This is a genomic window from Streptomyces fagopyri, from assembly GCF_009498275.1.
In the GTDB taxonomy this organism is placed as follows: domain Bacteria; phylum Actinomycetota; class Actinomycetes; order Streptomycetales; family Streptomycetaceae; genus Streptomyces; species Streptomyces fagopyri.
In genome coordinates this window covers 2,699,241-2,756,911 of record NZ_CP045643.1, presented here as the reverse complement: position 1 = coordinate 2,756,911, position 57,671 = coordinate 2,699,241, and the positions used below count along the sequence as shown (strand labels likewise).

General features: G+C 71.3%; 43 protein-coding genes (1 of these 43 only partly in view). 31 read left to right on the top strand and 12 right to left on the bottom strand.

The genetic code is table 11. The annotated features are described in order from the left end of the window. Positions 1–607: the final stretch of a GTPase HflX gene (hflX, locus tag GFH48_RS11670; protein ID WP_153288203.1), read on the top strand. Its footprint begins 887 nt before the window's first position; the window shows 607 of its 1,494 coding nt (coding positions 888–1,494); the start codon falls outside the window, past its left edge; its stop codon occupies positions 605–607. 154 nt (positions 608–761) lie between these two features. Here hflX and GFH48_RS11665 read toward each other — a convergent pair whose 3' ends face one another. Next, positions 762–1,991, bottom strand: coding sequence for a trypsin-like serine peptidase (locus GFH48_RS11665; protein ID WP_153288202.1), 1,230 nt, complete (start codon positions 1,989–1,991; stop codon positions 762–764). A 307-nt stretch (positions 1,992–2,298) separates the two neighbouring features. Between GFH48_RS11665 and GFH48_RS11660 the strand changes: the two genes are divergently transcribed. The 5 genes from GFH48_RS11660 (at position 2,299) to GFH48_RS11640 (ending at position 11,215) form a co-directional block, all read left to right on the top strand. Further along, complete coding sequence (locus GFH48_RS11660) at positions 2,299–3,711, top strand: diaminobutyrate--2-oxoglutarate transaminase family protein (protein ID WP_153288201.1); 1,413 nt, start codon at positions 2,299–2,301, stop codon at positions 3,709–3,711. Between the two features lie 186 nt (positions 3,712–3,897). After that, entirely contained in the window at positions 3,898–6,009 is a 2,112-nt protein-coding gene (locus GFH48_RS11655) for an IucA/IucC family protein (protein ID WP_153288200.1), read from the top strand. A gap of 39 nt (positions 6,010–6,048) precedes the next feature. Next, positions 6,049–7,029: a GNAT family N-acetyltransferase gene (locus tag GFH48_RS11650; protein WP_153288199.1), complete on the top strand. Its 981-nt coding sequence runs from the start codon at positions 6,049–6,051 to the stop codon at positions 7,027–7,029. A 57-nt stretch (positions 7,030–7,086) separates the two neighbouring features. Further along, positions 7,087–9,054: an IucA/IucC family protein gene (locus GFH48_RS11645; protein ID WP_228120523.1), complete on the top strand. Its 1,968-nt coding sequence runs from the start codon at positions 7,087–7,089 to the stop codon at positions 9,052–9,054. A gap of 112 nt (positions 9,055–9,166) precedes the next feature. After that, positions 9,167–11,215, top strand: coding sequence for an ATP-dependent DNA helicase (locus tag GFH48_RS11640; protein WP_194280560.1), 2,049 nt, complete (start codon positions 9,167–9,169; stop codon positions 11,213–11,215). Positions 11,216–11,564: 349 nt separating this feature from the next. On the opposite strand, the gene lexA is transcribed toward GFH48_RS11640, so the two are convergent. Further along, on the bottom strand, positions 11,565–12,341 hold the full coding sequence (lexA, locus tag GFH48_RS11635) for a transcriptional repressor LexA (protein ID WP_153288198.1): 777 nt from the start codon (positions 12,339–12,341) through the stop codon (positions 11,565–11,567). A 519-nt stretch (positions 12,342–12,860) separates the two neighbouring features. Between lexA and nrdR the strand changes: the two genes are divergently transcribed. Together nrdR and GFH48_RS11625 are read left to right on the top strand one after the other, a co-directional pair. After that, the gene (gene nrdR, locus GFH48_RS11630; protein WP_153288197.1) at positions 12,861–13,442 is read left to right on the top strand and encodes a transcriptional regulator NrdR; all 582 of its coding nucleotides are present in this window, start codon (positions 12,861–12,863) and stop codon (positions 13,440–13,442) included. A gap of 151 nt (positions 13,443–13,593) precedes the next feature. Next, positions 13,594–16,497 carry a vitamin B12-dependent ribonucleotide reductase gene (locus tag GFH48_RS11625; protein ID WP_153288196.1) on the top strand — a complete coding sequence of 968 codons (2,904 nt, stop codon included), beginning with the start codon at positions 13,594–13,596 and terminating at the stop codon, positions 16,495–16,497. A gap of 150 nt (positions 16,498–16,647) precedes the next feature. On the opposite strand, the gene GFH48_RS11620 is transcribed toward GFH48_RS11625, so the two are convergent. Beyond that, positions 16,648–17,181, bottom strand: coding sequence for a TerD family protein (locus tag GFH48_RS11620; RefSeq protein WP_153288195.1), 534 nt, complete (start codon positions 17,179–17,181; stop codon positions 16,648–16,650). 168 nt (positions 17,182–17,349) lie between these two features. Between GFH48_RS11620 and GFH48_RS11615 the strand changes: the two genes are divergently transcribed. The 3 genes from GFH48_RS11615 (at position 17,350) to GFH48_RS11605 (ending at position 19,639) form a co-directional block, all read left to right on the top strand. Continuing rightward, the gene (locus tag GFH48_RS11615) at positions 17,350–17,955 is read left to right on the top strand and encodes a YdbC family protein (RefSeq protein WP_153288194.1); all 606 of its coding nucleotides are present in this window, start codon (positions 17,350–17,352) and stop codon (positions 17,953–17,955) included. A gap of 105 nt (positions 17,956–18,060) precedes the next feature. Beyond that, entirely contained in the window at positions 18,061–18,744 is a 684-nt protein-coding gene (locus GFH48_RS11610) for a histidine phosphatase family protein (protein ID WP_153288193.1), read from the top strand. After that, complete coding sequence (locus tag GFH48_RS11605; protein WP_153288192.1) at positions 18,734–19,639, top strand: ADP-ribosylglycohydrolase family protein; 906 nt, start codon at positions 18,734–18,736, stop codon at positions 19,637–19,639. Before GFH48_RS11610 ends, GFH48_RS11605 begins: the two co-directional genes overlap by 11 nt. 219 nt (positions 19,640–19,858) lie before the next feature. On the opposite strand, the gene GFH48_RS11600 is transcribed toward GFH48_RS11605, so the two are convergent. Beyond that, entirely contained in the window at positions 19,859–21,406 is a 1,548-nt protein-coding gene (locus tag GFH48_RS11600) for an MFS transporter (RefSeq protein ID WP_153288191.1), read from the bottom strand. Between the two features lie 265 nt (positions 21,407–21,671). Here GFH48_RS11600 and GFH48_RS11590 point away from each other — a divergent pair, with 265 nt between their 5' ends. The 3 genes from GFH48_RS11590 (at position 21,672) to GFH48_RS11580 (ending at position 23,772) form a co-directional block, all read left to right on the top strand. Beyond that, positions 21,672–22,295: a TetR/AcrR family transcriptional regulator gene (locus tag GFH48_RS11590; RefSeq protein ID WP_153288189.1), complete on the top strand. Its 624-nt coding sequence runs from the start codon at positions 21,672–21,674 to the stop codon at positions 22,293–22,295. Positions 22,296–22,378: 83 nt separating this feature from the next. Beyond that, positions 22,379–23,080, top strand: a complete 702-nt coding sequence (locus GFH48_RS11585) for a ribonuclease HII (protein ID WP_153288188.1) — start codon at positions 22,379–22,381, stop codon at positions 23,078–23,080. A 68-nt stretch (positions 23,081–23,148) separates the two neighbouring features. Beyond that, a complete protein-coding gene (locus GFH48_RS11580) occupies positions 23,149–23,772 on the top strand; it encodes a hypothetical protein (protein WP_153288187.1) in 624 nt (207 codons plus the stop codon). Positions 23,773–24,920: 1,148 nt separating this feature from the next. Here the strand turns inward: GFH48_RS11580 and GFH48_RS11575 are convergent. After that, positions 24,921–25,556, bottom strand: coding sequence for a hypothetical protein (locus GFH48_RS11575; RefSeq protein ID WP_153288186.1), 636 nt, complete (start codon positions 25,554–25,556; stop codon positions 24,921–24,923). A 223-nt stretch (positions 25,557–25,779) separates the two neighbouring features. After that, positions 25,780–27,960 (bottom strand): RecQ family ATP-dependent DNA helicase, encoded by a 2,181-nt coding sequence (locus GFH48_RS11570; protein ID WP_153288185.1) that lies wholly within the window; start codon positions 27,958–27,960, stop codon positions 25,780–25,782. A 133-nt stretch (positions 27,961–28,093) separates the two neighbouring features. Between GFH48_RS11570 and GFH48_RS11565 the strand changes: the two genes are divergently transcribed. The 7 genes from GFH48_RS11565 (at position 28,094) to GFH48_RS11535 (ending at position 38,923) form a co-directional block, all read left to right on the top strand. Beyond that, positions 28,094–29,758, top strand: coding sequence for a DUF4192 domain-containing protein (locus GFH48_RS11565; RefSeq protein ID WP_153288184.1), 1,665 nt, complete (start codon positions 28,094–28,096; stop codon positions 29,756–29,758). Positions 29,759–30,060: 302 nt separating this feature from the next. Beyond that, positions 30,061–32,199: a glycogen debranching N-terminal domain-containing protein gene (locus tag GFH48_RS11560; RefSeq protein WP_228120522.1), complete on the top strand. Its 2,139-nt coding sequence runs from the start codon at positions 30,061–30,063 to the stop codon at positions 32,197–32,199. Between the two features lie 130 nt (positions 32,200–32,329). Then, a complete protein-coding gene (locus tag GFH48_RS11555) occupies positions 32,330–33,088 on the top strand; it encodes an NUDIX hydrolase (RefSeq protein WP_153288183.1) in 759 nt (252 codons plus the stop codon). A 107-nt stretch (positions 33,089–33,195) separates the two neighbouring features. Continuing rightward, the gene (locus GFH48_RS11550) at positions 33,196–34,956 is read left to right on the top strand and encodes an ABC transporter ATP-binding protein (RefSeq protein ID WP_153288182.1); all 1,761 of its coding nucleotides are present in this window, start codon (positions 33,196–33,198) and stop codon (positions 34,954–34,956) included. Positions 34,957–35,118: 162 nt separating this feature from the next. Continuing rightward, positions 35,119–36,006 carry a FadR/GntR family transcriptional regulator gene (locus tag GFH48_RS11545; RefSeq protein WP_153288181.1) on the top strand — a complete coding sequence of 296 codons (888 nt, stop codon included), beginning with the start codon at positions 35,119–35,121 and terminating at the stop codon, positions 36,004–36,006. Between the two features lie 430 nt (positions 36,007–36,436). Beyond that, complete coding sequence (locus tag GFH48_RS11540) at positions 36,437–37,972, top strand: RNA polymerase sigma factor (protein ID WP_153288180.1); 1,536 nt, start codon at positions 36,437–36,439, stop codon at positions 37,970–37,972. Positions 37,973–38,104: 132 nt separating this feature from the next. After that, a complete protein-coding gene (locus GFH48_RS11535) occupies positions 38,105–38,923 on the top strand; it encodes a serine protease (RefSeq protein WP_153288179.1) in 819 nt (272 codons plus the stop codon). Between the two features lie 358 nt (positions 38,924–39,281). Here GFH48_RS11535 and GFH48_RS11530 read toward each other — a convergent pair whose 3' ends face one another. Beyond that, positions 39,282–39,512, bottom strand: coding sequence for a DUF7455 domain-containing protein (locus tag GFH48_RS11530; protein ID WP_153288178.1), 231 nt, complete (start codon positions 39,510–39,512; stop codon positions 39,282–39,284). A 442-nt stretch (positions 39,513–39,954) separates the two neighbouring features. On the opposite strand from GFH48_RS11530, the gene GFH48_RS11525 reads away from it, so the two are divergent. From GFH48_RS11525 to GFH48_RS11505, 6 genes are all read left to right on the top strand, one after another. Continuing rightward, entirely contained in the window at positions 39,955–42,078 is a 2,124-nt protein-coding gene (locus tag GFH48_RS11525) for a DNA gyrase/topoisomerase IV subunit B (protein WP_153288177.1), read from the top strand. A 485-nt stretch (positions 42,079–42,563) separates the two neighbouring features. After that, positions 42,564–43,088, top strand: coding sequence for a DUF1453 family protein (locus GFH48_RS11520; RefSeq protein ID WP_153288176.1), 525 nt, complete (start codon positions 42,564–42,566; stop codon positions 43,086–43,088). Continuing rightward, entirely contained in the window at positions 43,085–44,236 is a 1,152-nt protein-coding gene (locus GFH48_RS11515; protein ID WP_153288175.1) for a sensor histidine kinase, read from the top strand. Before GFH48_RS11520 ends, GFH48_RS11515 begins: the two co-directional genes overlap by 4 nt. Beyond that, positions 44,233–44,916: a response regulator transcription factor gene (locus GFH48_RS11510; RefSeq protein ID WP_153288174.1), complete on the top strand. Its 684-nt coding sequence runs from the start codon at positions 44,233–44,235 to the stop codon at positions 44,914–44,916. The genes GFH48_RS11515 and GFH48_RS11510 overlap by 4 nt, the downstream gene beginning before the upstream one ends. 104 nt (positions 44,917–45,020) lie before the next feature. Continuing rightward, on the top strand, positions 45,021–45,503 hold the full coding sequence (locus tag GFH48_RS38525) for a DUF485 domain-containing protein (RefSeq protein ID WP_228120521.1): 483 nt from the start codon (positions 45,021–45,023) through the stop codon (positions 45,501–45,503). Next, positions 45,500–47,092 (top strand): solute symporter family protein, encoded by a 1,593-nt coding sequence (locus tag GFH48_RS11505; RefSeq protein ID WP_194280558.1) that lies wholly within the window; start codon positions 45,500–45,502, stop codon positions 47,090–47,092. Before GFH48_RS38525 ends, GFH48_RS11505 begins: the two co-directional genes overlap by 4 nt. Before the next feature lie 215 nt (positions 47,093–47,307). On the opposite strand, the gene GFH48_RS11500 is transcribed toward GFH48_RS11505, so the two are convergent. Then, positions 47,308–48,000, bottom strand: a complete 693-nt coding sequence (locus GFH48_RS11500) for a response regulator (RefSeq protein WP_153288172.1) — start codon at positions 47,998–48,000, stop codon at positions 47,308–47,310. Positions 48,001–48,161: 161 nt separating this feature from the next. Between GFH48_RS11500 and GFH48_RS11495 the strand changes: the two genes are divergently transcribed. From GFH48_RS11495 to GFH48_RS11485, 3 genes are all read left to right on the top strand, one after another. Next, positions 48,162–48,977, top strand: a complete 816-nt coding sequence (locus GFH48_RS11495) for an ABC transporter ATP-binding protein (RefSeq protein WP_153288171.1) — start codon at positions 48,162–48,164, stop codon at positions 48,975–48,977. Next, the gene (locus GFH48_RS11490; RefSeq protein ID WP_153288170.1) at positions 48,967–49,842 is read left to right on the top strand and encodes an ABC transporter permease; all 876 of its coding nucleotides are present in this window, start codon (positions 48,967–48,969) and stop codon (positions 49,840–49,842) included. The genes GFH48_RS11495 and GFH48_RS11490 overlap by 11 nt, the downstream gene beginning before the upstream one ends. A gap of 325 nt (positions 49,843–50,167) precedes the next feature. Then, positions 50,168–51,229 carry an ABC transporter substrate-binding protein gene (locus tag GFH48_RS11485; protein ID WP_153288169.1) on the top strand — a complete coding sequence of 354 codons (1,062 nt, stop codon included), beginning with the start codon at positions 50,168–50,170 and terminating at the stop codon, positions 51,227–51,229. Between the two features lie 5 nt (positions 51,230–51,234). On the opposite strand, the gene GFH48_RS11480 is transcribed toward GFH48_RS11485, so the two are convergent. The 4 genes from GFH48_RS11480 to GFH48_RS11465 all read right to left on the bottom strand — a co-directional run bounded on the left by GFH48_RS11480 (position 51,235) and on the right by GFH48_RS11465 (position 56,216). Beyond that, the gene (locus GFH48_RS11480; RefSeq protein WP_153288168.1) at positions 51,235–51,915 is read right to left on the bottom strand and encodes a response regulator; all 681 of its coding nucleotides are present in this window, start codon (positions 51,913–51,915) and stop codon (positions 51,235–51,237) included. Next, positions 51,912–53,690, bottom strand: a complete 1,779-nt coding sequence (locus tag GFH48_RS11475) for an ATP-binding protein (RefSeq protein WP_153288167.1) — start codon at positions 53,688–53,690, stop codon at positions 51,912–51,914. The genes GFH48_RS11480 and GFH48_RS11475 overlap by 4 nt, the downstream gene beginning before the upstream one ends. A 199-nt stretch (positions 53,691–53,889) precedes the next feature. Continuing rightward, entirely contained in the window at positions 53,890–54,834 is a 945-nt protein-coding gene (locus GFH48_RS11470) for a sucrase ferredoxin (protein WP_153288166.1), read from the bottom strand. A gap of 95 nt (positions 54,835–54,929) precedes the next feature. Next, on the bottom strand, positions 54,930–56,216 hold the full coding sequence (locus GFH48_RS11465) for a citrate synthase family protein (RefSeq protein WP_153288165.1): 1,287 nt from the start codon (positions 56,214–56,216) through the stop codon (positions 54,930–54,932). Positions 56,217–56,281: 65 nt separating this feature from the next. On the opposite strand from GFH48_RS11465, the gene GFH48_RS11460 reads away from it, so the two are divergent. After that, positions 56,282–57,535: a citrate synthase/methylcitrate synthase gene (locus GFH48_RS11460; RefSeq protein ID WP_228120520.1), complete on the top strand. Its 1,254-nt coding sequence runs from the start codon at positions 56,282–56,284 to the stop codon at positions 57,533–57,535. The last annotated feature ends 136 nt before the right edge of the window (positions 57,536–57,671 follow it).

Here is a 57,671-nt window from a genome sequence, read left to right as displayed (position 1 = left end):
CGCGGGCGTCCTGGTGCAGAACGAGCTGTTCGCCACCCTGGACCCGACCGTGCGCCGTGCCGAGACGCCCAGCGGGCGGATCTACACGCTCGCGGACACCGTCGGCTTCGTACGGCATCTGCCGCACCACCTCGTCGAGGCGTTCCGTTCCACGATGGAGGAGGTCGGCGACTCCGACCTGATCCTGCATGTGGTCGACGGATCGCACCCGGCGCCGGAGGAGCAGCTGGCCGCCGTGCGCGAGGTCATCCGGGACGTCGGCGCCACCGGCGTCCCCGAGATCGTGGTGATCAACAAGGCGGACGCGGCCGACCCGCTGGTCCTCCAGCGCCTGATGCGCAACGAGAAGCGCTCCATCGCCGTCTCGGCACGCACCGGCCTGAACATCGACGAGCTGCTCGCGCTCATCGACAACGAGCTGCCGCGCCCCTCCGTCGAGATCGAGGCGCTCGTGCCGTACACCCACGGCAGGCTGGTCGCGCGCGCCCACTCCGAGGGCGAGGTGATCTCCGAGGAGCACACCCCGGAGGGCACGCTGCTCAAGGTCCGGGTCCACGAGGAACTGGCGGCGGATCTCACGCCGTACGTCCCGGCCCCGGCGCTCTAGCTCCACCCGGTTCCCCGGTTCCCGCCGGGTTCCTGGATCCACATGGACGAAGGCCCGCCCCCTGCGCGAGGGGGCGGGCCTTCGTCCACGCGGATCGTCGCCGGCACGGGCCCGCGCGGCTCGGCGGCCGTGCGTCCCGCTCCCGCGCGTCGTCCTAGCGGCCCGCGAACTTCTTGCTCACCGAGTCGTACACACCCTTGGCCACCTCGCCCAGGTGCGGACCCGCCAGCCAGCCCGCGCTGACCGGGCCGATCGAGGTGTTGGACACCAGCGCGGGCTTGCCGTCCGAGCCGGCCGCCACCCAGCCGCCGCCGGAGGAACCGCCGGTCATGGTGCAGCCGATGCGGTACATCGTCGGGTCCGCCTGGGCGATCGAGAGCCGGCCGGGCCGGTCCGTGCACTGGTACAGCTTCTGGCCGTCGAACGGCGCCGCCGCCGGATAGCCGGTCGCCGTGATGCGCGCGACCTTCGGCACGGCCGGAGCGTCGAAGTCCACCGGGAGCGCCGCGCCGACCGTCTCCTCCAGGGACTTGCCGTCGCCGCCCTTCTCGGGCGTCACGTGCAGCACCGCGTAGTCGTACGACGCGCCCTGACCGCCCGTCGAGCCGCCCTGCTCGATCCACTGGTCCGAGGTCTGCGCCCAGTCGCTCCACCAGACACCGAACGGAGCGACCTCCGTCCGGCCGGCGTTCTGCAGCTCGGCGGACGTCTTGCCGGCGCTGTTGTACGAGGGCACGAAGGCGATGTTGCGGTACCAGCCGCCCTTCTTGCCGGCGTGCACACAGTGCCCCGCCGTCCACACGAGGTTCGACTTGCCCGGATGCGCCGGGTCCTCGACCACGGTCGCCGAGCAGACCATCGTGCCCTCGGGGGAGTCGAAGAACACCTTCCCCGCCTCGGGCACGCTGTCGTGGTACGCGGGGCTCACGGCCTTCGCCGCCACCGGGGCCGGGGTCGGGTCGGTGACGCCCTGGTCACCGGAGAGGTCGTTCTCGTCGACGCCCTTGTTCTGGTCCGGGTCGTCGGCGCCGCGCATCCGGTCCGGGTTCCACAGCCCCTTGATGATGGGGTTGACGAAGTCGTTGGCCTCGCGCAGCCAGTCGTCCCTGTCCCAGTTCTTCCAGGCGCCGTTCTTCCACTTGTCGATGTCGATCCCGTGCTCTTTGAGCTTGTTCTTGATGTCGTCCGGGATCTTGATCTTGTCGTCGCCGTTCTGGGACGCCGGCGTGCTGGGCCGGTCGCTCGCCGTACTGCTGCCCGAGTCGCAGGCGGTGGCGGTCAGTGCCAGGGTCGCGGCCAGGCCGACCGCGGCCAGGGCGGGGGAGGTCGTGCGGCGCGCGCTCCCGCCTCGACGGGCGGTGAAGGGCGGGCGTATGGATGGCATGGTGTAACTCCCCCTGGGCGTAAGAGAACTTGTCAGGATCCGCCGGTCCGGGACCTCCTGGCACGGGACCGCGGGCGCCGATGGCCGGCCGGGACCGGCGATCGTTCGATATCGCTGAACGGCACCACACACTATGCGCTCGCTGTCGGGGACATCCCACGGAACGGCAACGGTTCCGTCACGGCAAGGATCTTCGGATCACCCGCTTCCCCACGCCGGTCACGTCGTTGGTACGTACGGGGGGCCTGCACCGTGCGTTCAGTGCTCTCCGCCAACTCGCGTCTGCACAGCGGGAGGACCTGAAGTCGTGGCGGTGACCGAGTCTGCGGTGGTGCCGGTGGGGCGCGAGCCCGAGGAGACACGGGAGGGTTCGCCGGGCGCCTCCGAGGGGGCGCGCGCGGCGCACGAGGGAATTCTGCGGCGCCAGTCGGCGCGCGAATCGGCGGCGCGTACCTACGCGCGCGCCCTGCCGATCGTTCCCGTGAGGGCACGTGGGCTGACCATCGAGGGCGCGGACGGGCGCCGTTACCTCGACTGCCTCTCCGGAGCGGGGACCCTGGCCCTCGGCCACAACCACCCGGTCGTCCTGGAGGCGATCAGGAAAGTCCTCGACTCCGGGGCGCCGTTGCACGTCCTCGACCTCGCCACCCCCGTCAAGGACGCCTTCACCACCGAGCTGTTCCGCACCCTGCCACCGGAGTTCGCCGCACGCGCGCGGGTGCAGTTCTGCGGACCCGCCGGGACCGATGCCGTCGAGGCCGCGTTCAAACTGGTGCGCGCGGCCACCGGACGCGCCGGACTGCTCGCGTTCACCGGCGCCTACCACGGGATGACGGCGGGCGCGCTCGAGGCGTCCGGCGGCGCGAGCGACGTCAGGGTCGCCCGTCTGCCCTACCCCCAGGACTACCGCTGCCCCTTCGGCATCGGCGGCGAGCGCGGCGCCGAACTCGCCGCGCGCTGGACCGAGTCCGTGCTCGACGACACCAAGTCGGGCGTGCCGCTGCCCGCCGGGATGATCCTCGAACCGGTCCAGGGCGAGGGCGGGGTGATTCCCGCGCCGGACGTCTGGATGCGGCGGATGCGCGAGATCACGGCGGCCCGGTCCATCCCGCTGATCGCGGACGAGGTCCAGACGGGAGTGGGCCGGACCGGCACCTTCTGGGCGGTGGAACACAGCGGGATCACCCCCGACGTGATGGTCCTGTCCAAGGCCATCGGCGGCAGCCTGCCGCTGGCGGTCGTCGTCTACCGCGACGACCTCGACGTCTGGCAGCCGGGCGCGCACGCCGGTACCTTCCGCGGCAACCAGCTCGCGATGGCCGCGGGCACGGCGACCCTCGCGTACGTCCGCGAGAACCGGCTCGCGGAGCGCGCCGCGACCCTGGGCACCCGCATGATCACCGAACTCCGGTGCCTCGCCGGTGAGTTCTCCTGCATCGGCGACGTACGGGGCCGCGGGCTCATGATCGGTGTCGAGCTGGTGCACCCCGGGACGCCGGAGGGGCAGGCCGCCGACGGACCCCGGCCCGCCGCCCCCGAGCTCGCCGCGGCCGTGCAGCGCGCGTGCCTGCGCCGCGGCCTGATCGTCGAACTGGGCGGCCGGCACGCCAGCGTCGTACGGCTGCTGCCACCCCTGACGATCACCGACGAACAGGCGGCCGCGGTACTCGACCGGCTGGCGGACGCGGTGGGCGCGGTGGCGCGCGGGGGATCGGGCTGAGGGGGGCGCGCCGACCGGTCCGGCCGTCCGGGCCCCTCACCGCACCCCTGACCTCGCCCCGACGGCTCCCGCCGCCCTGGCCACCGCTTCCACCCGGATCAGCCGGGAACGCCGACGGGCCCACGCACCCCGGTACCGCCCCGGCTCGTCGGCGCACGAGCCCGAACGACCCCACGAGGAACTCTCTTGAACGCCACCCCCGCACCCGACGGCAGTTTCGTCACCCCCGAGCGAGCGGGCCGTGGCACGCGCACCCCGCTCGCCGCGGACGCCGAGTCGGTCCCCCGGCAGAAGGGGGGATCCGAGCAGGCCGAGCGACTGCGCGGCGCCACCACCGACCCGCTGGAGCATCCCGTCGCGCACATCGCGGCCCAGGCCGCCGCGGTGGAGAACCTGCTGCGCTGCTGGGTACGGGAGAACGACCTCGCCGCGCCCGTCGACGGCACCCTGCGCATCCCCCTCCCGGCCAGCGGGACGTCCCTCCTGGTCCCGGTCCACTACTGGTCCGCGACGGGCTGGCACCGCTTCGGGCTCCCGTATCTCGCCGACGCCCCCGAGGGAGCACCGCCCGCCGACGCGGTCACCGTGGCGGCGCTGCTCGCGCGCCAGCCGGCGCCGGGCCCCGGGACGACGTCCGCGATCGACCCGGTACCGGAGGGAGACGCGGCGCCCACGTCCGACGCCGACGCCGACGCCGACGCCGACGCGGACGCCGACGCGGATGCCGACGCGGACGTCCATACCGGCTCCGGCTCCGGCATCCGCTCCGTGTGCGGTACGGGCGGCGCGCTCCCGTACGTCGCGGGTCCACCCTCGTACCACGCGGTCGGCGACGGATCCGACCTGGTCGGACGGGTCGCCGACTCGGTACGCAGGACCGCGGTGTTCATCAGCGACCGCAGAGAGCGGCCCGCCGACACCCCCGACCTCTTTCTCGCGGCCGAGCAGGCGCTCCTGCTCGGGCACCCCCTGCACCCCGCCCCGAAGAGCCGGGAGGAACTCTCCGAGTCCGAGATGCCGCTGTACTCACCCGAGTTGCGCGGCTCGTTCCCGTTGCACTGGATGGCGGTCGCCCCCTCGCTGCTGGCGTCCGACTCGGCGTGGACGGAGCGCGGCCGTCCCGTGCGCGCTCAGCAGCTCACCGTGCGGCTGGCCGGAGCCGGCCTGCCCCTGCCCGACGGGTACGCCGCCCTGCCGGTGCACCCGTGGCAGATGGGCGAGGTCCGGCACCGCCCCGGGACCGCGGCCCTGCTCGACGCCGGAATGCTCCGGGACCTCGGCCCGTACGGCTCCCCCTGGCACCCCACGTCCTCGGTCCGGACCCTCTACCGCACCGGCGTCCCCGCGATGCTGAAACTGTCGCTGGGCCTGCGGATCACCAACTCCCGTCGGGAGAACCTCCGTAAGGAGCTCCACCGCGGTGTGGAGGTCCACCGGCTGCTGCGCGGTGGCCTGTCCAAGCAGTGGCAGGCCGTCCACCCGGGCTTCGACATCGTCCGCGACCCGGCCTGGCTCGGTGTCGACGATCCCGACGGGACGCCCCTGACCGGGCTCGACGTGATGATCCGCCACAGCCCCTTCGGCGCGACGGACGACGTCGCCTGCGTCGCCGGACTGGTCTCGCCCCGGCCGCACGCCCGGCCCGGCACCGGCGCCGACGCCGAGCCGAGACCCGTCATGCGGTCCCGGCTCGCCGAGATCGTCACCCGGATCGCCGGCCGCGCCGCCCGGCCCCGGGGGGCCGTCGCCACCGAGTGGTTCCTGCGCTACCTGGAACAGGTCGTCCGCCCCGTGCTCTGGCTGGACGGCGAGGCCGGGATCGCGCTGGAGGCCCACCAGCAGAACACCCTGGTCCTCCTCGACCCCGAGGGATGGCCCGCGGGCGGCCGCTACCGCGACAACCAGGGCTACTACTTCCGCGCGTCACGGCGCGCGGAACTCGACGCCCGGCTGCCCGGCATCGGCGCGCACAGCGACACCTTCGTCTGCGACGAGGTCACCGACGAACGTTTCGCCTATTACCTCGCGATCAACAACGTGTTCGGCCTCATCGGCGCGTTCGGCTCCCAACACCTGGCCGACGAGGGGCTGTTGCTCGCCGCGTTCCGCCGCTTCCTCGCCGGGGTGGCCACGGGCCCGGGACGACTGGACACGCCCCTGCCCTCCCACCTGCTCGACTCGCCCGTGCTGCGCTGCAAGGCCAACCTGCTCACCCGGCTGCACGGCCTCGACGAACTCGTCGGCCCGGTCGACACCCAGTCCGTGTACGTCACTGTCGCCAACCCCCTTCTTTCCTGAGGGACATGACCCACCCCGTCTCCTGAGAGGAGCGTCGCCGTGCCTCCCACCGATGCGAGCACCGACGCCGGTACCGCCCCCGACACCGATCCCGGCGCGGACCCGTACCCCGGCGCGGGCACGGACAGCGAGGACACCCTCGAACTGCGCCTGCCCGCGGATCTGATCGCCCTGTTCGGCGGCACACCTGAGCCGGTCGAGCCGGTCGAGCAGGGCGGGTCGGGTGTGCCGGCCGGGTCGGGTGGGTCGGCCGGGTCGGGCGGAGTGTCCGGGGGAGAGGGCCGGCCGGGGGAGGGCGGCGCGTACACCGTCGCGTCCAGGGAACCCCGCGCGGCCGACGCAACCCGCGCCGCCGACGGAACCCGGCCCGGTGAGGACCGTACGGGCGACGCCGGCGACCGGTGCGGGACGGGCGCGGCCCACTCCGCGTCCACCGGTCCCGCCCGTGGCGACCTGCTCGACGGCATCGGTGACTGGGGCCCGGCCGACACACCCGTGGGCACCTTCCAGCTGGTACCGGTACGCGTGGAACGAGATCTGCCACTCGTCACCCGGTGGATGAACGACCCCGCCGTCTCGGCCTTCTGGGAGCTCGCGGGACCCGAGTCGGTGACCGGGGGGCATCTGAACCGGCAGCTCGACGGCGACGGGCGCAGCGTGCCCTGCCTCGGTCTGCTGGAGGGCACCCCCATGAGCTACTGGGAGATCTACCGTGCGGACCTCGACCAACTCGCCCGCCACTACCCCGCCCGCCCGCACGACACGGGAATCCATCTGCTCATCGGCGGAGTCGCCCACCGCGGGCACGGTCTCGGCTCGGCCCTGCTCAGAGCCGTCGCCGATCTCGTACTGGACAGGCGTCCCGCCTGCGCACGGGTCGTGGCCGAACCCGACCTGCGCAACATCCCTTCCGTCTCCGCCTTCCTGAGCGGGGGCTTCCGGTTCTCCGCCGAGGTCGACCTGCCCGGCAAACGGGCAGCTCTCATGGTGCGCGACCGGACCCTGCGCGACCTGCTGTAGAGCCGTCACTGTCCGTACTCCGCTCGTCCCGTCCCGGTTCCCCGTCGAGGAGTCCCCGTGCCGAATCCGTCCGCAAGCCCGGCCTCCGAAGGACTGTCCGCCCTGTACGACCCGCCCGAGCTGCGCGAGGACCGATGGGAGCGGGCGGGCCGCCGACTGCTCGCGAAGATGATCGGGGAGTTCGCGCACGAGGAGATCGTCCGCCCGGAACAGGGTCCCCCGCGCCCATCGGCGCATCGCGACACCCCACAGCGCGACGCCCCGCAACGGGATGCCGCGCACCAAGACGCCCCGCTCCACGACACCCCGGTCCACGACACCCCGCTCCACGACACCCCGATCCGCGACTCTCCCCCCACCGACGCCCTTCGCCCGTACACCCTCCGGCTCGACGCCGGCGACAGCCTCTCCTTCCGCGCCCGCCGCCTCTCGTACGACAGCTGGCGCGTCGACCCCGCCTCGCTCACCCTCACCGAAGAGGGGAAGGAACCGTGTCCCTTCACCGACCCGCTCGGCTTTCTCACCCGGGCCCGCGGCACACTGGAGCTCGACGGCGCGACGCTGGGCCATGCCCTGCGCGAGCTCAGCACGACGCTCGCCGCGGACGTACGCCTCGACCGTGACGCCCGTACGGCCGCCGAATTAGCCGATCTCGGGTACGCCGAGCTGGAGGGCCATCAGACGGGGCACCCCTGGATCGTGCTCAACAAGGGCCGCATCGGCTTCTCCGCGCGGGACGCCGCCGCCTGGGCCCCCGAGGCCCGCCGGGCCACGCCCCTCCCGTGGATCGCGGTGCACACGACGCTCGCCACGTACCGAGGTGTCGGCGGTCTCGACACCGCCGAACAGCTCTACGCGCGCGAACTGGCTCCCGCCACCCGCGAGATCTTCGACGAGGTCCTGCGCACCCGCGGGCTCGCACCGGAGTCGTACCTCTACCTGCCCGTCCACCCGTGGCAGTGGGACGACGTCGTGCTGCCGCTGTTCGCGTCGCACGTCGCCGCGGGAGCGATCGTGCCGCTGCCCTCCGACGGTGACCTGCGCCTGCCCCAGCAGTCGATCCGCACCTTCCTCAACGTCTCCCGCCCGGACCGGCACACGGTGAAACTCCCGCTGTCCGTCCTCAACACGCTGGTGTGGCGCGGCCTGCCCACGAAACGCACGCTCGCCGCCCCCGCCGTCACCGACTGGATGCGGACGCTGAGGGACGCCGACCCGTTCCTGCGCGACACCTGCGGGGTGATCCTGCTCGGCGAGGTCGCCTCGGTCACCGTCCACCACCCCGTGTACGACGGACTCCCCGAAGTGCCCTATCAGTACCGGGAACTGCTCGGCGCGATCTGGCGCGAGCCGGTCTCGCGGCACCTCGCGCCCGGCGAGCGCGCCCGCACCCTGGCCGCCCTCCTGCACACCGACCCGCAGGGGCGCGCGTTCACCGCGGAACTGGTCGCCCGCTCGGGTCTCGCACCCAGGGCCTGGCTGCGCCGGCTCTTCGCCGCGCTCCTGCCACCGCTGCTGCACTTCCTCTACCGGTACGGCACGGTGTTCAGCCCCCACGGGGAGAACGCGATCGTCGTCTTCGACGACCACGACGTACCGGTCCGGCTCGCCGTGAAGGACTTCGTCGACGACGTCAACGTGAGCGCGGATCCGCTGCCCGAGCACTCCTCCATGCCGGACGAGGTGCGCGAGGTGCTGCTGACCGAGCCGCCGGCCTTCCTCACCCAGTTCATCCACTCCGGACTCTTCGTAGGGGTCTTCCGCTATCTCGCGCCCCTCTGCGAGGAACAACTCGGCGTGCCGGAGGCCGAGTTCTGGTCACTCGTCCGCGCCGAGGTGGTCCGCCACCAGAGCCGCTTCCCGGAGCTCAAGGAACGCCACGAGACGTTCGACCTGCTCACCCCGCGTATCGAGCGGCTGTGCCTGAACCGCAACCGGCTGCATCTCGACGGCTACCGCGACCGCCCCGAGCGCCCGCACGCCGCCGTGCACGGCACCGTACCGAACCCCCTCCACACGTCGTGATCACCCGCCTCGCACCCGTCCTCGTCACCCGCCCCGCGATCGTCCTGATCGTGTCCGTCGGCCGGGCCGTGATCGCCCGGTTGTCGGTGGAGCCCCGTAGGCTGGCACCGCTATGACAGAGCCCTCACTCCCCGAACTCCTGCACGCCGCCGTCACCGCCGTCGGCGGTACGGAGCGCCCTGGCCAGGTGACCATGGCCGAAGCCGTCGCGGGTGCCATCGACGACAGCTCCCACCTGCTGGTGCAGGCGGGCACCGGCACCGGAAAGTCCCTCGGCTATCTGGTGCCCGCGCTCGCCCACGGGGAGCGCGTCGTCGTGGCGACCGCCACCCTGGCGCTCCAGCGGCAGCTCGTGGAGCGTGACCTTCCGCGGACCGTCGACGCGCTGCATCCGCTGCTGCGCCGCCGCCCCGAGTTCGCGATGCTCAAGGGCCGGTCGAACTATCTGTGCCTGCACCGGCTGCACGAGGGCGTGCCGCAGGAGGAGGAAGAGGGCCTCTTCGACCAGTTCGAGGCCGCCGCGCCCAGCAGCAAGCTGGGCCAGGACCTGCTGCGCCTGCGGGACTGGTCGGACGAGACGGAGACGGGCGACCGCGACGGCCTCACCCCCGGTGTCTCCGACCGCGCCTGGGCCCAGGTCTCCGTGTCCTCCCGGGAATGCCTGGGCGCCGCGAAGTGCGCCTACGGCGCGGAGTGCTTCGCCGAGATGTCCCGCGAGCGCGCCAAGCTCGCCGACGTCGTCGTCACCAACCACGCGCTGCTCGCGATCGACGCCATCGAGGGCGCGCCGGTCCTCCCGCAGCACGAGGTGCTGATCGTCGACGAGGCCCATGAGCTGGTCTCCCGGGTCACGGGTGTGGCGACAGGCGAGCTCACCCCCGGCCAGGTCAACCGCGCCGTCCGGCGCGCCGCGCGCCTCGTCAACGAGAAGGCGGCCGACCAGCTGCAGACGGCCGCCGAAGGCTTCGAACGGCTGATGGAGCTGGCGCTTCCCGGACGTCTCGAGGAGATCCCGGAGGACCTCGGATACGCGCTGATGGCGCTGCGTGACGCCGCGCGCACGGTGATCTCGGCGATCGGCTCCACCCGCGACAAGTCCGTCCAGGACGAGGACGCGGTCCGCAAGCAGGCCCTCGCCGCGGTGGAGTCGGTCCACGACGTGGCGGAGCGGATCACCAACGGTTCCGAATGGGACGTCGTCTGGTACGAGCGCCACGACCGCTTCGGCGCGTCACTGCGGGTGGCCCCCATGTCGGTGTCCGGCCTCCTCAGGGAGAAGCTCTTCTCGGACCGGTCGGTCGTCCTGACGTCGGCCACCCTGAAGCTGGGCGGCGACTTCAACGGAGTGGGGGCGTCGCTGGGGCTCGCCCCCGAGGGCACCGAGGGCGACGACCTCCCGCAGTGGAAGGGTGTCGACGTCGGTTCGCCCTTCGACTATCCCCGGCAGGGCATCCTGTACGTGGCCAAGCACCTGGCACGCCCCGCGCGTGACGGCGACCGCGGCGACATGCTGGACGAGCTCACCGAGCTGATCCAGTCCGCCGGGGGCCGCACGCTGGGCCTGTTCTCCTCCATGCGGGCCGCCCAGCTCGCGGCGGAGGAGCTGCGCACGCGCATCCCCGACTACCCCATCCTGCTGCAGGGCGAGGAGACACTCGGCGAGCTGATCAAGAACTTCGCGGCCGACCCGAGGACCTGTCTGTTCGGCACGCTCTCGCTCTGGCAGGGCGTGGACGTGCCGGGTGCCAGCTGTCAGCTGGTCGTCATGGACAAGATCCCGTTCCCGCGTCCCGACGACCCGCTGATGAGCGCCCGCCAGAAGGCCGTCGAGGACAACGGCGGCAACGGCTTCATGGCCGTCGCCGCCACGCACGCCGCGCTGCTCATGGCGCAGGGCGCCGGCCGCCTGGTACGCGCGACGGGGGACCGTGGTGTCGTGGCGGTGCTGGACCAGCGCCTGGCCACGGCTCGCTACGGCAGTTATCTCAAGGCCTCGCTGCCCGACTTCTGGTACACGACGGACCGTAACCAGGTCCGCAGGTCGCTCGCGGCGATCGACGAGGCGGCACGGAAGGCGGAGGACGCGCCGACCGGGCCGGAGGGGGAGACGGCGGAGGCGAGCGGGGCGGCCGAGGGAGCCGAGGGGGCCGAGGGGGCGTAGCGGCCCGACTCAGGGGGCCGGTCCGCAGCACATCGCGTATCGCACGTCGGGTCGACAGCGCATCGCGTATCGGATGTCGGGTCGGCCCGAGCGGGCCCTTGTCCGTCGAGAGTGCGGAGTCGAGGGCGTCAGGTGCCGCCGGTCCGTCTCGGCGGACGCCGGCCATGGTCACCGATGGTGGACGCCGCGAGACCGCGACGCGGGCGCGGAACGCAGGGACGCTCGGCGGCCCGGACCGAACTCACCGCGGGGCGGTCGCGCGGCAGAACGTGCAGGGCCCCGGAACCGGCGCAGTTGGTCCCGGGGCCCGGTCAGGGGCTGGGCGGACGGTGCCGCCCGGCGCGCGCTGTCACACGCGCCGCAGTACGGCCACCACCTTGCCCAGGATGGTCGCCTCGTCGCCGGGGATCGGCTGGTAGGCGGAGTTGTGCGGGAGCAGCCACACATGGCCGTCCTCGCGCTTGAACCGCTTCACGGTGGCCTCGCCCTCCAGCATCGCGGCCACGATGTCGCCGTTCTCCGCGACGGGCTGACGGCGGACCGTCACCCAGTCCCCGTCGCAGATGGCGGCCTCGATCATCGAGTCACCGACGACCTTGAGGACGAACAGCTCACCGTCACCCACCAACTGGCGGGGGAGCGGGAAGACGTCCTCGACGGACTCCTCGGCGAGGATCGGGCCACCGGCGGCGATACGGCCGACGAGCGGGACGTACGACGCGGCCGGCTTGCCCGCGGTGTCGGTGGGCTGGGCCGAGGACTGGTCGGAGCCCCTGACCTCGTACGCGCGCGGGCGGTGCGGGTCGCGGCGCAGGAAGCCCTTGCGCTCCAGTGCCATCAGCTGATGTGCGACCGAGGAGGTGCTGGAGAGGCCGACAGCCTGTCCGATCTCCCGCATCGACGGCGGGTAGCCGCGCCGTTGCACGGAGTCCCTGATCACCTCGATCACCCGGCGTTGCCTGTCGGTGAGTCCCGAGCTGTCCGCGCGGATGCCTGGAGGTCGGCCCGGCAGGGAACGCTTGGGCCCCTCGTGGTTCGTGGCTTCGTTCATCGCATGCACCGGCTCGAGTCGGCCCTGGGAGCGGTCCTGGGCAGTGATGGTGGCACTGTCTGCGGTGGTGGTCACGTCGGCCCCTCTCGATGGTCTCCCTGCTGGACAACGGTAGTTGCTTTCGAAAGGTTGCGCCAAACACACGTTCGAGTGAAAAAACGTGGATTGCCCCACGCGATCATGTGGCTGGGTGTATGGCTCATGCCGCGCCCGTCGGGCAAAAGGGCTCATTGCTGTACTCTTCACCGCCGAGGCGGTGACCGTGCCGACAGAGGCGGGCCGCGTGCCAGTCTGCCATCCGGCACCCCGTCCGGCGGGTACCGACCCCCCGTTCCGCGCGGTGACCACGGTATCTCCGCATGTCCGGGATGGGCAGGCCCGTGCGGCACATGCCTATACGTGCGCGACACGCGCGCCCTGGGCGAATTTACGGGTCGATCCCCACATCTAGTGGTTGGATTGCCGGAGTGGCCCAGCAGTTGTGGTCCCCTGGGTCTTCGGGTCCCCGGCCATCGCCTATGCTTGGGGCTGCTTCGAGAGGCCCGTGAGGTCTCGAGAGGTCTATGAGTCGTGCTGTGAAGGAGGGTTGGAGCCATGCACTGCCCCTTCTGCAGGCACCCCGACAGCCGCGTCGTCGACAGTCGTACGACCGATGACGGCACGTCGATCCGCAGGCGCCGCCAGTGTCCCGACTGCTCCCGTCGTTTCACGACCGTGGAGACGTGCTCGCTGATGGTGGTCAAGCGGTCCGGCGTCACCGAGCCCTTCAGTCGTACCAAGGTCATCAACGGCGTGCGCAAGGCGTGCCAGGGGCGGCCGGTCACCGAGGACGCGCTCGCCCAGCTCGGCCAGCGGGTCGAGGAGGCGGTGCGAGCCACCGGAAGCGCCGAACTGACCACCCATGACGTGGGGCTGGCCATACTCGGCCCGTTGCAGCAACTCGACCTCGTCGCCTATCTGCGGTTCGCGTCCGTCTACCGGGCGTTCGACTCGCTCGAGGATTTCGAGGCCGCCATCGTGGAACTCAGGGAGACGGGACAGTGCCCCGCCGCGGGCGGCGAGGCCGCGGACGAGGGGGGCGCGGGCGCCGCGGACGCGGAAGCGAAGCGCCCGGAATGCGACCGCGGGCCCGGAGAGACCGTCCAGGTCCCCGTGCCCGCCACCGCCGCCGACTGACGGGAAAGGCCGGCTCGGGCCGGCCGCTCGGCGGCGACCACAGACCTGCTGCGCAAGGCCGTACCGACGGCACGCGCAGCATCAGACACACAACGTGCCATGGGAAGAACGTGGCACTTCAGGGCGTTTTAGCCTGATACTGGGAGGCGGCATGACAGAGACGGCGAGCGGTCCGGCACGAGGTTCCCGCGCCAAGGGCACCAAGGCCAGCAAGGGACTGCGCATCGAGCGCATCCACACCACCCCCGGCGTGCACCCGTACGACGAGGTGGAGTGGGAACGCCGTGACGTCGTCATGACCAACTGGCGCGACGGCTCGGTCAATTTCGAGCAGCGTGGCGTCGAGTTCCCCGGCTTCTGGCCGGTGAACGCGGTCAACATCGTCACCAGCAAGTACTTCCGCGGTGCCGTGGGCACCCCGCAGCGCGAGGTGAGCCTCAAGCAGCTCATCGACCGCATCGTGAAGACGTACCGGAAGGCCGGCGAGGACTACAAGTACTTCTCCTCGCCCGCCGACGCCGAGATCTTCGAGCACGAGCTGGCGTACGCCCTCCTGCACCAGATCTTCAGCTTCAACAGTCCCGTCTGGTTCAACGTCGGGACGCCGCAGCCCCAGCAGGTCTCCGCCTGCTTCATCCTGTCCGTCGACGACTCCATGGAGTCGATCCTCGACTGGTACAAGGAAGAGGGCATGATCTTCAAGGGCGGCTCCGGCGCCGGCCTGAACCTCTCCCGTATCCGCTCCTCCAAGGAGCTCCTGTCCTCGGGCGGCAACGCCTCCGGTCCCGTCTCCTTCATGCGCGGTGCCGACGCCTCCGCAGGAACGATCAAGTCGGGCGGCGCCACCCGCCGCGCGGCCAAGATGGTCATCCTGGACGTCGACCACCCCGACATCGAGGACTTCATCGAGACCAAGGTCAAGGAGGAGGAGAAGATCCGCGCCCTGCGCGACGCGGGCTTCGACATGGACCTGGGCGGCGACGACATCACGTCCGTCCAGTACCAGAACGCCAACAACTCGGTCCGCGTGAACGACACGTTCATGAAGGCGGTCGAGGAGGGCGGCAGGTTCGGCCTGACCTCGCGCATGACCGGCGAGGTCATCGAGGAGGTCGACGCCAAGTCGCTCTTCCGTAAGATGGCCGAGGCCGCGTGGGCCTGCGCCGACCCGGGCATCCAGTACGACGACACGATCAACCAGTGGCACACGTGCCCGGAGTCCGGTCGTATCAACGGCTCGAACCCGTGCAGCGAGTACATGCACCTGGACAACACGTCCTGCAACCTCGCCTCGCTGAACCTCATGAAGTTCCTCAAGGACGACGGCAAGGGCCGCCAGTCCTTCGAGGTCGAGCGCTTCGCCAAGGTCGTCGAGCTCGTCATCACCGCGATGGACATCTCCATCTGCTTCGCGGACTTCCCGACCCAGAAGATCGGCGAGAACACCCGCGCCTTCCGTCAGCTGGGCATCGGCTACGCCAACCTCGGCGCTCTCCTGATGGCGACCGGTCACGCGTACGACTCCGACGGCGGCCGCGCCCTCGCCGGCTCGATCACCTCGCTGATGACCGGTACCTCGTACCGCCGCTCCGCCGAGCTCGCCGCGGTCGTCGGCCCGTACGACGGCTACGCCCGCAACGCGCAGCCGCACCAGCGCGTCATGAAGCAGCACTCCGAGGCCAACGCCGTGGCCGTCCGTACGGACGACCTGGACACGCCGATCTGGGCCGCCGCCACGGAGGCCTGGCAGGACGTGCTGCACCTCGGTGAGAAGAACGGCTTCCGCAACGCGCAGGCCTCGGTCATCGCCCCGACCGGCACCATCGGTCTCGCGATGTCCTGCGACACCACCGGCCTCGAGCCCGACCTCGCCCTGGTCAAGTTCAAGAAGCTCGTCGGCGGCGGCTCGATGCAGATCGTGAACGGCACCGTCCCGCAGGCCCTGCGCCGCCTGGGCTACCAGGAGGAGCAGATCGAGGCGATCGTCGCCCACATCGCCGAGAACGGCAATGTCGTCGACGCCCCGAGCCTCAAGCCCGAGCACTACGAGGTCTTCGACTGCGCCATGGGCGAGCGCTCCATCTCCGCGATGGGCCACGTCCGCATGATGGCCGCGATCCAGCCCTGGATCTCCGGCGCGCTCTCCAAGACGGTCAACCTGCCGGAGACGGCGACCGTCGAGGACGTCGAAGAGGTCTACTTCGAGGCGTGGAAGATGGGCGTCAAGGCGCTCGCGATCTACCGCGACAACTGCAAGGTCGGCCAGCCCCTCTCGGCCAAGACCAAGGAGAAGCCCGCGACCGACGCCGTCACGGCGAAGGCCGAGGCGACCATCCGCGAGACGGTCGAGAAGGTCGTCGAGTACCGTCCGGTCCGCAAGCGTCTCCCCAAGGGCCGTCCCGGCATCACCACCTCCTTCACGGTGGGCGGCGCCGAGGGCTACATGACCGCCAACTCCTACCCGGACGACGGTCTCGGCGAGGTCTTCCTGAAGATGTCGAAGCAGGGCTCCACCCTCGCGGGCATGATGGACGCCTTCTCGATCGCGGTCTCCGTGGGCCTGCAGTACGGCGTGCCCCTGGAGACGTACGTCTCGAAGTTCACCAACATGCGCTTCGAGCCGGCCGGCATGACGGACGACCCCGACGTGCGGATGGCGCAGTCGATCGTCGACTACATCTTCCGCCGCCTGGCGCTGGACTTCCTGCCGTTCGAGACGCGTTCCGCTCTCGGCATCCACTCGGCCGAGGAGCGTCAGCGTCACCTGGAGACGGGCTCCTACGAGCAGTCCATGGACGATGTCGACATGGACGTCGAGGGACTCGCCCAGTCCGCGCCCCGCGCGCAGGAACTGAAGGCCGTCGCCGCCCCCGTGGCCCAGGTCGCGGTGGACGAGCCGGCTCCGAGGCAGGCCCACACCAGTGCCGAACTGGTGGAGATGCAGCTGGGCATCCAGGCGGACGCCCCTCTGTGCTTCTCCTGCGGCACCAAGATGCAGCGCGCCGGTTCCTGCTACATCTGCGAGGGCTGCGGCTCGACCAGCGGTTGCAGCTGACCGGATGACCCGAAGGGCGGCACGACCACCGGTCGTGCCGCCCTTCGGCGTTGTCCGGGCCCCGCGGGATGGGTGGTGTCCTCCGCGGGCGGGCCGTTTCCCACCGGAGGGACGTCTCCGTGGGGAGCGGGCCGTTTCGGCGGGCGCGGTTCAGGAGTCGTGACGACGGCCCATGATCGCGGGGAACGCCGCCGGCTCCGTGTCGTAGCCGTGGATGCCCGGGTGGAAGGTCCACTCCCCGGAGCCGTCGCGGACGAACTCGCCGACCGTCGCGGCCGTCGCGCCCAGCACACCCCCGAAGCTGTCCTCCGCCAGGACGGTGTAGCCCTCGCGCATGCGCAGACCGGGGTTGAGGACGCCGACGAACGCCTTGTGGCCGGAGCGCTGCTGGATCAGGACGCCGACCACCACACGCGTGTAGCGGCTGTTGAGGCGGTCCAGCTCCAGTGTCATGACCTCGTCCCAGCCGAAGCCCTTGCCGTCCTTGCTGTCCCGGTTGAGGTAGATCGTGCCGTCCGGGGAGCGGCTGTCGAAGTGCACCACGTAGGCGGGGGTCCCGTACGGGTCGTCGGCCCCGTAGGTCGCCGCGATGATGTCGAGGTCGGTCGCGGGCTCACCGACGGGACTGGGGTCCCATTTCACCGCGAGCTCGACCTTTCGGATCCCCTTGTTGAGACCGTTCATCCGAATCTCCCCCTCCCCGTGTGCCGTCTGTTTCTGTCCGCCTGCTGCCCCCAACTGCTGTGCGGTCAGGGTCGGTTGTCCATCGTGCCACGCGCGCGGGAGCGCTCGCGCGGGCGCACTCCGCCGGAGCGTGACCGACGCCACGCTCCGTGGCCTTACGATGGCGCGGTGCTGGTCAAGTGGATTCGCTGCACCGTGGTGGACCGCCGCGGTTTCGAGCGCGGGCAGCGAAAGTGGGCGGGGCTTCTGGGCGAGCCGGGATTCCGGGGGCAGGGCGGGGGCTGGAGCCGGGGGCGCCCCGGTGTGGCGCACGTCTTCACCTTCTGGGAGAGCCGTGCCTTCTACGACTCCTTCATGGCCCGCTCGCACGATCGGCTCGCCACCGCTCAGTCCGGGACCTTCAAGGACGCGCAGGTCAAGCTCTTCGATCATCGGTTCGACGTGAAGACCGGCTTCGAGCCGCGCTTCACGGACACCGACGTGCTGAGGGTGGCCCACTGTCGTGTCCACGAGGAACGGGCCGAGCACTTCGCGCTGATGCAGGAGAAGGTCTGGAACCCGGCGATGGCCGGCTCGCCCGGCATGGTGCGGGGCCTGTTCGGCGAGGCGCCGGGCCACGAGTTCCTGATCCTGTCCATGTGGCTGTCGTCCGCCGAGCACGGCAAGTACCGCGCGGAGCGTGTCGAGCGGCTCACACTGCGTGCCCAGACGGACGCCGATGTCGCGGCCCTCGCGGGCGACATAGTAGCGCTGGAACCCACCTGGACGGTCTGAAGGCGTGGTGACCGTGGGTGCCCGATGTGGGGGACACGTGTGATCTGCGCCGTATGGAGCCCGTACGAGTGCTCGATCGGCCGTCACCCGACTTAGGGTCTTGGCATGGTAAGACCACGGCGCATCGTCCTTGTCCGGCACGGCGAGTCAGCGGGCAACGCAGATGACACCGTGTACGAACGCGAACCCGACCACGCTCTGGCGCTCACCGAGAAGGGGTGGCAGCAGGCCGAGGAGACCGGAAAACGGCTGCGGGAGGTGCTGGGGCGGGAGCGCGTCAGCGTGTACGTGTCCCCGTACCGGCGTACGCACGAGACGCTCCGCGCCTTTCACCTCGACCCCGAGCTTATGCGGGTGCGCGAGGAGCCCCGGCTGCGCGAGCAGGACTGGGGGAACTGGCAGGACCGCGACGACGTACGCCTTCAGAAGACGTACCGGGACGCGTACGGGCACTTCTTCTACCGCTTCGCCCAGGGTGAGTCCGGTGCCGACGTGTACGACCGGGTCGGCGGCTTCCTGGAGAGCCTGTACCGCAGCTTCGAGGCGCCCGACCACCCGCCGAACGTACTCCTGGTGACGCACGGTCTGGCCATGCGCCTGTTCTGCATGCGCTGGTTCCACTGGACGGTCGCCGAGTTCGAGGCCCTGTCGAATCCGGGGAACGCGGAGATGCGGATGCTCGTTCTCGGGGACGACGACAAGTACACGCTCGATCGTCCGTTCGAGCGCTGGCGTGATCCGGAGCCGTACGGGGTCAGCGGGATAGAGTGGCAGGGCGATGACCGCTGACACCTCTCCCGACGCACGCGCGGGCCGCGCCCTGGCCAGCCTGCGCGGACTCGCGGTGGGGGACGCGCTGGGCTCGCAGTTCTTCGTGCCCGCGCACTACCCGCTGCTCAAGCGCCGCGGCCTTCCGGCCGGCCCCTGGCAGTGGACGGACGACACCGAGATGGCCTCCTCCGTGGTGGCCGTGCTGGCCCGGCACCGCCGCATCGACCAGGACGACCTGGCCCGTTCCTTCGCCGAGCACCACGACTTCGACCGCGGTTACGGACCCGCGGTCAACCGGCTGCTGCGGCAGGTCCGGGAAGGCGGCGACTGGCGACAGCTGGCCTCCGCCCTCTTCAAGGGGCAGGGCTCGTGGGGCAACGGCGCGGCCATGCGGATCGCGCCGCTGGGAGCCTGGTACGCGGACGACCCCGAGCAGGCGGTCCACCAGGCGGAGATCTCGGCGTACCCCACCCACCAGCACCGTGAGGCCGTCGTCGGCGCCATGGCCGTCGCCGCGGCCGCGGCCCTGGCGGCCGACCCGGCGGGACCGCCGAGTCCCGGGGCGCTGCTCGACGGCGTCATCGCGCTCGTGCCGCGCAGCGCCGTGGGCGCGGGGCTGCGCCGGGCCCGGGACATGCTCGACTACGGGGACACCGCGACGGTCGCGGCCGTACTGGGATGCGGGCGGCGCACGACGGCGCACGACACGGTGCCGTTCGCGCTCTGGTCGGCGGCACGGACCCTCGGGGACTACGAAGAGGCCTTCTGGGCGACGGCCCAGGTGGGCGGCGACGTGGACACGAACTGTGCCATCGTCGGCGGAGTGGTCGCCTCCGGGAAGGCCGGGACACCGCCGGGGGAGTGGCTGGAGCGGACGGAGAGCCTGCCGGGGTGGTTGGCCGTCGCGGCGTAGGCGCGGTGCTCGTGGGGCGCCGTCCCCTCCGCCGGTGTCATGGCAGGTGAGAGGTCCTGCGGCCTCCTCGTGAGCCGTCGTGCGCGTCGCGCGGGGCACGGCGCGGGGCCGTGCCGCACACCACGCGATGTGCCGCGGTGCGGCGCCGCGTGCCGCGAGGACCGGACCGTGGACCGCACCGCTCTCACGGTCCGGGTCCGGCCTCCGCGGTCGCGCTCGTCAGGCTCCGGCGGGGCCCGCGTTGCCGGCGAGGGCGTCCAGGTCGCTCTTGCGGACGCGGATCACCACGGTGGCGGTGATCAGGGCCAGTACGGCCATCGCGACGGCCGGGACGAAAGCGGTCGAGATGCCGTGGGCGAGTACGTCATGGCCCCAGGGCGCGGGCAGTTGACGGGTCTTGGCGAACTCCGCCTTCTGCTCGGGGGAGGAGCCGGCCATGAACTTCGGCACCTGCTTCGTCGCCTCGTTCCGGCTCGCGGTGCCGAAGACCGTGGTCAGGATGGAGAGGCCGAGCGAACCACCCACCTGCTGCGTGACGTTGAGAAGTCCGGACGCCGCGCCCGCCTCGTGCTGGGAGACACCGGAGACCGCGGTGACGGTCAAGGTCACGAAGTTCAGGCCCATACCGAAGGCGAAGAGCAGCATCGGGCCGAGGATCCCGCCGACGTAGGTGCTGTCGGGGCTCATGAAGGTCAGCCAGCCGAGTCCGAGCGCGACGAGCGCGGAACCGCCCATCATGAAGGGCTTGGGGCCCAGCACCGGCAGGAAACGCTGCGACAGTGCCGCGCCGATGCCGATCGCCGCCGTCACCGGCAGGAAGGCCAGACCCGCCTGGATCGGCGTGTAACCCAGCACGTTCTGCACGAACAGAACGATGAAGAAGAACATCCCGAACATCGCCGCGGCCAGACTGAGCATGATCACGTACGTGCCCGAGCGGTTGCGGTCGGCGAACATCTTCAGCGGGGTGATCGGTTCCTTCGCCCGGGTCTCGGTGAAGGCGAAGGCCAGCAGCAGGACGAGCGCCGCGGAGAACGACCCGATGGTGAGGCCGTCGCGCCAGCCCTTCTCCGCGGCGCGGATGAAGCCGTACACCAGGGACGCCATACCGGCCGTCGAGGTCAGAGCGCCCGCTATGTCGAACCGTCCGGGATGGCGCTCGGACTCGTTGATGTACATCGGCGCCAGGACCGCGATCAGCACCCCGATCGGCACGTTGACGAAGAGCACCCAGCGCCAGTCGAGCCACTCGGTGAGCATGCCGCCCGCGAGGAGCCCGATCGCGCCGCCGCCCGCCGAGACACCGGCGAACACGGCGAAGGCCCTGTTGCGTTCCGGGCCCTCGGGGAAGGTCGTGGTGATGAGCGCCAGCGCGGTGGGCGACGCGATCGCGCCACCCATGCCCTGAAGGGCGCGCGCGGCCAGCAACTGCCACGGTTCCTGGGCGAGTCCGCCGAGCAGCGAGGCGAGCGTGAAGAGCAGGATGCCGGTCATGAAGACCCGGCGGCGACCGAGGATGTCACCGGCCCTGCCGCCGAGAAGCAGCAGGCCACCGAAGGTGAGGGTGTACGCGCTGACCACCCAGGTCAGGTCGGTCGTGCTGAACTTGAGCGCGTCTTGAATATGCGGGAGGGCGATGTTCACAATCGTCGCGTCGAGTACCACCATGAGTTGGCAGGCCGCGATGACGGCGAGTGCGAGGCCGGGATGTCCTTCCCGACGGGCCGCTCCTGGCTTCGAATCCTGAATCAACTGAGAGGTTGTCACTATGGTTCCCCCACAAGTGCGTTAGTGAACGCTCGCGTTCACTGCCGCGTCAACGGTAGTGAGTCCCCGACAGTGAACGCAAGCGTTCACTGAAGTCGCTCTCGCGTGACGCCACTCGGCCGCTCGCACCGATGCCGAACCCACCGACCGCGCGGGTCCGGGGCGGCCCTCCCCCAGGGGGCCTCGCCGCCGGCCCCGGCGCAGTCCCGACCACGTCCCCACCCCCGGTCCCCTCCCCGCCTCCTCGCACAACGGAGACACTCAGATGGTTACTTCGCGTTGGACGGCCGCCCCCGCTCAGGCGGCCTCCCTGCGCCGACGCGGTGCTGTGCTCGAACGCGCGATCCTCGACGCCGCACTGGAGCAGCTCAGCACGGTCGGCTGGAGCGGCCTCACCATGGAGGGGGTCGCCGCTCGGGCCCAGACCGGAAAGGCGGCGGTCTACCGCCGCTGGCCCTCCAAGGAGGATCTTGTCGCGGACGCGCTGAAGGCCGCACTGCCGCGCCTGTCCGAGGCCCCCGACCTGGGGAGTGTCCGGGAGGACCTGCTGGCGCTGTGCCGGCTGGTGAGGGAGGCGATGTACTCGCAACCCGGATTCGCGCTGCGTTCGGTGCTTCACGAATGCGATGTGGCACAGGCCGAGCGCTTCCACAGCGTGATTCTCGGTGGAGTCATCGAGCCGACCACGCATCTGCTGCAGGACATCGTCCGCCGAGGTATCGAGCGGGGAGAGGTACGTCCGGACGCCGCGAACCCCTACGTCTTCGATGCCATTCCGGCGATGATGATGTACCGCTCCAAGGTGTGCGCGAGCGAATGGAGCGAGCGGGACCTGGCGGAAATGATCGACCAGCTGATGGTTCCGCTGCTACGGCGCGACGGTGCCTGAACCGGATCGCGGGCGGGGCCCCGGCCGCCGGGGGAAACCCTGGTGTCATGAGGGGCTCCGGGCGGCGTAGGCTGAGGGACGCCATGCCGTACGAACCACCCACCCACGCTGTCGAGCGCTCCCTCCGCGCCACGACCGGAGCGAAGACCGTCGCCGGTGTCGACGAGGTGGGCCGCGGTGCGTGGGCCGGCCCGGTCACCGTCTGTGCCGCGGTCACGGGTCTGCGCCGCGCCCCCGAAGGTCTCACCGACTCCAAGCTCCTCACCGTCAAGCGGCGAACCGCCTTGGCCGTGGAACTGGAGAAGTGGGTGACGTCGTACGCCCTGGGGCACGCCTCTCCGGAGGAGATCGACGCTCTGGGGATGACGGCGGCCCTGCGCCTCGCGGCGGTGAGGGCCCTGGAGGCCTTGCCCGTGCGGCCCGACGCGGTCATCCTCGATGGGAAGCACGATTACCTCGGGTCGCCGTGGCGGGTCCGCACAGTGATCAAGGGTGACCAGTCCTGCGTGGCCGTCGCGGCGGCCTCGGTGATCGCCAAGGTTCAGCGCGACAAAATGATGGCCGAACTGGGTGTCGACCATGCAGACTTCGGTTTTGCGGCCAACGCCGGGTATCCGTCTCCCGTGCACAAGGCCGCACTGGCGGAGCGGGGCCCCACCCCGTACCACCGGCTGACATGGGCGTATCTTGATGCGCTGCCCCAGTGGCGGCACTTCAAGAAGGTCCGCAGCTGGGCGGACGGAAGCGGTCCGGAGATCGAGGGTCAGCTCGGCTTCGATTTCTGACGGTTTCGCTCGTACTCACGTGCCACCCGCCGACGCGGGTCGCACCGGCGTTTGATAAAAATCAGCTCATGCCTCTCCTTCCCGAGGAGCCTCAGATTCACGAGAGTGCCCAGGGTCCCCGCGCGACTCCGGCCAGTGGCCGTACCGCGCCGACCCCCCGTCCCGTACCCGGTCCCCGTCCCGTGGCTCCGCCACGTCCCGGACGTCCGGGACCTGTCCGGCCGATGCCGGCCCAACGCACCCCGCGCGAGCCGGTCGTGGCCGCGCCGGGGCCGTCCGTCCCGGCAGCCGCACCCGCTGCCGCCATCCCGCAGATCCAGCTGATCCCGGCCTCGGCCGAGGGTGCGCTGGACGCCGCCGAAGAAGCGGTCGATCTGCTGTTGGAGTCCGGGCGTGTCCCCGGTGAGGTGCTGGTGATCACCACCGGCCAACCGCACCCGTGGGCCGCGCACGAGCTCTCCTTCGGCGAAACCGCCTACTGGGCGCAGCACGACGCGGGCGACGACGTGTTCTACGCCGATGCCTCCGTCGTGGGCCGGGCCAAGGCCCGACCCGTCGTCGTGGTCGCCGTCAACGGCGGTCCCGACGCTGTCGCCACCGCTCTGCCCCTGGCCCGCGGCCGGGCCGGCGCCCTGCTGATCGTCTGCGGCGACCCGCAGCAGATCAACTCGGTTCTGGGCGCCGGAGTCTGAACGAATCCCGGACGCCGTCCGAGGGCGTCCGAGGCCGTCCGGGATTCGCTCGGAGCCGTCGTGCCACGGTGACGTCCGCCAGGTGATCGTTCCGGCGTGCCCGCAGATCACTGCCGGTGCGCCGCGGTTGCGCGGTGGGCTCGGTGACGGCCTCCTCGGAGATCCTTCGTTCCTTCTTCGTCGTGGTTCCCCGGTCCCTTCCGGTCCCTTCCGGTCCCTTCCGGTCCCTTCCGGTTGCCTCCGGCCGTGGTCCCGCGGGTGTGCCCATGGCCTGTCACGTGGCGTTCCCGAGCGGGGGTGCCTCAGTCGTGGGTGCCCGGGTGGAGGCGCGGGGGCCGGGGTCGGTCGTCGGGTCCGGTCGTCGGGTCCGAGTCGTCGGGTCGGCTGTCCGACGTAGCTGTCCGGTGCGGCTGCCCGGCGTGGGTGTCGGGTTCGGTCGTCGGGTCGGCTGTTCAGCGTGGTCGTCGGGTGTGGTGCCGGGGCGGCTGTCCGACCTGGGTGTCGGGTGCGGTCGTCCTGCCCGGCGTGAGTGTCTGATCGGGGCGTCGGGTCAGCTGTCCGACGTGCCTGTCGGGTCCGGCTCCTCCCCGGTGGGTGTCCAGCACGGATCGCTGAGTGGCGCACGCCGTTGGCGTACGGTTCCGGGCCTTGGTGCGGCGCGCATGCGTGGGTCGCCTGACGGACGGGGCTGCCGCGTGCGTGGGCGCCGACCCGGCGGGGCGGGCGGCGGATCGCCGGTCCACCGCGGCGAGTCCGCGCACGGTTCGCCGGTGAGTGCCGCTCGCAGTGGCGGCGTCGGTGTCGCCGGCCGGCGATCGGTGGGCCGTCCGACACCCGGTGCGCCTGGTCCGACGCCTCGGCCGACGCACGCCCTCGTCGTCTCCGCCCCCTCCCAGGCACCCCTCTGGACGCCGTGAGCCACCCCGAGCCGGCTGAATCATGTCCTGCCGAGGCGGTAGCGGTGACGCGGGCGGACATGCTGGCCCCGGCCGCCCTCCCGCGCGGTGACTTCCCGCCGGGTGTGTTCCCGCCCGGGGCCGCCCGCCCGGGAGGTGCCGGGCCGCCCGCTCGGGAGACCGCCCGCCAGGAGGCCGGTGCCAGGTGGGCGACAGTGCGCGGACGCCCGGCGGTGCCGGAAGCGGTGGGAATCAGCGGGCGGCGGCCCGTCGCAACACCTCCGACGCGACGCCTCCGGTGCGTGGCAGTGGTGGCGGTGCCTCGGACAGGGCGAAGGCCTCCGGCGGCGAGTCCGCGTTCGGACGACGTCCACCCCGGCCCTCGCCGAGAACCTGCCAGCCGTCGTGCGTCAGCGTGATGTACGCCCCGCAGCGCAGCCCGTGCAGCGTGCACGCGTCACGCAGCCCCCACATCCACGCCCCGTCCTCCTGTGTCCAACGCGCGTCGCCCTCCCGGCAGTAGAGCAGGACCGCCGTACGCACCGGGGTACGCCGCCGCAGGTCGTGTGGGATGACCCGGCGCAACTGTGCGAGCAGGGCGTTGCGGAACATCCAGCCGTCGGCCGGAGTGGGCCGTCGGATGAACGAGGCGCTCGCCCTCAGCCGTTCGTCCGCGTCGAGGACGGCCACGACCGCGGTCGCCGGTCTTGGCCGGTGCCGAGCGTGCAGACCACTGACGACCTCACGGGGATTGCGCAGCAGCGGAATGCCCGCGGCTGCCCATTCTGCGGGCTCGAGCATGCGGGTCAGTGGGTTGGCGGAAGCGGCGGACAGATCGGCAGACGTCGACATGGACGCCGCCGAGGACGGAGCGAATCCGAAGGTCACGGTCCTCCCTTCGGCTACGCGCCCGCACTGCGGGCGGGGTCGGACTTGGGGGAGCGCACGCCGCGGCGGAGCCCTACCGGACCACGGGCGAGCCGTGCGGGGAGCGGACTCCAATTCTTCCTGTCGAACTTGGTTGCGGCAACGAGCAATTGGGGCCACCGACCGAATTCTTGCTATACGCCGTTTATATCCTTGCCCCCTGTTCCGAATGGCGACACGTGGTTCACGCCTGTACGGCCAGGACCAGCGGCAACACACCCTGTGCCCCGGACCGGCGGAGCAGTCGCGCGGCGACCGCGAGCGTCCATCCGGTCTCGGTCGCGTCGTCCACGAGCAGCACCGGGCCGCCCGCCGCCCCGAGGACGTCGGCCAGTGCGGGAGGCACGGTCAGCGCGCCGTCGAGAGCCTTGAGACGCTGGGCACTGTTGCTGCGCGAGAGCTGTGAGGCCTCGCCCACATACTCCACGGACCCCAGCAGCGGCAGTCGGCCGATCTCCGCGATCCGCGCGCCCAGCGACTGGATCAGTTGCGGACGCGTGCGCGAGGCCATGGTGACGACGCCCACGGGCCGCGGCTGGGCGTCGGGCCGTCCCGATGCCCAGCCTCCCGGCCCCTTCGCCCAGTCGGTCAGCACGCCGACCACGGCCTTCGCCACATCGTCCGGCACGGGTCCGTCAGAAGCCTGGCGGGCGAGCAGGGGACGCAGCCGGTTGCCCCAGCCGATGTCCGAGAGCCGTCCCAGGGCACGCCCCGGCGCGGCCTGTTCGCCCGCCGGGATACGGCCCTTCAGCTCGACGCCGACCGCCGGCAGGCCCGTCGGCCACATCTTGCGGGGTTCGACGTCGACGCCCGCGCGGCTCAGCTCACCGTTGGCGGCGTCGAGCGCCGACGAGGACACGGAAGCCTCGAACCGCGCTTCCGTACAGGTGTCGCAGCGCCCGCACGGCGCGGCCCGCTCGTCGTCCAGCTGCCGCCGCAGGAACTCCATCCGGCAGCCGGTCGTCGAGACGTAGTCGCGCATCGCCTGCTGCTCGGCGGCCCGTTGTTTGGCCACCCAGGCGTAACGCTCGCTGTCGTACGTCCAGGGAACGCCCGTGGAGATCCAGCCGCCCCGGACACGCCGTACCGCGCCGTCCACGTCGAGCACCTTGAGCATGGTCTCCAGACGGGACCTGCGCAGTTCCACCAGGGGTTCGAGGGCGGGCAGCGAGAGCGGCCTGTCGGCGCGGGCCAGGACGTCCAGGGTGCGGCGCACCTGCTCCTCCGGGGGGAAGGCGATCGACGCGAAGTACTGCCAGATCGCCTGGTCCTCCTTGCCCGGCAGCAGGAGCACTTCGGCGTGCTTCACGCCGCGACCCGCACGTCCCACCTGCTGGTAGTACGCGATGGGGGAGGACGGGGAACCCAGGTGGACCACGAAGCCGAGGTCGGGCTTGTCGAAGCCCATGCCCAGCGCCGACGTGGCGACCAGGGCCTTGACCCGGTTGGCGAGCAGGTCCTCCTCGGCCTGCTGACGGTCCGCGTTCTCCGTCTTCCCGGTGTACGACGCGACCGTGTGCCCGGCCTGGCGGAGGAAAACGGTGACCTCCTCGGCCGCGGCCACCGTGAGCGTGTAGATGATGCCGGAACCCGGCAGGTCGTCCAGGTGCTCGGCGAGCCAGGCCATGCGGTGGGCCGCGTCCGGCAACTGGAGCACGCCGAGGCTCAGGCTCTCCCGGTCCAGCGGTCCGCGCAGGACGAGCGCGTCCGTGCTCGCACCGGTGCCCAGCTGCTCCGCCACATCGGCGGTCACGCGCGCGTTGGCCGTCGCCGTGGTGGCCAGGACGGGAACGCCGGGTGGGAGATCGGCGAGCATCGTGCGCAGTCTGCGGTAGTCCGGCCGGAAGTCGTGTCCCCAGTCGGAGATGCAGTGGGCCTCGTCGACCACGAGCAGGCCGGTCGCCGCCGCCAGCTTGGGCAGCACCTGATCGCGGAAGTCCGGATTGTTGAGCCGCTCGGGGCTGACCAGGAGCACGTCGACCTCGCTCGCGGCCACCTCGGCCTGGATGGTCTCCCACTCCTCCGTATTGGACGAGTTGATGCTTCGCGCGCGGATGCCGGCGCGGGCCGCCGCCTCCACCTGGTTGCGCATGAGGGCGAGGAGCGGGGAGACGATGACGGTGGGCCCGGCACCCCGCTCGCGCAGCAGCGCGGTCGCGACGAAGTACACCGCGGACTTGCCCCAGCCGGTGCGCTGCACGACGAGCGCTCTGCGCTTGTCGGCCACCAGGGCCTCGATGGCGCGCCACTGGTCCTCGCGCAGCCGGGCCTCGCCCGCCGGGGCGCCGACGAGGCGGGCGAGTACGGCATCGGCCTCGATGCGCAGGTCTTCGCCGGACGTGGGTCGCGGGTCTTCGTTGGTCATGGCCCCATGCAACCCGATGAGTCGGACATCGCGCGAATGAGGCAGCCGCCTTGTGGACAACTCGTGTCGTGGTCATGCCCATGGTTATCCACAGGGTCCAGCGGGATTTCGGGATCCGCGGGATGGTCACGGCATGACGAATCACAACGAACCGGCCGGCGCCTCCGGCGACAGCGGCATCAGCGGGCGCGGACCGCACGGGGCGGACGGCGTGCGCGGCGGTCACGACGACGGTGGTGCGCGCGCCGGGCATGACGAGTGCGGGACGCGCGGCACACGCGGCGGACGGTGGAAGAAGCGGACCGGGCACGACGGACGCGATCTGCCCGGCGGGCACCAGATCACCCTGCGGACACCGGCCGAGCTGGCGGACGCCCTGCCGTACCTGCTCGGGTACCGGCCGGAGGACAGCATCGTGCTCGCCGCCCTGCACGACGCGGAGAGGCGCGGCCGCTTCGGCGGGCGGGCGCGGCTCGGCATCCCGGCCCAGGCGGACGACTGGCCGTCGGTGGCCGATCAGCTGGCGCACGGGCTGGTGAAGGGAAGCGAGCGCAGAGGCGCCCGGCCGGAGAGCATGGTCGCGTACCTCTGCCAGGAGCCCGCGAGCGGCGAGTCGGGCCGGGACGTCATGGAGCGTCTCCGCCCGCTCGCCCAGTTGCTGCGGACGGCCTGCGGCCGCCTCGACGTCCCCGTGATCGAGGCACTCTGCATCTCCGACGGCCGCTTCTGGTCGTACTGCTGCCCCGGCCAGGGGTGCTGTTCGCCCGAGGGGGAGGCGATGGGACTGCCCGGCACCTCCGTCCTCGCCGCCGCCGCGACCTACGCGGGCCTTCAGGTACGCGGATCCCTCCGGGAACTCACGGCTCGCCTCGTCCCCTGGGAGCGGCGGGCCGCCGTGGACCAGGAGGTGGCGCTCGACGCCGCGAACAGGGCGCTGATCCCCAGGATCCTGGACGACGAGAGCCGAGCGGCCGTCTCCGAGGAGACACTCGCACAGGCGCGACGGCTCCTGAAGCGCTTCGCGGAGGCTCCGTCCGTCTCCGGCATCCGGCCGGCCGACCTCCGCGACGACGGACTCCTGGAAACAGCGGAGGCCGCCTCGCTGATCCTCGGCCTGCAGGACCGCACGACCCGTGACCGCGCCGCCGAATGGATGGAGGGCGACGAGGCCGGCCCGGCCCTGCGTCTGTGGCGAGCGCTCGCCCGCCGCTGCGTCGGCTCCTACGGCGAGCACGCCGCCGCCCCCCTCACTCTCGCCGGATGGGTCGCGTGGTCGAGCGGTGACGAACTGGAGGCCCGGGAGGCCCTGGCCATGGCATTGGCTGCCGATCCCGACTACCTCTTCGCGCGCCTTCTGCATCAGGCCTGCAACGAGGGACTGGACCCCGAGTCGATCCGCCGCTGCCTGCGCGCGGAACGCACGGGCCGGCCGGGGCCGGAAGCGGGACGGCAGCCGGGAGCCGACCCAGCGGCACAGGCGGAGACCGCGGAGTCGTCACAGCCGTCACCGGACTCGGGAGTACCGGAATCGGGAGTACCGGCACCTGCCGGAGGATCCGACGCCACGGCGCGGTCCTCCGGGGCGGGCGTCCGGCGTCGGCGCAGGACGCGTTCGGCGGGGAACGGCGGAACGCGCGTGAGCCACCGCTCTTCCGGGGCGCGCGGTGTCCCCGCTCCCCGGCCCGCCGAGGACCCCTCGCCCACCGGGGACGGACCCGGGCGTGCGTCCGGGCGGACGAGTGACCGGGCGCGGGCTCGCCGCGAAGGCGGTCGTCGGAGCGTCGGGGAGGAGACATGAGCGGTCGTTCCCACCGAGCCCCTGGAGGCAAGGCGCGCGCTCGCGTGTCCGCCCGGCGAATCCTTGGCGCGATCCCTGGCGTATTCCGCTCACGGGGCGACCGCCCCGTCACGGACGGCCTCCCGCCCCGCCGCCATTCGGTCGGCTTCCGGCACCGAGGGCGTGACTCGGAGCGGGGCCGTTCCGTTCACCTGTGTGGCGGTACCCGCGGCCGGGCCGCGCCGCCGAACGCCCCCGACCCTCCGGAGTCCCCGACCGGGCGCCGAGCGCGCCCGCAGCGCACCCAGCGCGGAGGAAGCCGCATGCCCATGCCCAACCCGCCCGCCGAACCCGGCGGCGACCTCCCGCCGCCGCGCGATCCCGCGCGGCACCTCGACCGCCGAGGCGGTTCGGCGCCCCCGTTCGCGGGAGCCGAGACCTTACTGAGTCCTTTCGCGGCGGCGACGGGTGCTCCCGCGACCCGTCCGGCACCGGTCCCCGTTCCGCGCCGGACCACGGACCTGCCTCCGGTGCACACCGCGTTCATCTGCGTCGCCCTGCCCGGGCTCGCGATCTCCACTGAGCAGGGACAGCTGACCGGCCGCGGGCTGGACGGGTTCTACCGCGCGGGCCGGCGGATGCTGTCCCGCTGCCAGGTGAAGGTGGCGGGCCGCGAACCGCTCCCCGTACAGGCCCGGATGATCGGCGCCGACCGGGCCCGCTTCGTGGGGACGGTACGCGCGACCGCCGACGCGGGCCCCGATCCGGACGTGATCGTGGAACGGACGAGGTGCGCGGACGGTACGGAGCGCATCGTCCTGTACAGCTCCGCCTCCCGCACACTGCGCCTCTCGCTGGAGGTCGCCCTCGGCACGGACCTCGCGGAACTCGCTTCGGTCGCCTCGGGCCGAGCGGGACCCGAACTGCCCGCCACCGTCAACGACTCGGGCCTCCGGTGGACCTGCGCCACGGGAGACTCGGCGGTCACCGCCGACCCGCCACCCGCCGACGCCCTGGCCTCCGCGGGACTGCTCCGCTGGGAGCTGGAACTGCCGCCCGGCGGCACCCGAACCGTGGAGCTGCGGGTACGGTCCGACGCCACGGGATCCCACAGAGCCGTGGGGCGGGGTGCGACGAGCCCGCTGGCCCAGGTACGGGCCGTGGGCGACGACCCCAGGATCCAGGCGCTCCTGCACACCAGCGTGGAGGATCTCCGGGCCCTGCTGCTGCGTGACCCCGCACACCCGTCGGACGTCCATCTCGCGGCGGGCGTGCCGTGGCGCTGCGGCCCGAGTCCGGCCGACGCGCTCGCCGCGGCCCGGATGACGCTGCCGCTCGGCACCCGCCTCGCCGCGGGCACCCTGCGGACTCTCGCCCGTACCCAGACCGGGGGCCAGGGAACACGATCCGGCCTGATCCCCGGGCCGCACCGGGCCGCGGGTCCGCACCTGCCACCGGGATGCACGGCGACCGAAGCGACCCTGCTGTTCCCCGTGCTCCTCGCGGAGGCTCGGCGCTGGGGGCTGGCGGAGCGGGAGACCGAGGAACTGCTGCCCGCCGCCGAGCGGTGCCTCGCCTGGCTGCGGACCACCGTGGGCGCCGGCACCTACCTGCCGGACCCGCAGCCTGGCGGGCCGTTCCGCTGCGAGACGCAGGCCCACGCCCATCGGGCGGCCGTGCTGGGCGCCGACCTCCTCGACGAGACCGGCCGGCCCGGCGGCGCGGGGCTGCGCGAGTGGGCCCAGGAGCTGCGGGCGGCGTTCCACGAGGACTTCTGGGTCGAGGACAGAGGCGGCGGAAGACCCGCGGCCGCCCGTGCCCCGGACGGACGCCTGGTGCCGCAGCTCGGCGCGGGCGCCGTCCACCTCCTCGACACGGGACTGCTCGGTTCCGGAGCACTGGCCCCGGGCCTGCTGGACAAGACGCGGACCGAGCAGCTCGCGCGGTCGCTCGGAGGCCCCGCCATGGACTCGGGCTGGGGGCTGCGCAGCCTCGGTGCCAAGGAGGCGGCGTACAACCCCTTCGGTCACCGCAGCGGCGCCGTGCGGGTCCACGAGACCGCTGTCGCCGTCGCGGGACTGATCGCCACCGGCTACGAGAAGGAGGCGAGCGCGCTGCTGCGGGGACTTCTGGCGGCCGCCGAGACGTTCGGACACCGACTGCCCGAGATGTACGCGGGCGAACAGCGCGCCCAGGGCGGTGCCCCGGTGCCGCATCCCGCGGCCTGCCGGCCCGCGGCCACGGCGGCGGCAGCCGTGGTCCTGCTCGTCAGCGCCCTGGCGGGTATCCGCCCAGACGCCCCGGCGCGGACGGTGACGCTGCGTCCGGCCGGTAGCGCGCCGCTCGGTGAGATCGGACTGACGGGACTGCGGATCGCCGGCGGGCCGTTCTCCGTGCGCATCAGCAGACTCGGCCTCGCCATGGTCGAGGAGGCCGCCGACGGGCTGCAGTTGGGAGTGTGACCTCGCCGCGGGCGCCGTCCGACCGTGGTCCGCGGCGCCCCCGGAACCCGTCGCGAACGGAAGTGGATCACGGTCGGACGGGGTCGGCGAACGGCGTGTTTATCGTCAAGGAGACGACTATGATCGCGACATGCCCTACGACCCGTCTGCCTTTCCGCCCTTCGCCGTGACCGTGGACCTGGTCGTGCTGACCGTGCGCCGCCATGCCCTGTGCGCGCTGGCGGTACGCAGGGGCGAGCAGCCGTTCCAGGGCCGATGGGCGCTGCCGGGCGGGTTCGTGCGGGCCGACGAGAACCTGGCCCAGGCGGCGGCGCGCGAGCTGGCCGAGGAGACCGGGCTGCGCGCCCACGATCCGTCCGTGCCGGCGCAGGACAACGGCGCACACCTCGAACAGCTCGCGACGTACGGCGACCCCGAACGCGACCCGCGCATGAGGGTCGTCAGCGTGGCGCATCTCGCGCTCGCCCCCGACCTGCCCGCGCCCAGGGCCGGAGGCGACGCGAGGAGCGCTCGCTGGGCGCCGGTGGAGGAACTGCTCCAGCAGGGCGGATACGGCCGCGACGGCGAGCAGGCGGCGCCACTCGCCTTCGACCACGCGACGATCCTCGCGGACGGAGTGGAACGCGCCCGGTCCAAGATCGAGTACTCGTCGTTGGCGACCGCCTTCTGCCCGACCGAGTTCACCGTCGGCGAGCTGCGCCGTGTCTACGAGGCGGTGTGGGGCGTCGCGCTCGACCCGCGCAACTTCCACCGCAAGGTGACGGGTACGCCCGGCTTCCTCGTGCCCACGGGAGGCACGACCACGCGTCAGGGAGGCCGCCCCGCGCAGTTGTTCCGCGCGGGCGGCGCCACTCTGCTCAATCCGCCGATGCTGCGTCCCGAGGTCTGACGAACGGGCGACTTCGGGGCGGGCCCTCACGCGACACGGGGAAGGGAAGACGGAGACCGGCCGTCCGGTGCCCGAAAAAACGTAAATGTCGCGCTATCTTGCTGTGAGTGATCCAGGCCATCGGACTGACGAGCAACCCCCGCAGGGAGCTTCCGCCCGCCGTCGACGACGTGTCCTTCGAGGCGCGCGCGGGCCATGTCACCGCTCTCCTCGGAGCTTCGGGTGCGGGAAAGACAACGACGCTGAAGCTCATGCTCGAACTCCGTCCGGGTCGAGGAATCACCTATTTCAAAGGCCGCCCGCTGCACCGGATCGCCCATCCGTCGCGCGAGGTCGGCGTACTTCTCGGCGACGTCCCCGGCCATCCCGCGCGCACGGTCCGCGGACAGCTCCGCATGCTGTGCGCCGCGGCCGGTGTGCCGGTACGGCGCGCCGACGAGGTCCTCGAAGTGGTCGGTCTCGCCGGCGTGTGCGACGAGCGGCTGAGCACCCTCTCGCGCGGTCTGGACCGCCGTCTGGGCCTCGCCTGCGCGCTGCTGACCGACCCGCACACCCTCGTCCTCGACGACCCGGCCGCCGGACTCTCCGCCCGCGAGGGCCGCTGGCTGCACGGGATCCTGCGCGCGCACGCGTCCCAGGGCGGCACGGTCCTGTTCAGCACGGGAGACCCCAAGGAAGCGGCCCGGGTGGCCGACCGGGTCGTCACCCTGAGGGAGGGCCGCCTCGCCGCCGACCAGGACGCCGCGGACTTCGCCCGCACCCGGTTGCGCCCAAGGGTGGCCGTCCGCAGCCCGCACGCCGTCCGCCTCGGCGCTCTGCTGGCCAAGGAGGCCCGGACCGGGCAGCGCTCCGTCGAGGTCGTGCGCGAGGAAGGCAACCGGCTCTCGGTGTACGGCAGCACCTGTGCCGACGTCGGCGACACCGCCTTCCGGCACGGCATCCTCGTACACCAACTCGCCGACGAGTCGGGCGACATGGGAACTCCCCCCGACCCGTCCGCCGGCGGCGACGCTCTCAGGAGTGACGATTCTGCCCGGGCCGGGACGACAGCCGCGCAGCGGCGGTCCGCGTTCCCGCCCCCCATCTCCGTACGCCAGGCACCGAGCCCCCTGCGCCCCCTGCGTTACGAACTGCGGCGCGCCGCCGGTGTCAGTACCGGCTACCTCACCTCGGCCGCCGTGCTGCTCGTCTCCGCCGTCCTGTCCGTGTTCCTCGCCAGAATCGGTCACACCCCCTCGTCGCGGCTGCTGGCCGCCTGGCCGCGCGAAAGTCCTTTGCCGCCCGCGGCGCTCGGCGCGGGACTGCTCGGCGCGATCGCCTTCGGCGAGGAATTCCGGTACCCCGCTCTGGCCGCGGACCGCGGAACCGTCCCGCGCCGGCTGGGACTGCTGGCGGCCAAACTCCTCGTCTCCTCGGGCACCGCGCTCATGCTGGCGTTTCTCACCGTGGGCTGCGACCTCGAAATCCTCTATCTGGTCTACGGGCGGGAACTCACCGCAATCTCCGGCGATTGGCTTTCCCTGGGCGCGAGTTGGGTCGGCCTCGTGGTGGGCTGCGCCTGGGCCGGGGTGCTGGCGGCGGGTCTCTTCCGGTCCACCACCGCCGGGCTCGCGGCCGTTCTCGCCGTTCCGGTCCTCGTCGTCCCGCTCGTACAAAAGGCCTTGTCGGGGCCATCCGTACGGACGGCGGCCGGGTTCCCGGAGCGGCTGCGCGAGCTCACGCTGGTGCAGTGGCCCTTCGGGGGAGTGCGCTACCTGACGGCCGTCGCGCGGGTGGTCGCCCAACCCGTGGGCGGCGCGCTGACGTTGTCGCTGACCGCACTGCTCTGCGCATATCTGCTCACGACCCTGCGGAGCCGGGTCCGATGACGACCGTCCGAGCCCTTCCGATTCCGCCGTGCGCACAACTCCTTGGAGAACGCTCATTTCTTTCCGATAAGGCGTCAATTGCGACGGGGTGAGCGATCACCCTTTCGTGTGCTTTTCACCAAAGACCTCAAGGGAGTTGGAGACAGCGCCGACAAATGATCCGTGAGTACCCTTGCGCACACCATGATGACCGCCGCCCGTTCCACAGACTCCGGCCTGGCCGGCCCGGGCGAACTCGACCGCTACCCCTATAGCGACTCCCCCGGTACCGAACGCCTCGGCATCCCCGCGTGGGAGAACGCCGACCAGGAGCTCGGCCGCGTGGGCCGCCGCACCGCGGGCAACCGCGGACGCGGCCTGCACGGCCAACTCGTTCAACAGCTTGGCCAGATGATCGTCTCCGGCGACCTCGGTGCGGACCGTCCACTCGTCCCCGAGGAGATCGGACAGAGGTTCGAAGTCTCGCGCACCGTCGTGCGTGAATCGCTCCGCGTCCTGGAGGCGAAGGGCCTGGTCAGCGCCCGGCCCAATGTCGGTACGAGGGTGCGTCCCGTCAGTGACTGGAACCTTCTCGACCCGGACATCATCGAATGGCGTGCCTTCGGTCCGCAGCGTGACGATCAGCGGCGCGAGCTGAGCGAGCTGCGCTGGACGATCGAGCCGCTCGCCGCCCGCCTGGCCGCCGGGCACGGCCGGGAGGAGGTGCAGCAGCGTCTCGGTGACATGGTCGAGATCATGGGCCACGCCTTGGCGCAGGGTGACTCGCTGACCTTCTCGCGGGCCGACGCCGAGTTCCATTCGCTGCTCATCCAGGTCGCGGGCAACCGCATGCTGGAGCACCTTTCCGGGATCGTGTCGGCCGCGCTCCAGGTCTCCGGTGGTCCCGTCACCGGCTGTGACCGGCCGACCGAGGCATCCCTGGTGCACCACGGCCGCATCGCCGACGCGCTGGCCGCGGCCGACGGCGCGGCTGCCGAGACCGCCATGCGTCAGTTGCTCACCGTCCACCCCGAGGTCGAGCGCGTGGTGCCCGCACCGCGCGAGCACTGACCGCGCTCCGAGGGCAGCGCGGTCGGGGGCGTGTGTCCTCGCGCGGCATCGCTCGGCCGGTGATCCGTCTCTCGCCGGACCTCTTCGGATCCTTCCGGGATCCGGCGGGGTCCGGTGATGCGATGAGGTGATGTAGCCGTCGGTTTGAGGCGATGAGTCCATCAGCTGACCTTCTTTGACCGTATCTGGCAGCTTTTGGGCTCTTACGGGGTGTGACTCGGGCCACGCAGATTGGGCGTAACGCTCTTGGGAACTGCGCGATGACCTAAGAGGTGACAGCCGAGGAAGGAATACGGACGCCGTTCACGGCGCTGTGAATCTTCCCGGCCCCCGCCCGCGCCGTCGACCAATCCCCAAGTCGGCGGTCGTCGGTCCCTGTCCGTAGCGGACGGGGCCGGAAGCCGTTTTCCAACGTTCCGAGAGGTTGTTCGTGTCGGCCAGCACATCCCGTACGCTCCCGCCGGAGATCGCCGAGTCCGTCTCTGTCATGGCGCTCATCGAGCGGGGAAAGGCTGAGGGGCAGATCGCCGGCGATGACGTGCGTCGGGCCTTCGAAGCTGACCAGATTCCGGCCACTCAGTGGAAGAACGTACTGCGCAGCCTCAACCAGATCCTCGAGGAAGAGGGTGTGACGCTGATGGTCAGTGCCGCGGAGCCCAAGCGCACCCGAAAGAGCGTCGCAGCGAAGAGCCCGGCCAAGCGCACCGCCACCAAGACGGTCGCGGCGAAGACGGTGACCACCAAGAAGGCCACCGCCACCGCAGCCCCGGCCGCCCATGCCACCCAAGACCCGGCCGAGGACGCGTCCGACGGCCGGGTAGCCGCCAAGAAGACGGTCGCCAAGAAGGCCGTCGCGAAGAAGACGGTCGCCAAGAAGACGGCGGCCAAGAAGACCACCGCCAAGAAGGACGACGTCGAGCTGACCGACGACGAGGCGGTCGAGGAGACGCCGGGCAAGCCCGGTACCGAGGAGCCCGCCGAGGACGGCGCGCAGGGCTTCGTGCTCTCCGACGAGGACGAGGACGACGCGCCCGCGCAGCAGGTCGCGGCCGCGGGTGCCACCGCGGACCCGGTCAAGGACTACCTGAAGCAGATCGGCAAGGTCCCCCTGCTCAACGCCGAGCAGGAGGTGGAGCTCGCCAAGCGCATCGAGGCGGGCCTCTTCGCCGAGGACAAGCTGGCCAACGCCGACAAGCTCGCGCCGAAGCTCAAGCGTGAGCTGGAGATCATCGCCGAGGACGGCCGTCGGGCGAAGAACCACCTCCTGGAGGCCAACCTCCGTCTGGTGGTCTCCCTGGCCAAGCGCTACACCGGTCGCGGCATGCTCTTCCTGGACCTCATCCAGGAGGGCAACCTCGGTCTGATCCGCGCGGTCGAGAAGTTCGACTACACCAAGGGCTACAAGTTCTCCACGTACGCCACCTGGTGGATCCGTCAGGCGATCACCCGCGCCATGGCCGACCAGGCCCGCACCATCCGTATCCCGGTGCACATGGTCGAGGTCATCAACAAGCTCGCGCGCGTGCAGCGCCAGATGCTCCAGGACCTGGGCCGCGAGCCCACCCCGGAGGAGCTGGCGAAGGAACTCGACATGACCCCGGAGAAGGTCATCGAGGTCCAGAAGTACGGCCGCGAGCCCATCTCGCTGCACACCCCCCTGGGTGAGGACGGCGACAGCGAGTTCGGTGACCTCATCGAGGACTCCGAGGCCGTCGTCCCGGCCGACGCGGTCAGCTTCACGCTCCTCCAGGAGCAGCTGCACTCCGTGCTCGACACCCTCTCGGAGCGCGAGGCGGGCGTCGTGTCGATGCGCTTCGGTCTCACCGACGGCCAGCCGAAGACCCTCGACGAGATCGGCAAGGTGTACGGCGTCACGCGAGAGCGGATCCGTCAGATCGAGTCGAAGACGATGTCGAAACTGCGCCACCCGTCGCGCTCGCAGGTGCTGCGCGACTACCTCGACTAGGTCTCGGCCGTACGTCACCGAGGGCCCGACTCCCGCTGGGGAGCCGGGCCCTCGGTCTGTTCGCGGAGTGCGCGCCGTCACGCGCTGGATCACTCTGGGTGTTCCAGGACCATCCCAGAGTGAGGAGTGCGCATGCGCCGCCCCTTTGTCGCCGTGCTGGCCCTTGCGGCCGCCGCGGCCGTGATACCGCTGGCGTCCCCCGCCCCGGCCGCGACCGGTGGTGTCATCATCGGAGGTCAACCCGTCGACATCGCCCAGAGCCCGTGGACGGTGGCGCTGTCCAGCCGTGACCGGTTCGGAGGTACGCGGGCCGGGCAGTTCTGCGGCGGTGTGGTGATCGGCCCGTCCCTCGTACTGACCGCGGCCCACTGTCTGGGTCCGCTCGTGCTCGGAGGGCCACCTGAGCGCGTCCGCGACCTGAGGGTCATCGCGCACCGGGGGGACCTGCTCTCCGACAAGGGTGAGGAGATCCCGGTCAGCAAGACCTGGGTCAACCCGGCCTACGACGCCGCCGCGAACGCCGGGGACTTCGCGGTGCTCACGCTCGCCTCCCCGCTGCCCCAGAGCTCGGTCATCCGGATGGCGGCCGCCGGGGACGCCGCCTACGCGCCCGGTACGGAGGCCGCCGTCTACGGCTGGGGCGATACGTCCGGTGGCGGCGACTACGCACTCACCTTGCGCTCCGTGGGCGTGAACGTACTGTCCGACGCGACCTGCGAGCGAGCGTATCCGGGAAACGCGGACGGCACCTACAGGGCCGTCTCCATGCTGTGCGCGGGCGAGCTCGAGGGCGGGCGGGACGCCTGTCAGGGCGACAGCGGCGGGCCGCTGGTCGCCCGGGGACGGCTGATCGGCCTCGTCTCGTGGGGGAGCGGCTGCGGGCAGCCGGGAAATCCCGGCGTCTACACGCGGGTCTCGGACGTCGCCAGGGTGCTCGGCTCGCGCCGCTGAGGGCACGCGAGCCGGAAGCGGGGCCCCGTCGGCCGTTGCGTGCGGGTGCGAGTGCCGGTGCCATGGCCGTACGGGCCGGCAGTGCGGGTCCGCGAGAGTCTCCGGAAGCCGCGGGACCCGGGGGAGCGCACGTTGTGGGCCCTGAGCCGGTGCGTGGGCTCTGAGCCGGCTCGGGCCGAGGTGCCGGGCGCCGGAGCCGCGCCGCCCGTCGTTCGAGGAGCGGCTGTAGCGGTACGAAACGGTGCGTCTTGAAGGATCCCGTCGAGCGGTACGCATACGGGCGGCCACCCCCAGTAGCGGGGATGGCCGCCCGTACACCCGGCCTGGGCCGGAGCTGGCTCGTCGTGGATGCGAAGTGTCAGCGCTCTTCGTCGTCGGACGTTGCAGGGACCGACGTCAGTCGCTCCGTCTCGTCCTGTATCTCAGCGGCGATCTTCTTGAGTTCCGGCTCGAACTTACGCCCGTGATGGGCGCAGAAGAGCAGCTCACCGCCGCTGAGGAGGACGACGCGCAGATATGCCTGGGCGCCGCAACGGTCGCAGCGGTCAGCGGCCGTCAGCGGGCTCGCGGGGGTCAGAACAGTAGTCACGTCGCCTCTTCTCTAGCTCGACGAGCTGTCGTACCAGGGTCAACATCCAACCAGGCCGAAAACGTTCCCGCTCGCGGCTTTTCCTCGAAAATTTCTCTCCGGGGCGGCTGTCTGCTGCCGGGTGGCGGCGAATGAGCCGTATTGCGTGTCTTCGCGTCTTACGGGTTCGCGCAGTCTGTCAGGGGGGCGGTCCTCCCGGCTGGCTTGCCGGTTGTTCAAGAGGACGTGCCCGGAGCCTAAATGGTTCATGCCCCGAAGGGAACGTGATATGTACTTCACTCCATCGAGGGATCGAACACCCATACGACCCTGGACTAGTCTGAGTTCATGCGAGGGTGGCGTTACAACGGCTCTACCAGGCCTCGGTACCCTCTCAGCGGTGACCGAAGCCGGCCCCTTACCCAAAAGGGCCCCATCTGAAATTCAGCGAGGAGCGAACCGCGTGACCGCCGATACGTCCGTGCCGTCCACAGCGTTGCTGACCGGATCAGACCGGGACGGTTCCAACTACACCGCGCGGCACCTGCTCGTCCTCGAGGGGCTCGAAGCCGTCCGCAAGCGTCCTGGCATGTACATCGGGTCGACCGACAGTCGCGGTCTGATGCACTGCCTGTGGGAGATCATCGACAACTCCGTGGACGAGGCCCTGGGGGGCTACTGCGACCACATCGACGTGATCCTGCACGACGACGGCTCGGTGGAGGTGCGGGACAACGGCCGTGGCATCCCGGTCGACGTGGAGCCCAAGACCGGCCTGTCCGGTGTCGAGGTCGTGATGACCAAGCTGCACGCCGGCGGAAAGTTCGGCGGAGGGTCCTACGCGGCCTCCGGCGGTCTGCACGGCGTGGGCGCCTCCGTGGTGAACGCGCTCTCCGCCCGTCTGGACGTCGAGGTGGACCGTGGTGGCAACACGCACGCGGTCAGCTTCCGCCGCGGAACCCCGGGAGCGTTCAGGACGGACGGCCCCGACGCCGCCTTCGACGCGACGAGCGGGCTGCGCAAGCTCAAGCGGATCCCCAAGACCCGCACCGGCACGCGCGTGCGCTACTGGGCGGATCGGCAGATCTTCCTCAAGGACGCCAAGCTCTCCCTGGACCACCTGCACCAGCGTGCCCGCCAGACCGCCTTCCTGGTCCCGGGCCTCACCATCGTCGTACGCGACGAGTTCGGGCTCGGCGAGGGCGGCAGCAAGGGCGAGGAGTCCTTCCGCTTCGACGGCGGCATCAGTGAGTTCTGCGAGTACCTGGCCTCCGACAAGCCCGTCTGCGACGTTCTCCGCTTCTCGGGCCAGGGCAGCTTCAAGGAGACCGTCCCGGTCCTCGACGAGCACGGGCAGATGACGCCGACCGAGGTCACCCGCGAGCTCGGCGTGGACGTGGCGATGCGCTGGGGCACCGGCTACGACACGAACCTGAAGTCGTTCGTGAACATCATCGCCACCCCCAAGGGCGGCACCCATGTCGCGGGCTTCGAGCAGGCCGTGGCCAAGACGATGAACGAGGTGCTGCGGGCCAAGAAGCTGCTGCGCGTCGCCGAGGACGACATCGTCAAGGACGACGCCCTGGAGGGACTGACCGCCGTCGTCACGGTGCGTCTCGCCGAACCCCAGTTCGAGGGCCAGACCAAGGAGGTCCTCGGGACCTCGGCGGCCCGTCGCATCGTGACCAACGTGGTCTCCAGGGAGCTCAAGGCGTTCCTGACCTCCGCCAAGCGGGACGCCGCCGCGCAGGCCCGGGTCGTGATGGAGAAGGCCGTCGCCGCGGCGCGCACGCGGATCGCCGCGCGCCAGCACAAGGACGCGCAGCGTCGGAAGACGGCCCTCGAGTCCTCGTCGCTGCCCGCGAAGCTGGCCGACTGCCGCAGCGACGACGTCGAGCGCAGCGAGCTGTTCATCGTCGAGGGCGACTCGGCGCTCGGTACGGCCAAGCTGGCGCGGAACTCTGAGTTCCAGGCGCTGCTCCCGATCCGGGGCAAGATCCTCAACGTTCAGAAGTCGTCCGTGACGGACATGCTCAAGAACGCCGAGTGCGGTGCGATCATCCAGGTCATAGGGGCCGGGTCCGGACGGACCTTCGACATCGACGCGGCGCGCTACGGGAAGATCATCCTCCTCGTCGACGCCGACGTCGACGGCGCGCACATCCGGATCCTGCTGCTCACGCTGTTCCAGCGGTACATGCGGCCGATGGTCGAGGCCGGGCGGGTGTTCGCCGCGGTGCCCCCGCTGCACCGCATCGAGCTCAGCCAGCCCAAGAAGGGGCAGGACAAGTACGTCTACACGTACTCGGACCGTGAGCTGCGGGAGACGCTGCTGGAGCTGCAGCGCAAGAACGTGCGGTACAAGGACTCGATCCAGCGTTACAAGGGCCTCGGTGAGATGGACGCCGATCAGCTGGCCGAGACGACGATGGATCCCAGGTTCCGGACGCTGCGCCGGATCAACATCTCGGACCTGGACGCCTCCGAGCAGGTGTTCGATCTGTTGATGGGGAACGACGTGGCACCTCGCAAGGAGTTCATCTCCAGGTCCGCGGCGACGCTGGACCGGTCGCGAATCGACGCGTAGGGGCTGCGCGGGCGGTACTGCTGCGTGGGCTGTGGGGCGGTGCGGGCGTCGGCGGTGCGGCTGGGCTGTGGTGGGGCGGGGCCGTGCCGGTACGTCGAGCCCGTCGCCGTTGGATCAGGCGTGGGCCGGGCACGGGAGCCGCTGCTCGATCCGGGCGTGAGCGACGGGCTGCGACGTACCGGCACGGCCCCTCCCGTGCGTCGCCGGGTGCGGGCAGCGGTGCGGGTCCCGGTGCGGGCTGTGGTGGGGCGGGGGCGTGTCGTACGTCGAGCCCGTCGCCGTTGGATCAGGCGTTGACCGCGCGGGGTCGGCCTGAGGGGGCTTCCGGGAATTTGGGCTCCACCCGTGGGTGGAGGGTGGGGGGCGAGGGGTTCCACCCGGGTTCCACCCTGGCTCCGATCTGCTGACCTCGCGATTTCCGTAGCGTCGAAGGCGTCGGCAGCACTCGCTGCCGGTAGCCGCTCTTCCCGCCCATGGAGGTCGCGATGTCCGGGCTCGTCAACGCCTTGGTGATCGTCGCCGTTGTTGTTCTGGTCGTCGCACGCCAGTTCCGTACGCGCAGGGTCAGCACGGACAGGCGCTGGTGGATCGTGCCGGCGGTGCTGGCCGTGATCGCTGTGCGTGAGCCGGGGCTCGTCGACTCCCGTCACCGGGCGGGGGCGATCCTCCTCATCGGGGCCGAGATCATCGTGGGGCTCGCGGTCGGGGCCGCCTGGGCGTGGACCACGCGAATGTGGGTGGAGCCGGACGGCACGGTGTGGAGCAGGAGCACCAAGGCCGGCGCGGCTGTCTGGGGTGTGGGTATAGCCGTGCGGCTGGGCCTCTTCGGCATCGGTGTGCTGCTGGGCGTGCGGCAGAACAGCTCCGCCCTGCTGCTCGCGCTCGCGGCCACGCTGCTGGTCCGCTCCGGGATCCTGCTCTGGCGGTCGCAGTCCCTGCGCCCGGCGGGCGAGCAGGGCGCGGCGTACGGTGGCGGCGTGCCCCAGGCTCCGTGGAAGGAGCGCGTGTGACCGAGCATCCCTGGACCCGCTGGCCCTCCCGCGAGGCGCTCTCCCGGGCGGGAGTGCCCGGGGCCAGACGCGCGCTCGCCTGGACAACGCGCCTCTTCGCCCTCGGCGTGCTCCTGTGGACGACCTTTTCCCACAGCGATCTGAGCGGATGGGGCACCGCGGCGGCGGCGCTGGGGGTCGTCGCCTGTGGTGCCGGTGCCTGGGCCTTCTGGCAGACCACGCTCCAGCACCGGCTGCTGCCCTCCATGGGACTGCTCGTGATGCTGCTCGCGATCGCGACGGTGGCGGCGAGCGCGGGATTCAGGATTCCGGCCCTCGTGCTGTGGTGCGCGTGCGCGATCAGCGCCATGGAGAGGCTGCCCCTGGCCGCGGCGCTGCCGCTCACCACGGTGGCGCTGAGCGCCTACGCGGCGGTCAACAACGACATCTGGCTGACCACGGTGGCCACCGCCGTGGGGCTCGTCCTGGCGGGATACGTACTGCGCCTCGACGCGGAGGCGCGGGGGAGCGCCGAGCGGCTCCTCGCCCAGGAGCGCGCGGCACGTGCGGCCGAGGCGGAGTCGGCGGCGCTCGCGGAGCGCGCCCGGATCGCACGTGAGATCCACGACGTGCTGGCACACAGCCTCTCGGCGCAGATGGTGCACCTCGAGGCGGCCCGACTGCTGATCGAGCGGGGCGCCGACCGGGCGACGATCCTCGAACGCGTGGTGGCGGCGCGCGGGATGGCCAGGGAGGGGCTCGCCGAGACCCGGCAGGCGCTCTCCGCGCTACGGGGAGAGATGTCCCCGGTGGAGGAATTCCTGGGTGAACTGGTCGCCACGTCCGAAGGGGCCGATGTCACCGTCACGGGTGAACGCCGGCTCCTGCAGGCCGAGGCCTCGCAGGCGGTGCGGAGGGTGGCGCAGGAAGCCCTGACGAACGTCCGCAAGCACGCGCCGGGCGCCAAGGTCCACGTGCGGCTGGAATACGGCGAACACGAAGTGACACTGGCCGTACGGGACTCGGGGGGAGCGTCGGGAGAGCTCGGGGCCGCCGGCGCCGGGTACGGTCTGCTGGGCATGCGGGAGCGTGCCGAGCTGCTGGGCGGCTCGTTGGAGGCCGGGCCGGTCGAGGAGGGGTTCGTGGTCACGCTGAAGGTGCCCGTATGACGGCGGAGGAGACCGGAAGGCCGGCCCGGGTCGTGGTGGCGGACGACCAGACGGTGGTGCGTGAGGGCATCGTGATGCTGCTGGGCCTGCTGCCGGGGATCGAGGTCGTGGGTGCGGCCGGGGACGGTGAGGAGGCCGTGGCGCTCGTCGCCGAACTCGCCCCGGACGTCGTGCTGATGGACCTGCGCATGCCTCGCTGTGACGGTGTCGAGGCGACCCGGCGCATCCGCGCCGACCATCCGGGGACACAGGTGGTCGTGCTCACCACGTACGCGGACGACGAGTCACTGTTTCCGGCGCTCAAGGCCGGGGCCCGCGGATATCTCACCAAGGACGCGGGCGGTGACGAGATCGTGCGCGCTGTGGAGAGCGTGCTGTCCGGGAACGCGGGACTCTCACCGAGTGTCCAACGGCGTTTGCTGGAACGGCTGTCGCAGCCGGAACCGCCGCGGGCCGAGCCGGTGACGCCACCCGACGGGCTCACCGCGCGGGAGACCGAGGTGCTGCTGCTGATCGCCGACGGGCTCACCAACCAGGAGATCGCCCGCAAGTTGCACGTCTCCACCGCCACGGTGAAGACCCACATCAACAATCTCTTCGCCAAGACGGGGCTCAAGGACCGTGCTCAAGCGGTGCGTTATGCCTATGGGAAGGGTCTCGTCCGGCCACCGGTGAATTGAGTCACCTGATGGGGTGAAGTGGGTGGGTAGAAGAGTCCGGGATCTTCCCGATCTGTACATCCTTGGGTACGCGGCCGAAACGGGTCGCGGACAAGGAGAGTTCGGTGGAGAAGTACGACGGCCGCGACACGGGGGAGGTCCGGTTCGACGACCCCTGGTATGACGCGCTCGCCTCCGGCTGGGGCGAGTTGGACGGTACGGGGGCGCCCGCTCCCGTCGTCCCGCCCGCGCGCCAGGGAGGCCGTGCGGGCGGCACGGCCGAGGTCTATCTGCAAGTGCAGCGCAGCGCGGCCTTCCAGGAGGTGCGCGGCCGCTACCGGAGGTTCGTGGTGCCGGCCTTCGCCGTGTTCTTCACCTGGTACGTCGGCTATGTGGTGACCGCGACGGCGGCGCCCGGGTTCATGGCCCGGTCGGTCGCGGGCGCGGTGAACGTGGGCATGGTCGCGGGGCTCGGGCAGTTCCTCACCACGTTCGTGCTCACCTGGGCGTACGCGCGGCACGCGAGGCTGCGCCGGGATCGAGCCGCGCTCGAACTGCGCTGGGACACACAGGAGTTGACGCGCAGCGTCAGAGGGGCCGAGCGATGACCGGCAACCATCAGACGCTGGCGCTGCTGCTGTTCAGCGTGTTCGTGGCGGTGACACTGGCGATCACGACGTGGGTGAGCCGCAACCGGCACGGTTCGGCGGAGGAGTTCTACGCCGGAGGGCGACTGTTCTCATCAATGGAGAATGGTTTTGCCATTTCTGGTGACTATATGTCGGCGGCGTCCTTCCTCGGAGTCACCGGACTCATCGCGCTCTACGGCTACGACGGTCTGCTGTACGTCGTGGGATTCTTCGTCGCCTGGCTGGTCGTCCTCTTCCTGGTCGCCGAACTGGTGCGCAACTGCGGGCGGTTCACCCTTGCCGACGTCGTCGCGGCGCGGATGAGTGAGCGACCCGTGCGGATCGCGGCGGGCACGGCCTCGGTGACGGTCTCGGTGCTGTATCTGGTGGCGCAGATGGTGGGCGCTGGCAGCCTGGTGGCGCTGCTGCTCGGAGGTACGAGCGACGCGGCGCGGAACTGGACGGTGATCGGCGTCGGCGCGCTCATGGTGATCTACGTGTCGCTGGGCGGGATGCGCGCCACGACATGGATCCAGATCGTCAAGGCGGTCCTGCTGATGGGCGGCGCCGTCGCGCTGACCGTGCTCGTCCTGGTGCGCTTCCACGGGGATTTCAACCAGTTGCTGCTTTCGGCCGCCGGGCGCAGCGGGCACGGCGACGCGTTCCTCGTGCCCGGTCTGAAGTACGGCGGGGACTGGACGGCGCGCCTGGACTTCATCAGTCTGGGCCTCGCGCTGGTGCTCGGTACGGCAGGGCTGCCGCACATCCTGTCGCGCTTCTACACCGTGCCGACCGCGCGAGCCGCACGGCGCTCGGTGGTCTGGGCCATCGGACTCATCGGGGGCTTCTACCTGATGACGATCGTGCTGGGCTTCGGCGCGGCGGCGATCGTCGGACCGAAGGCGGTGAGGGAGTCGAACGCGGCCGGGAACACGGCCGTACCGCTGCTCGCTCTCGACCTGGGCGGCGGCCCCGACTCGACCGGCGGCACGGTGCTGTTCGCGGTCGTGGCGGCCATCGCCTTCGCCACGATCCTCGCGGTCGTCGCCGGCATCACCCTGGCCTCCTCCGCGTCCGTGGCGCACGACCTGTACGCCTCACTGCGACGCCGGCACGCGAAGGTGCGCAGCGAGGTCGCGGTGGCGCGCGCGGCCGCGGTGGGCATCGGCGTCGTCGCGATCGCGCTCGGGCTGGTGGCCCGCGACCTGAACGTGGCCTTCCTGGTGGGCCTCGCGTTCGCCGTCGCCGCGTCCGCGAACCTGCCGGTGCTGCTGTACTCGTTGTTCTGGCGGAGTTTCACGACCCGTGGCGCGGTGTGGGCCGTATACGGCGGGCTGGTGCCCGCCCTGGTGCTCGTGCTGGTGTCGCCGGTGGTGTCGGGCAGCCCCGACTCCCTTTTCCCGGGCGTGGACTTCCAGTACTTCCCGCTGCAGAATCCCGGCCTGGTGTCGATCCCCCTCGGCTTCCTCTCGGGCTGGCTCGGGACGGTCACCTCGGTGGAGCCGCCGGACGAGGCCAAGCACGCGGAGACCGAGGTGCGGTCGCTGACGGGCGCCGGGGCGGTCTGAGGCACCCCGCACACCGGGCGAGGTGAGCCGCGAGGGGTTCCCCCGAAGGGCTTTCGTGACCGAGGCCCGCGGCGGGCTCCCGTGGCAGAGAGGCCCGCGGCACCGCGGTCCTCCGGCGCCGTACCGCTCCGTCACCGGTACGTGCGCGTGGAGACGCCGACTCGCGCCCTCGGGAGCACATACGGGCAGCCCTCGGGAACACGCCCGGGCAGCCCTCAGGGCGCCACCCACGCGTACCGGTGCTCCGGACGTCCGGTGTCGCCGTACCTGAGGGAAAGGCGCAGGCGTCCCGCCTGTTCGAGATGGCGCAGGTAGCGCTGGGCGGTCGAGCGGCTGAGTCCTGTCTCGGCGGCCACCTCGTGGGCCGACAACGGCTGGCCCGCACGGTGCAGCACACCGCAGATCAGGTCGGTGGTGGGCTCCGAGTGGCCTCTGGGCAGTCCGGGTGACGCCGGCGCGGGCGAGGTCCGCAGGGCGCCGAACATCCGGTCGACCTGCTCCTGACCCGCCACGCCGCGCCCGCCCACGCGGTCGACGGTGCGCCGCAGCGCCGCGTACGAGTCGAGGCGGGTGCGCAGCGCGGCGAAGGTGAACGGTTTGACCAGATAGTGCAGGGCGCCCAGCCGCATCGCGGCCCGTACGGTCACCACGTCGCTCGCCGCGGTGATCATGATGACGTCGGTGCCGTGACCCCGTTCCCGCATGTGGTGGACGAGTTCGAGACCCGTGCGGTCGGGCAGATAGTGGTCGAGCAGGACCAGGTCGACGGGCGCGCGCTCCACGGCGGCCAGGGCCTGGGCAGCGCTGTGCGCGCGGGCGGCCACCCGGAATCCGGGAACCTTCCCCACGTACTTCGCGTTGATCTCAGCGACGCGGAAGTCGTCGTCCACGACCAGGACGTCAATCATCGGGCCTCTTTCTCTCAAGGCCTGGCGAGCGTTAAGCCCGTGTTTCGGCTCCGCTGTTGTAGCGCGAGCAAAACGAGCACAACAGACTCTTGCGAGCAGAAGAACGCCTTGCGCCCAGAAGACTGATGCTGTGGCCCGCGCCACATCTACCGTCCGGTCCCATGAGCGCAGACACCAGCCCCGCCATCGAGCTGCGGGGCGCCAGCAAAATCTTCAAGACCCCGTCAGGGGGTCTGCACACGGCGGTCAGGGAACTGGACCTGACCATCGGCCGTGGCGAGTTCGTGGCTGTCGTCGGCCCCACGGGCTGCGGCAAGTCGACCACGCTGACCCTGGTGAGCGGCCTGGAGGAGCCCACCGAGGGCGAGGTCCTGGTGGCGGGTACGCCGGTCGAGGGTGTCGGCGACAAGGTCGGTTTCGTCTTCCAGCAGGACGCCACCTTCCCGTGGCGCACGGTCCTGTCGAACGTCATGGCGGGTCCACGCTTCCGGGGGGTGCCCAAGGCGGAAGCGAAGGAGCGAGCCCGTGAATGGCTGGCCAGGGTCGGGCTCGCCGCCTTCGAGGACCGCTACCCGCACCAACTCTCCGGCGGTCAGCGCAAGCGTGTCGCGCTCGCCGCGACCTTCGTCAACGACCCCGAGATCCTGCTGATGGACGAGCCCTTCTCGGCGCTCGACGTGCAGACCAGGGCCCTGATGTCGGACGAACTGCTGGAGCTGTGGGAGGGCACGGGCGCCTCGGTCGTCTTCGTCACCCACGACCTGGAGGAGTCCATCGCGCTCGCCGACAAGGTCGTCGTGATGACGGCGGGCCCGGCCACCGTGAAGCAGATCTTCGACATCGATCTGCCGAGGCCCCGCAAGGTCGAAGCGGTACGCCTCGAGCCGCGGTTCATCGAGATCTACCGCGAGATCTGGGAGTCGCTCGGCGAAGAGGTCCGCATCACGCGCGAGAGGGGTGTGGCCGATGTCGCCTGACGTCATCCCCGAGGCCGTCGTGGCCCCGACCGGCGGCGAAGCCGCCAAGCCGGGGCGCGCCCACTCACGGGCCCGTGCCGCCCGCAGACGCAGAATGATCGTCGCCGCGGCCCGTACGGTGCTGCTGGTCGCCGTGCTCGGCCTGTGGGAGGTGTTCGCGCGGGCCGAGATCATCGACCCGTTCAACTTCTCCATGCCGTCGAAGATCTGGGACCAGATCTACACCTGGACGGCCCACGGGACCGCGCTCGGTTCACTCGGCGAGCAGATCTGGTTCACGCTCCACGAGGCCCTGCTCGGCTGGGTCATCGGCGTGGTGTCCGGTGTGGTCTTCGGGATCGCGCTGGGACGGATCACCTTCCTCGCCGATGTCCTCGGTCCGTACATCAAGGTGCTCAACTCCATTCCGAGGATCGTGCTGGCACCGATCTTCGTGATCTGGTTCGGGCTCGGCCCCGCCTCCAAGGTCGCCTCCGCGGTGGTCCTGGTGTTCTTCCCGGTCTTCTTCAACGCGTTCCAGGGCGCGCGTGAGGTCGACCGCAATCTGGTCGCCAACGCCCGGATCCTCGGCGCGAGCGACCGCCGGGTGACGCTTCAGGTCGTCATTCCGTCCGCCACCTCATGGATCTTCACGAGCCTCCACGTCAGCTTCGGCTTCGCCCTCATCGGCGCGATCGTCGGGGAGTACATCGGCGCCACCAAGGGCATCGGTCTGCTCGTCGCGCAGTCGCAGGGCACCTTCAACGCGGCGGGTGTGTACGCCGCGATGGTCATCCTCGCCGTGGTCGCGCTGCTGGCCGAGGGGCTGCTCACCTTCGCCGAGCGCCGCATCTTCCGCTGGAAGCCGTCGGACTCCGAGAGCTGACCGACCGGGCCCCGCGTCCCCGGACCGCCCGGCCGTGATCGTCCACCCGGGACAAGTCCTTCGCCCGACGCACCCTCCGGACAGCCCGGGCGTTCCGCCGATGGCCCACTCCAGGACGCCGGTTCCTGACCGAACGCCTCTCTCCAGGACGCCAGTCACCAGGGTCAACGCCCCTCTCCGGGACGCCACTCACCAGCTCAATGCCCCGCTTCAGGGCGCCACTTTCGAGCGCGACGCCCCTTTCCGGCACATCCGTTCCTCGTTCGAAGCCCCTTCAGGGCGCCCCTTCCGCCCGCACCGCCATCTCACAAGGACGTGACCCATCATGCGCAAGACCGCCAGATACTCCGCACTGGCAGCCGCCGGTCTGCTCGCCCTCTCCTCGCTCACCGCCTGCGCCAACGACGCGGCCTCCTCCACCGCCGACAGCGGCAGCGACGCGGGCGGCGGCAAGGGGGAGCACGTCAAGATCATGGTGGGCGGCCTGGACAAGGTCATCTACATGCCGGCGATGCTCACCCAGCGGCTCGGCTACTTCAGCGAGCAGGGCCTGGACGTCGAGCTCCTCAGCGAGCCGGCCGGTGTGCAGGCGGAGACCGCGCTCGTCTCCGGTCAGGTGCAGGGGGCCGTCGGCTTCTACGACCACACGCTCGATCTGCAGACCAAGGGCAAGTCCGTGGAGTCCGTCGTGCAGTTCTCGCACGCGCCCGGCGAGGTGGAACTGGTCTCCGCCAAGCGCGCGGACGACATCACGTCGCCCAAGGACTTCAAGGGCAAGAAGCTCGGCATCACCGGGCTCGGTTCCTCCACCGACTTCCTCACCAAGTACCTGGCGGTCAAGAACGGTGTGAAGGTCAGCGACTTCTCGCCGGTCGCCGTCGGCGCCGGACCGACGTTCATCTCCGCGCTCCAGAAGGGCGCGATCGACGGCGGAATGACGACGGACCCGACGGTCGCCACGGTCCTGCAGAAGGGCCTGGGCAAGGTGCTCATCGACATGCGTACGCCGAAGGGTTCGATGGAGGCGTTCGGCGGCCCTTACCCCTCGTCCAGCCTCTACATGCAGACGGACTGGGTGAACGGCCACAAGGAGACGGTCCAGAAGCTGGCCAACGCCTTCGTGAAGACGCTCGGGTGGATGGCCTCGCACAGCGCGTCCGAGATCGCCGCCAAGATGCCCGCCGACTACTCACAGGGCGACAAGGCGCTCTACGCCACCGCCATCGGGAGCACGCTGCCGATGTTCACCAAGGACGGGGTGATGCCCGCGGGTGGCCCCGAGACCGTCGAGAAGGTGCTCAAGGCGTTCAACCCCAACATCAAGAACGCCAAGGTGGACCTCGGCAAGACCTTCACCACGGAGTTCGTGAAGAAGGCGGCGGGCTGAGTCCCTCACACGCGGGTCGCCCGGACGTAGCGATGCTCCGGGCGGCCCGCGTCGCCGTACCTGAGGGTCAGCAGGGCCCGTCCCGTGCGCTCCAGGAGCTTGAGATAGCGCTGGGCGGTCTGCCGGCTCAGTCCGGTCTCCTCGGCGATCCGCCGGGCCGACAGCGGCTCCTCGGCGTTCTCCAGGGCACGGCGTACGAGCTCGGCCGTCGTGGGGGAGTGCCCTGTGGGCAGGGCGGGCCCGGCGGTCGTCGGCAGGACCCCGAAGATCCGGTCCACCTGGGCCTGTCCGGCCTCGCCCCCGCGGTCGAGGGTACGGCGCAGATCCGCGTACGCCTCCAGCTTGGCGCGCAGGCCCGCGAAGCCGAACGGCTTGACCAGGTACTGCAGCGCGCCCAGCCGCATGGCCGCCTGCACGGTCGAGATGTCGCGGGCGGCGGTCACCATGATGACGTCGGTCTGATGACCGCGACGCCGTAGCTCCCGGACGACCGAGAGGCCCGTCTCGTCGGGCAGGTGGTGGTCCAGGAGAACCAGGTCGAGGCGCGGCAGTGTCTCCACCAGGCGCATCGCCCCGGCGGCGCTGTGGGCCTCGCCCGCCACCCGGAAGCCGGGCACCTTCGTGACGTAGGCGGCGTTGACCCGTGCGACCCGGGTGTCGTCGTCCACGACCAGCACCTCGATCATCGTGACCCCTCCTCGGCGGCCGAGGGGCCGGTGGGTTCCGGGACGGGAATCGGCGCCGCCCATGGTCCCGCTCCGGTACGGGAGTCCGGTTCGGGGCCGCTCCCGGGGCCGCTTCCGGAACCGGCCCCGGTGCCGTTCTCGGGACAGGGTTCCGGCGTCAGTCCGGTCTCCGTGAGCGCCTCCGGCAGGACGACCGTGAACTCCGCGCCCCCGCCGCTCGCCTCGGCCACCTCCGCGCTGCCGCCCTGCCGCTCGGCGAACCGGCTCACCAGGGAGAGACCGATCCCGCGTTTGCCGTGCGCCGGCGGCTTCTTGGTGGACCACCCATCGGTGAAGATCAGCTCCCGCCGTTCCGCCGGGATGCCCGGCCCGGTGTCCCGCACGCGCAGCACGGCGGTACGCCCCTGGGCCCGGAGTTCGACCTCCACGCGCGCGTGCGGTGTGCCCGCCACGGCGTCGAGCGCGTTGTCGACGAGATTCCCGACGACCGTGACCAGTCCGCGCGGGTCCACCAGACAGTCGGGGAGCAGGGTCTCGTCGGAGATCCACAGGGCCACTCCGCGCTCGGCCGCGACGGTGGCCTTGCCGACCAAGAGGGCGGCGAGCAGCGGATCGTGGACCTTCTCGGTGACCTGTTCCGCGGTGATCCGGTGGTCGCCGACCACCTCGCCGACGAACTCCACGGCGTCGTCGTACATCTCCAGTTCGAGCAGTCCCAGAAGGGTGTGCATCCGGTTGGCGTGCTCGTGGTCCTGCGCCCGCAGAGCGTCGATCAGCCCGTGCGTGGAGTCGAGTTCACGGCCGAGCTGCTCCAGTTCGGTGCGGTCGCGCAGGGTGGCCACGGCGCCGCTGTCGTCGGTGGGCATCCGGTTGGCGACCAGGACGCGCTGACCGCGGACGGTCAGCAGATCCGTGCCGGTGACCCGTCCGGCCAGCACGTCGGTCGTACGGCCCGGCCCGAGCACGTCGTCGAGCGGCCGGCCGATGGCCGCCGCGTCGAGCCCCAGCAGCCGCTGGGCCTCGTCGTTGAGGAGGCGTATCCGGCCGGTCCGGTCCAGGGCGACGACGCCCTCCCGGATGCTGTGCAACATCGCCTCGCGTTCCGCGAGCAGCGCCGAGATGTCGGAGAAGGCCAGGTCACGGGTCTGTCGCTGAACCCGGCGGGAGAGCAGGTACGCGGCGAAGGCACCGACGGCCAGGGCGCCGCCGGCGTAGGCGAAGAGGCCCGGGATGGCGTGGAACAGCCGGCCGCGCACGCTGTCGTACTCGATGCCGACCGAGACCGCGCCGACAATGTGCCCGTGGATGTCGCGCAGGGGCACCTTGCCGCGCGCCGAGCGCCCCAGCGTGCCGCTGTCGATCTGCATGACGTCCTTGCCGGCCAGGGCCCGGCTGGGGTCCGTGGAGACGACTCCACCGATCTGGGTGATGTCCTTGTGCGACCAGCGCACGCCGTGCGTGTTCATCACCACCACGTACTCGGCCCTGCTGGCGCGGCGGATCCGCTCGGCGGCGATCTGCACGGGCCCGTTCACGGACGGCAGCGACGTCTGCAGGTCCTCGGCGATGCGCGGCTGGGCCGCCGTGGTCTGCGCGATCGCGAGCGCGCGGCGCATGGCCTGGTCGTCGAACTGCGCGCTCAGCGGGGCGAGGAACAGGCCGGTCGCGAGGACGGCGACCCCGGCGGCGATCGCCACCTGCATCAGCAGCACCTGCGAGAACACCCGCCGCGGCAGACCGAGGCGGAGGCGTCGTGCACGGGGAGTGGGGCTCATGCCCATGACCGTACGGGAGGGTGCTTCCTGCCCCCAGGGGGGTGGGGAGCGGATCTCCTGAGCGTCGTGCGGGTGGCCGCTGTGGGGGCCTGACGAGGGGGGGCGTCACCAGGGGCGCCCTGTGTGTGTGGGGGCAGTGGTGCGCGGAGCCGTGGGTGCAGAGATTCCGCACCTGTGGCCCGGCGCCGGTGAGCCGTGGTCAGCAGGCGATCGGGACCGGCGTGCGGGGCAGCTCCCGCACGGCCACCACGTCCATGCGGGCGGGGGAACCGAGCGCCGAGCCGCAGCTCTCCGGGCGAGGCGGCAGCGAGGCGCCCTGGGCGACGACGACCCGCCACACGCGACCGTCGGTGTGGGCGACGGTCACCTCCCAGCGCGGTGCCGTCCCCTGGGTGCGCAGGACCTGGAAGGCGTCCGCGGCGTGCTCTCCGGTGGCCGTCCGCACGGCCAGCTCGGCGGCCTGTCCCGGCCGCTCCCAGGCGGAGCCGCCCCGGCAGCCGTCGGTGACGATGCGCCCCTCCCGGACGCCCTGGAGTATCTCCTTGACGGAGTGGGCCGCCGCCCGTCCGTACGCGTAGCCGTACGGCAGGACGAGCAGCGTGGGCGAGAAACGGTGACCACCCAGATGGGTGACCTCCCAGGCGCCCTCCACCCCCGACGTCGCGAGCTCGGCGGCGAGGGGCCGGCCGAGGAGGGCGCAGCAACGGTCGCGCTTGCCGTTGGTGCACACGAGCGCGAGCGGGTCGCCCCGGTGCGGGCGGCCGCGCAGCACCGTGTCGAAGGTGTGCGGATCACCCGTGCCGAGCGCGGTGAAGTCCAGGTCGAGCAGCTGCTCGGGGGTGTGGGTCGTGGCGCTGTGCAGCCACGCGTTTCCGGGAGTGGTGTGGGCCGCGTACACCTGGCGCTCGGCGGGTGTACCGCTGTCCGCGTGCCGGCCGGGGCGGCGGATGAGCGCGATCCGTACGCCGGTGCCCTCGGCGGCCGTCTCCAGGGCACGCCCGAGCGCGGGGTCCAGGTGGCTCGACGTGAGCGCCTTGGCACCCCAGGGGCCCGGCTGTTCGAGCAGCAGCCAGGTCCTCGCGGTGGCCGCGGTCCCCGCGAGGGGCTCGTCGAAGTCGCGGGACGCGGTCGTGCACCTACTCACAGAGGTGAGCCTAACCTGACTTCGATCAGGGCGACTTCCGACCTTGGCCCAGGGTGACCGCCGGTCCTGCGGACGGGGGCGCACTTCAGGCGCATTCAGCGCTCGTAGGGGCTTGTGGGGGCGCACTCAGGGAGCGGCTGTGGTGGCCGCGCTCCCACGTACTGGCCGCTCGGACGCATGCGCAGCGGCCGTTCCCCGTACTCCTCCAGGGCGTGGGCGATCCACCCCGCCGTCCGGGCGACGGCGAAGACCGTCTCCGCGGCGGAGGAGGACATGCCGGAGGAGACCGTGAGCACCGCCAGCGCGAGGTCGACGTTGGCGTGCAGGGGGGCGTGGCGGGCGGTGGTGGTCACGATGTCCCGTGCCGCCGCCAGGGCCGGTGCCGCGCCGGGTACCTCCTCCAGGAGGGTGAACAGGGCACGCGCGCGCGGATCCTCGCCGCGGTAGAGCCGGTGGCCGAGACCGGGGACGCGGCGCCCGGCGCGCAGCTCGTCGGCGACCACCGGTGCCGCGGTGCCCTGGTCCAGTACGTCGAGGAGCATCCGGTGGGCCAGGCCGCCGGCGGCGCCGTGCAGGGGCCCTTCGAGGACGCCTAGGCCCGCGGACACGGCGGCGTACGGATGCGCCCGGGCCGACGCGGCGACCCGGACCGCGAGCGTGGAGGCGGCCAGGTCGTGGTCGACGAGGAGGCCGAGGGCCGTGTCCAGCACCCGCAGTGACGCCTCGTCAGGACTGCGGCCGGTGAGGCGGGGCCACAGGCGGTGGGCCAGAGGGCCGTCGTCGCGGTGGTCGTGCCGCTTCGGCGGGAGGGCGGCGACGAGGAGGGGGACGAGGGTGCGGGCGGTGCCGAGGACGGCACTCTCCGACAGGTCGAAGCGGAGCGGGTCGGCGGCCGAGGCGGCGATCGCGGCGACGCGCAGCAGGTCCGTCGGGCCGCTGTGTTCGGGCAGCACGTCGACGGCCCGGCGGGCCGCGGCGACGGTCGCCGCCGGAGCGGTGAACGTGATGCCGGGGCGCAGCTGTCCGGTCCACAGCCACTCGGCGATCTCTTCGTAGGAGTGGCGTGCGGCCAGTTCGGTCGCGTCGACGCCGCGGTAGTAGTACCGGTCGTCGTCGATCAACGTGATGCGGGTACGGACGGACAGCTCGCCGCCCGCGCTCGGGCTCCCGCTGGAGTCACGCCTGTTGCGCCGCGCCAGCGCCTCCACCTCCTCGGCGTCGAAGGTGCTGCCGCGGCCGGAGGGGTCCCGTCGGCTGCTGAGCTGGCCGCGGCTCACGTACGCGTACACGGTCTCGGGCTTCACACCGAGCAGGTCGGCGGTCTCCCTGGTGGTGAGACGCCGGCTCGCGTGCGCCGGCGCTCCCGTTTCCTGATCCGTCATGGGCGACACCGTATCCGTGGATCGATATATTGATGCAATCAATATTGACAGAGATTACGTCAACCATGGACAGTCAAATCAAGTTCAGGGAGGACGGCATGCCGAACAACCCGGCCGCCACGGTCGCCGCCGCAGTCACCGCCACCGTCACCGCCCCCACCGCCGTGACAGCCGCCGCCCCTCTCGACATACCGCGAGGACTGGCGGGTGTCGTCGTCACCGAGACCGCGCTGGGTGACGTCAGAGGGCAGGAGGGCTTCTACCACTACCGTCAGTACTCGGCCGTCGAACTCGCGCGGACCCGCGGGTTCGAGGACGTCTGGTACCTGCTGGTCCACGGCGAACTGCCGGACAGGGCCGGCGGCGACGCCTTCGCCGCGCGGGTCGCGCCACTGCGCCGCCTCCCGGACGAGGTGCGTGCCGCGCTGCCCGCGATCGCGGCGGCGACCGGCCCCGCCGGACCGCTCGCGGGCCTGCGGACCGCGTTGTCGCTGCTCGGGGCGGCGTCGGGATTCCGGCCGCTGTACGACATCGACCCGGACCGGCGCCGGGCGGACACGCTCGCCGCGTGCGCGGCCGTGCCGACGCTCCTCACCGCGCTGTACCGGCTCGGGCGGGGGCTGGAACCGGTGGAGCCGCGCGAGGACCTTCCCTACGCCGCGAACTACCTGTACATGCTGACGGGTTCGGAACCGGACGCGGCGCGGGCGCGGGCGGTCGAGCAGTACTTGATCTCGACCATCGACCACGGCTTCAACGCGTCGACGTTCACGGCGCGGGTGATCGCGTCGACGGGTGCGGACGTGGCGGCCTGCCTGGTGGGCGCCGTGGGGGCGCTGTCGGGGCCGTTGCACGGTGGGGCGCCGAGCCGTGCCCTGGACACGCTCGACGCGATCGGTACCCCCGAGCGCATCGACCCGTGGATCCGCGCCCGGGTCCTCGCCGGTGAGCGCGTCATGGGATTCGGTCACGCCGTCTACCGCACCGAGGACCCGCGCTCCCGGATGCTCCGTGACATCGCCCAGGGGTTCGGCGGCTCCCTGGTCGACTTCGCCGTCGAGGTCGAGCACCGGGTGGAGGCGATCCTGGCCGAGCTGAAGCCCGGCCGCGAACTCCACACCAACGTCGAGTTCTACGCCGGGGTGGTCATGGAACTGTGCGGCCTGCCGCGCGAGATGTTCACCCCCACCTTCGCGGCGGCCCGGGTCGTCGGCTGGAGCGCCAACATCCTGGAACAGGCACAGGATTCGAAGATCATCCGCCCGTCGGCGCGATATGTGGGACCGGTGCCGCCGGTGGCGGTTCCCGAAGCGGCCTGAGGGGTGTGAGGCGTTCTGGGTGCGTTGCGTGAGGTCCGGCACCGGTCCGGTATCGGACCTCACGGAGTAGTGGTCGAGCACTGCCGGGCGCGGTGATCGCCGGTCTGCTCGGAGCGGCCCCGTGGCATCAAGGTTC

Excerpts from the sequence above, each read along its gene's own strand:
- GFH48_RS11665 (WP_153288202.1), bottom strand. The coding sequence starts at position 1,991 with ATGCCATCCATACGCCCGCCCTTCACCGCCCGTCGAGGCGGGAGCGCG.
- GFH48_RS11640 (WP_194280560.1), top strand. The coding sequence starts at position 9,167 with ATGACAGAGCCCTCACTCCCCGAACTCCTGCACGCCGCCGTCACCGCC.
- nrdR (WP_153288197.1), top strand. The coding sequence starts at position 12,861 with ATGCACTGCCCCTTCTGCAGGCACCCCGACAGCCGCGTCGTCGACAGT.
- GFH48_RS11625 (WP_153288196.1), top strand. The coding sequence starts at position 13,594 with ATGACAGAGACGGCGAGCGGTCCGGCACGAGGTTCCCGCGCCAAGGGC.
- GFH48_RS11620 (WP_153288195.1), bottom strand. The coding sequence starts at position 17,181 with ATGAACGGTCTCAACAAGGGGATCCGAAAGGTCGAGCTCGCGGTGAAA.
- GFH48_RS11610 (WP_153288193.1), top strand. The coding sequence starts at position 18,061 with ATGGTAAGACCACGGCGCATCGTCCTTGTCCGGCACGGCGAGTCAGCG.
- GFH48_RS11605 (WP_153288192.1), top strand. The coding sequence starts at position 18,734 with ATGACCGCTGACACCTCTCCCGACGCACGCGCGGGCCGCGCCCTGGCC.
- GFH48_RS11590 (WP_153288189.1), top strand. The coding sequence starts at position 21,672 with ATGGTTACTTCGCGTTGGACGGCCGCCCCCGCTCAGGCGGCCTCCCTG.
- GFH48_RS11585 (WP_153288188.1), top strand. The coding sequence starts at position 22,379 with ATGCCGTACGAACCACCCACCCACGCTGTCGAGCGCTCCCTCCGCGCC.
- GFH48_RS11580 (WP_153288187.1), top strand. The coding sequence starts at position 23,149 with ATGCCTCTCCTTCCCGAGGAGCCTCAGATTCACGAGAGTGCCCAGGGT.
- GFH48_RS11570 (WP_153288185.1), bottom strand. The coding sequence starts at position 27,960 with ATGACCAACGAAGACCCGCGACCCACGTCCGGCGAAGACCTGCGCATC.
- GFH48_RS11565 (WP_153288184.1), top strand. The coding sequence starts at position 28,094 with ATGACGAATCACAACGAACCGGCCGGCGCCTCCGGCGACAGCGGCATC.
- GFH48_RS11560 (WP_228120522.1), top strand. The coding sequence starts at position 30,061 with ATGCCCATGCCCAACCCGCCCGCCGAACCCGGCGGCGACCTCCCGCCG.
- GFH48_RS11555 (WP_153288183.1), top strand. The coding sequence starts at position 32,330 with ATGCCCTACGACCCGTCTGCCTTTCCGCCCTTCGCCGTGACCGTGGAC.
- GFH48_RS11535 (WP_153288179.1), top strand. The coding sequence starts at position 38,105 with ATGCGCCGCCCCTTTGTCGCCGTGCTGGCCCTTGCGGCCGCCGCGGCC.
- GFH48_RS11520 (WP_153288176.1), top strand. The coding sequence starts at position 42,564 with ATGTCCGGGCTCGTCAACGCCTTGGTGATCGTCGCCGTTGTTGTTCTG.
- GFH48_RS11510 (WP_153288174.1), top strand. The coding sequence starts at position 44,233 with ATGACGGCGGAGGAGACCGGAAGGCCGGCCCGGGTCGTGGTGGCGGAC.
- GFH48_RS11505 (WP_194280558.1), top strand. The coding sequence starts at position 45,500 with ATGACCGGCAACCATCAGACGCTGGCGCTGCTGCTGTTCAGCGTGTTC.
- GFH48_RS11500 (WP_153288172.1), bottom strand. The coding sequence starts at position 48,000 with ATGATTGACGTCCTGGTCGTGGACGACGACTTCCGCGTCGCTGAGATC.
- GFH48_RS11495 (WP_153288171.1), top strand. The coding sequence starts at position 48,162 with ATGAGCGCAGACACCAGCCCCGCCATCGAGCTGCGGGGCGCCAGCAAA.
- GFH48_RS11490 (WP_153288170.1), top strand. The coding sequence starts at position 48,967 with ATGTCGCCTGACGTCATCCCCGAGGCCGTCGTGGCCCCGACCGGCGGC.
- GFH48_RS11485 (WP_153288169.1), top strand. The coding sequence starts at position 50,168 with ATGCGCAAGACCGCCAGATACTCCGCACTGGCAGCCGCCGGTCTGCTC.
- GFH48_RS11480 (WP_153288168.1), bottom strand. The coding sequence starts at position 51,915 with ATGATCGAGGTGCTGGTCGTGGACGACGACACCCGGGTCGCACGGGTC.
- GFH48_RS11475 (WP_153288167.1), bottom strand. The coding sequence starts at position 53,690 with ATGAGCCCCACTCCCCGTGCACGACGCCTCCGCCTCGGTCTGCCGCGG.
- GFH48_RS11465 (WP_153288165.1), bottom strand. The coding sequence starts at position 56,216 with ATGACGGATCAGGAAACGGGAGCGCCGGCGCACGCGAGCCGGCGTCTC.
- GFH48_RS11460 (WP_228120520.1), top strand. The coding sequence starts at position 56,282 with ATGGACAGTCAAATCAAGTTCAGGGAGGACGGCATGCCGAACAACCCG.